The following is a 57,671-nucleotide window of genomic DNA, read 5'->3' as shown; positions in this document are numbered from 1 at the left end:
GCATGTAGTATTACGTCTTCGTTGAACTTATAACCAATTCCCCATGTCGTCATGATATAGGTCGGGGATGCCATATCAGGTTCTATTTTAGCTCTTAGTCTATTAATATGTGCATTGACAGTATGCTCATATCCTTCAAAGTCATAACCCCAAATTAGTTTTAACAATTCTGATCGGGTATAACTTCGACCGGGTTTAGAGGCCATTAAGGTCAATAATTCGAATTCTTTTGGTGATAGCTCAATTTTATTTCCATTCAACAGAACCTTTCGCTTTTCAATATCAATGGATAGGTTTTCAAAATTGAGAACAACTTCATTTTGACTTTCAGCAGACTCCACATCCATCTTTGTACGTCTGAAAACAGCTTTGACTCTAGCTATAAATTCGCGAACACTAAATGGCTTCGTGATGTAATCGTCTGCCCCTATCTCTAGACCTAACACTCGGTCGATCTCCTCACTTTTCGCCGTCAGCATAATAATAGGAACATTACTTGTAGACCTGACTCTTCTACAGATTTCTATTCCGTCCATACTGGGAAGGGTTATATCTAGTATAATTAGGTCAGGGTCGAAGGTAGAAAATCTATCTAAGCCTTTCTGCCCATCCATCTCTGCTACGATTTCACACTGTAGATCCGAAAGGTGAATTTTCAGCAAATTGACGATCTCTGGATCATCTTCTACAATGAGGACTTTTTTGGTATTCATGTTGTCTGAGTCTAAAGAATATTCGAAAGAAGCAAAAAGATATCACAGAACTATCACAATCTCATCAAGGCTTTGTGATCGATTTGGTATACAAACTGCGATTCAGAGCAAATTCTTGCTATTATCCTGCTTTTTAGCCGATTAAGCTGTTATGATAACGTACAGAATCGTTATTTGGCTGTGATTATTTGGTAACATTTCATGCGTTGATTTGAATAAACAAAAACAGTTTATCTCATGGAACTGACATTCTTGAATGATCATTTATACTCGCAACAAGATGATTATTTAAGAACATAAAGTTTCATGTGACTATCAAACTAAAAACATAAACACATGAAAACATTGAACAAACTTATCCTTCTATCACTAGTTGTGCTAGTTGCAGGATCTTTGACAAGCTGTGACGATGATGAAAACGATTCATCAAAACCTTCTTCTTTGACTTTGAATCTTTCTGGTCTAGAAGATCTTGGTAGTGGTTATGCATACGAAGGCTGGATTATCGTAGATGGTTCACCTGTTACTACTGGTACCTTTACTGTTGATGCCGATGGTAAATTATCTGCTACTTCTTTTGAAGTAGATGCTGATCAATTGGCTGCTGCTACTAATTTCGTTCTTTCAATAGAGCCTTCTCCAGATAGTGATCCTGCTCCAGCAGATACTAAGCTTTTAATCGGTGAATTCAGCGGAAACTCAGCAACTGTTTCTACAGGTACTGTAAGTGAGGGAGACTTTACTGCTTCTACTGGAGAGTATATCGTAGCTGCACCTACTGCTAGTGCTGATCTTATGGGTGCTACTTATAGCGGAATTTGGTTCTTAAATAATGAGAGTATGCCGATGGTTGCTGGTTTAGATTTACCAGAACTTGCTGCTGGATGGAAGTATGAAGGATGGGTAGTTATAGATGGTGTTCCTGTAAGTACTGGTACTTTCACAGCAGTAGACGAAGCTGATGATGCTTCTCCTCATAGTGATGGAGGTCCAGCATTCCCAGGTGAAGATTTCTTAACTGACGCACCTTCGACTTTGACATTCCCTACTGATATCAGAGGAGGAGCGGCAGTTATCTCTATCGAGCCTTCTCCAGACAATAGCGCTGCTCCATTTGCTTTGAAACCATTACTTCATTCTATTCCTGAAGATGCAGCTGCAGGAACTGTATTGACAATGGGTAACAATACTAACGCAAGTTTCCCTTCTGGAACTGTAACTAGATAATAGACAGGAAATCTGTAAAACTTTGATTTATAAGAGAACCGTCATATTTATATGGCGGTTTTTTTTATTTAAGCCACTTTTTGAATTTCAAATGACTTGCCCTGCCAATCAAAACTTTCTCCTTCTTTCTTACCCAGCATCGCTTGGGCAATTGGTGAGATTGCAGAAATGGCAAATACTGTAGTATTTCCAATAATCACCTTACCTAGAGATGTAGAAATAAAGTAGGTCATTGAATTAGCAAAAACTATTGCGCCAAGCTCAATCGAATCCGACTTTGTTTCTGAATCAATTCCTATCAGAGTCTTCTTCATTCCTAATAATTCTGACAAATGTTTAGCATTCATGTCTCTTTCATTTTGAGACATGGCACGACCAGTTTCATACTTGTCACCAGCACTGGACTTAGTTTCATTGTTAGCAGACTGTTGCGCTTGATCAATTGCTTTTTGTGTCACATCTATTTTAGAATCTATAATAGATAGACATTCCTCTAAAAGGTCTTTTTTATTAATCATAATTAGAAAGGAGTGGGGCGTACTGGATTCGAACCAGTGACCTCTGCCCTGTCAAGGCAGCGCTCTAAACCAACTGAGCTAACGTCCCATAAGAATTGGGAGGCCAAAAATAATTAAAATTAATAGACACACAATCTAAGAATAAACCTGAATAGATATATGAAAAATATTATCTACAACAGCACTTACTGCTAACGCATTAGCAGTAAGTAATTTATTTAGTCATGATGCAGAACAAATCTAAATTCTGATCACTTTCCTCGTTTAAGAAAAAATCTTCTCGTTTAATCTCTGCCACGAGACCTTCTGCCTGTTTCTGTAGTTTATTTCTATTCAGCCTATTCAAAACATCATAAGGAATCCTCAAAACACTATTAGGAAGTCTATATTGAAGGTTGAATATATCAAAACGCGTAATTTTTCTAACAGATTCCCGATTTTGCTCGTGATAGGTCATAACTTTTTCATTTCCCGCAATGCCCTTCATTTCCACTTTACTAAATATCTCAGAAGCTAGCATTTTTAATTCCTTACCAGTGTACTCTCTGATATGCCAAGGATTTCGACTCAGTGTCTGTTTAATATTAGGCGTAGTAATAATTGCTTGTCCTCCTGGCTTTAAAACTCTTAGAATTTCCTGAAGAAAAAGCTTATCCTCTTTTATATGTTCGATCACCTGAAAACTGATAACCGTATCGAAGCTATCGTCTTCCAGTTCAGAAAACGGTGGAAAAGTAGTCTGTCTAAAGTCAACCTCTGGAAATCTCTCTTTCAGACTATCAATTGCCGATTGTATTTTGTCCAAAGCTGTGTAGCTCTCTGCTTGAGGAGCTAATAAAGCAATTCCTCTTCCTTCTCCACAACCGGGTTCTAAAACCTTGCCTTTAACAAATGCTTGTGCTTCATAATACGCACTCAATAACCTCTGGTGTATTACATTATCTGATGCGATTTCGTCAGATGCGATTTCTGTAGTGTAGATAGACATATGCGGCAAAAATAGAATATTATCCACCTTTGCACTCTAAAAATCGTCTATATTCGTTTTCATGTCAACAACACTGATTTTTCGACCAGTATTAGGCTTTTTCTTTCTGCTTGCAAGCTTTTGTGCAAGTAGCTTAGATCTGTCTAAAGTGGATTATAGCTACCTATACAAAGACACTAACGTCAATTTCAAATACCAAGTAGCAGAAAGAGAAGGCACGTATAGACTTCATATCAATATGGAATTAAGAAAAGTGGGTGCAAATGATGACATAAAGAATTTCGAAATTACTTCTCAAAAAAAATTCACAACCAAAAAGGGCTCTCCGGTGGAGATGCTTACCAACTACAAATCAGGAAATGGCAACATCGTAACTTATGACATTACATTAAAACCTTCAGTAGCTGACGATCAGTATTTAGTTGTATTTTTTAAATTTCTTACTCAGCCATACGTAATTGATATTCCTATCGGGGACGCAGTGGGATATTCTTACCCTGCATTCATCATTAAAAATCCTGCATCACCAGTTGGCATCATAAAACAAGAAGATTCTCTAGTTTTTGAAAGTATTGGAAGAGGAAACGAATATATCGGACAACTTTTTGAAGATAAATTCAAAACAGCAACTCCTCCTTTTTCAGAGCAAAAATTAGAAGAGCAAAGGTTTGAAGCCAGTAGAAAAGATAAAGCTTCATATCATTATAAAGTATTAGACAAAAACTATTCGTTCTATTTCCAAAGTGAAAATAGTGACAAAGCAGGTGCATCTTTTTACAGTCAACGCTCTTATTTTCCAAAAAGCAAAGAGCATTCTGAATTAATTGGTCCATTAAAGTATATCTCCACACAACAGGAGTTTGAAAAACTAGAAAAAGCCAGAAACAAACAATTAGCTTTTGACAATTTTTGGCTTGCTATGATTCCATCAAATAAACTTGCTGCCAGAACACTTCGAAACTATTATGCAAGGGTAAACCGAGCGACGGAATTATTCTCAGATTACAAAGCTGGTTGGAAAACAGATAGAGGTATGATTTTTACAATTTATGGTATACCTGACGATGTACATAAGCAAGAGGGTTCTGAAATATGGACGTACGATACATACAATGGTCGATTAACGTTTAGCTTTGCAAAAGTTCCAAATGAAATCACAGGATTCACTTATGTTTTGGAACGCAATAAGAAGTATTCAAATGTTTGGTACGGTCAGTTAGATAAATGGAGAAAAGGAGATACGTAAAAAAAAGTTTTGGCAATAGAGATACCTTTCAAGCACCAGATAATATGGTTTTTGGAACTCGAGCAGTAATCGAAACAATTAAATCTGGAAAAGCTATTGACAAGGTTTTTTTGCAAAAAGATCTCAACAATGACCTAACAAAGGAATTACTTCAGCTTTTAAGAGGTGTAATGGTACCTGTGTCAAAAGTACCCATTGAAAAGCTTAACCGATTCACTAGAAAAAATCATCAAGGAGTAGTTGCTTTTACATCACCCATTGATTTCGTAAAACTTAGTAATATAGTAGCGAATAGTTATGAAGATGGAACTCCCCCACTAGTGATGATCCTAGATCGATTAACTGATGTTAGAAACTTTGGAGCTATTTGTCGTACTGCTGAATGTGCTGGAGTAAACGGAATTGTAATCCCTGCAAAAGGTGGAGCAGCTATCAATAGTGACGCTGTAAAAACATCTGCTGGAGCCTTAAATTACCTTTCTATCTGTAAAGAATACGAACTCGTAGAATCGGCAAAATATCTAAAGGATAGTGGCTTCCAAATCATAGCTTGTACTGAAAAAGGTGACGATGTTATCTACAAAGCTGAATTCGATATTCCTACGTGTATTATCATGGGATCTGAGGAAGATGGAATTTCAGAAGAGCTTCTTGAAATCGCAGATTTCAAACTAGGAATTCCAATAGGGGGTGAAATTGATTCTCTCAATGTCTCTGTAGCAGCAGGAATTGTTTTATATGAATGTGTAAGACAGAGGGGATACTGATATTTTAAACTTTACGAAAGTTTGATTATTTACTTTCGTAAAGTTGAATCAAATTCTATTGGTGTTTGCTTCCAGTTTTTTCTTTTGCCGCAGCTACATATTCTCTGAACTTAGCCTCATTATCTTTTTTACAAACAATTAAGACATCTTCGAAGTCACCTACCAAGTAACCGTCCAAGTCATCTAATACCAACAACCTATCTGTTTCACTTTTGATGATATTATTCTTGGCATCCATAATAATAGCTTCACCATCCACTACATTATCATTATCATCTTTATCTCTCATTTCATGAAGTGAACTCCATGAACCTAAATCGGACCAGTCAAAATCAGCAGGAACCACATAGACATTAGGAGATTTCTCAAGTATACCGTAGTCAATTGATATCCCTTCCATTTCACTATATGCGGGATTAATATAACCTTCCTCTTTATCAGTATAATACAAATCATTTGCCTTTTCGAAAGCCTCAGCTACATCAGGAAGGTATTTTCCAAAAGACTTAGTAATAGTATCAATCGACCATATAAAAATCCCCGCATTCCAGACAAAGTCTCCACTTTCCAAGAACTGTTTTGCTTTTTCGAGATTAGGTTTCTCTGTGAAGTTTTTTACTTTCGATACGTCCTCATTACCTTCCTCATATTGAATATATCCATATCCTGTTTCTGGACGATTTGGCGTAATTCCTATTGTCACTAAACTTTCAGTAGCATCGGAAGCTTTAATTCCTTTTGCTATGATTTCTGTGAATTTTTCGGTTTGAAAGACAGCATGATCTGCCGGAGTGACTACCATTACTGCATTGGGGTCTTTAGACTTGATTTTATATGCAGCATAAGCAATACATGGAGCCGTATTTCTACGATCTGGCTCACATAATATGTGATCTTCTGAAACTTCTGGAAGTTGTTCCTTAACGAGATCAGCATATATCTGGTTAGTAACCACCAATATATTATCTTTGTTGGAAGTATTTAGAAACCTCTCGTAGGTCATCTGAAGTAAAGACTTTCCAGTACCTAGGATGTCTATAAATTGCTTCGGTCGAGAGTTTCGACTGTACGGCCAAAACCTACTTCCGACACCGCCAGCCATTATTACTACGTATACTTGTGAGCTCATTTAATTAGTTAATTTGGCTTCAAAACTACGAAGAATATTGGTTTGAAATATTAGTAACGTAATTATTACAATAAACTGATGCCTTGAGCGTCATAGAAAAAAATTATTGCAGCAGTTCGGTGCATTAATTGCCGTTTAGCGATTGAAAATCAGCATAAAATGGTTAATTTATGTATCCGTTTAATTTTGAGACAAATGATAATTACTCAAGATGTGGGATTACAGGAGCAACTGAAGAAGACGTTTGGTTTTAGCAGCTTCAGAGGCAACCAAGAGCAAATCATCAACAACATCCTTAAAGGAAAAAACACTTTCGTCCTGATGCCTACGGGAGCAGGAAAGTCACTTTGTTATCAGCTACCAGCTGTCATGTGTGAAGGAACGGCCATCGTTATTTCTCCATTGATAGCATTGATGAAAAATCAAGTTGATCAGCTAAACGCTTTCGGAATCAGAGCAGAGTTTCTAAATTCTACTTTAAATAAAACTGATTCAAAGAGAGTCAAAGACGGAGTTTTATCAGAAGAAGTGAAACTTTTGTATGTGGCACCAGAGTCCCTAACAAAAGAAGATAATATTGCTTTCTTAAGTGAGGCAAAAATTTCTTTTGCAGCCATTGACGAAGCGCATTGTATTTCTGAATGGGGTCATGACTTCCGTCCAGAATACCGACGGATTAAGAGCATCATGGAACAATTAGGAAATATTCCAATAATTGCGCTGACGGCTACAGCCACTCCAAAGGTTCAGATGGATATCCAAAAGAATCTAAATATGGAGGAAGCTGATGTTTTTAAGTCTTCTTTCAACCGAACGAATCTTTTTTATGAGATCAGGCCTAAAGTAGATGTTAACAAGCAACTGATTAAAATCATCAACGATTTTAAAGGGCAATCAGGGGTTATCTACTGCTTGAGTAGAAAAAAAGTAGAAGAAATTGCAGAATTTCTGAAAGTCAACGGAGTCAATGCGGCACCCTACCATGCAGGTCTTGAAAGTGCTACTAGAATGAAAAACCAAGATGACTTCCTAAGTGAAGATGTCGATGTGATTGTAGCCACAATTGCTTTTGGAATGGGGATTGATAAGCCTGACGTCCGATTCGTGATTCACTATGATACTCCCAAATCTTTAGAAGGGTATTACCAAGAAACTGGTAGAGCTGGTAGAGATGGTCTTGAAGGAAAATGTGTAATGTTTTACACCCTTGATGACATTATTAAGCTTGAAAAATTCAATAAAGACAAACCAGTAACAGAACGTGAAAATGCGAAGCATTTATTGGAAGAGATGTCTTCGTATGCAGAGTCATCAGTCTGCAGACGTAAACAACTTCTTCACTATTTTGGTGAAGAATACGATGATAGTAAGTGCAAAGACAGTGGAATGTGTGATAATTGTGCACATCCTAAAGAAATATTTGAAGGTCAATCATTTATCCAAAAAGTAATAGACACGGCCATCAAAACTGAGGAAAGGTTTGGCATAAAACACATAGTTGATGTAGTCAGAGGTATTGAGAGCCAATATGTGAAGAGTTATGACCACAGCAAATTAGATGTATTTGGTACGGGAAATGATGAATCTGAAGTTTTTTGGAGATCTGTAGTACGCCAAACTCTTTTGAATGAGTTTTTAGAAAAAGACATAGTCAATATTGGCGTATTGAAAGTAACCAAAAAAGGACATGATTTCTTAAAGTCTCCTTTTGAAGTAATGCTTTCTAAAGATCATGACTACAATGTCGAAAACTTAGAAGATGCGGGTCATTTATCTCAAAATAAGGCTTACGACAAGGAACTTTTCAACATGCTGAAAGACCTTCGTAAAAAGGTAGCAAAGCAAAAGAATTTACCTCCATACGTTATATTTCAGGATCCTTCTCTTGAAGAAATGGCCACAGCATACCCTACTACTAAGGATGATCTTGCTCAGATTAATGGTGTAGGAATGGGTAAGGTTTCTAAGTTCGGAAAACCTTTTATTGATCTGATAACGAAGTACGTAGAGGAAAACGAACTGGAAACAGCATCAAACGTGGTTATCAAATCTGCTGTTAACAAGTCAAAAATCAAGATTTTCTTGATTCAAAAGATTGATGCTAAAATGGATTTGGAGGAAATAGCTGATCTTAAAGCCATCTCATTTGACCAGGTTTTAGAAGAAATTGAGCACATTATTTACTCTGGAACCAAATTAAATCTTGATTACTATATTGACTCTTTTATCGATGAAGATCGACAAGATGATATCATGGACTATTTCTTAACAGCTGAGACCGATGATATCGATGAAGCTATGGACGAACTAGAAGTTGATGGATACACTGAAGAGGAAGTAAGACTTATGCGAATCAAATTCATGTCTGAATACGCAAATTAGAGTTAGCTGATACTAGATAGATCAATTACTTTTGCGGCTCCATATGGTATCGTGGATCGGTGCTATTAGTTTTTAAATACTCCTGATAAATCAGGAAACAATCAAAAATTCATGAATATTCTAATAATTGGATCAGGCGGAAGAGAACATGCACTGGCTTGGAAAATAAAACAAAGTGATTTGTGTGATGATCTATTTGTTGCACCAGGAAATGCCGGTACTAATAGTGTGGCTACGAATCTTGAAATCGGAGTTAATGATTTCGAAGAAATAGAAAGAGCTATTATCGACCAAAATATTGGAATGGTTGTAGTTGGACCCGAAGAACCCTTAGTTAAAGGAATTAGAAACTACATAGACAGTAAACCAAACTTAGCTGAAGTTCTAGTAGTCGGTCCTAGCGCCGATGGAGCACAACTAGAAGGAAGTAAAGATTATTCGAAAGAGTTCATGAACCGTCATGGTGTGCCAACTGCGGGTTCTAAAACTATTACCTCATTAAATATTAATGATGGAAAAGAATATCTAGAAACTTTAGAAGGACCTTTCGTATTAAAAGCTGATGGACTTGCAGCTGGCAAAGGTGTAATTATTACCGAAGACCTAAATGAAGCAAAAGATACTCTTGAAGAAATGCTAGGAGGCAAATTCGGAGATGCTAGTAACAAAGTAGTAATAGAGGAGTATCTACATGGTATTGAACTATCCGTTTTTGTTTTAACTGACGGAAAAGATTATTTAATCCTTCCAGAAGCTAAAGATTATAAAAGAATCGGTGAGGGAGATACTGGCCCTAATACAGGCGGAATGGGTGCTGTATCACCAGTCCCTTTTGCTGATGCCGAATTCATGAAACGGGTTGAAGAAAAGGTGGTAATTCCAACAGTAAATGGATTAAACAAAGAAGGAATTGATTACGTTGGCTTTATTTTCATCGGGCTGATGAACAACAATGGAGAGCCTTCAGTGGTAGAATACAATGTCAGAATGGGAGATCCGGAAACTGAAGTAGTATTGCCAAGAATCAAATCTGATTTAACTCAACATCTTATAGCAGCAGCTAAAAAAGAGCTTGCTAATGAAACCATAGAGTTTAGCGATGAAACTGCTACTACTGTGGTGGCAGTTTCAGGTGGATACCCTGGTTCTTATAAAAAAGGAAATTCAATGACTGGTCTCGGTCAAGAAAAGAAAGGAATTGTTTTTCATGCTGGAACAAAAGTATCAGGTGAAGAAATAGTAACTAACGGAGGTCGTGTGCTCGCATCAACAGGAATTGGCGATTCAATCCAATCTGCTCTTAATCTATCCTATGATAATTTGTCAAAAATTTCTTGGGATGGTATGACAATGCGTAAAGATATAGGGCAAGACCTTCTTAATTGGAAAGGGTGAGAATCCCACCCTTCTAATAATGAAATGAGTCTCTTGGTCAAGTACGATAAGAATTTAATTCTTACTTATATTTAGAGAATCAAGTTTTTGAATTGATTGATTATTGATAAACCTGTGATTAAAAGTGACATTAGTCATTTGTAACTCACTTAGATGATAGACATATGTCAGGATGTAGTTCTTGTAGCACACTGACAGCTGCAGAAGGTAACGTACTGGGTTGCAATAGAAATGGCGGATGCGATAGTGGAGGCTGCAACAAAAAGAATGTATTCGATTGGTTATCCAACATGGATATGCCACGAGAGGATACGTTTGACGTATTAGAAGTTAGATTTAAAAATGGAAGGAAGGATTTCTATAGAAATACTAACGATTTAGAGCTTTATCCTGGAGACCCTGTAGTGATAGACGTACCTAATGGTCATCACATTGGCTATATTTCTTTACAAGGAGAGTTAGTAAGGCTTCAAATGCAAAAGAAAAAGGTTAAGAATAATGATGATATTCGAAGTATCTATCGTGTTGCAACGCAAAAAGACCTTGAGAAATTTGAAACCGCAAAGAATCGAGAAAATACAACTCTATTCCGAACCAGAGAAATTATAGATAAACTCAAGCTTCAAATGAAGTTAACTGATATTGAGTTTCAGGCTGATAATTCTAAAGCTACATTTTACTATTCAGCTGACGAAAGAGTAGACTTTCGAGAATTAATCAAACAATTGGCTGGAGAGTTTAGAATACGTGTGGAAATGCGTCAAATCAGTCTTCGTCAGGAAGCAAGTAGACTGGGTGGAATCGGGTCCTGTGGTCGAGAACTTTGCTGTTCTACATGGTTATCTGAATTCAAAAGTGTCTCCACATCAGCCGCTAGATATCAAAACCTTTCTCTTAACCCTAGCAAACTATCTGGTCAATGTGGACGTCTTAAATGCTGTCTAAATTATGAATTGGAAACTTATATGGATGCTCTTGGAGACATTCCAAAAGTTGACAAACCACTTTTGACAGAGAAAGGTGAGGCCAGATTACAAAAGACCGATATCTTTAGAAAAATCATGTGGTTCGGATATAAAAACGAAAACGCATGGATATCTGTAGATACTGATCGAGTAGTTGAAATTCAAAAATTGAATGCTCGGGGTCAAAAGCCAGAATCTCTTAAAGAAGAGCTGGTGGAAATCGAATCTTCCAATGCAGATTTCTTATCATTGAATAATGATCTTGATCGTATTGATAAAAAATATCGAAAGAAAAATAAACCCAACAACAAGGCTAGACGGAGAAATAGATCCAAAACAAATAATAACCTTGTCTCGAAACAAAATAATAACTCTAATCAGCAAAAGGAGAATACAAAACCTAAAAACAACAAGTCAAAAGCTAAAGGAGAACAAAACAAGAACCCAGAAAACAATCAACCTAAGAATCAAAACCACAGATCTAAAAATCAAGGAAATAGACGAAATCGAAATAGGAATACTAAACCTAAGAAATAATCAAATGAAGAAACTACTTACATACTCATTAGCACTAATTACATTAGTTAGCGTATTGACGTCTTGTAAAAATGATGTGATATATGATGGCTACCAAGATATTCCAGCAGGTATATGGAATGTTGATTCATTAGCATCATTTGACTTCGAAATAGAGGATGCATCTATTAAATACGACATATCATACAATGTACGATATGCCGTACAATACCCTTATTATAATGTGTTTGTAACTCATTATCTTGTAGATTCAACTCAGTCAATTGCATCAGAAGAGCTTCAAAATTTGATGCTTTTTGATAAAAAATCCGGCGAACCTCTTGGGGACGGTGTAGGAGACCTTTTTGATAGAGAGATTCCAATTTTAAAAGGATATCAGTTTGAAATGCCCGGAAAACATTCTTTTAAAATCAAACAATTCATGAGAATGGAAGAACTTCCAGGAATTATGGCCTTTGGTCTGAAAGTCGTAAAATCTCCAGAAGAAGATCAATAATTATTGATCTTCTTCTTTAATGTTTCTACCTATCAATCTTTTGATTTGATCTCTCAAGTGATCAGGGTTCGACCAATATTGACGACTGAATAAGCTGAGATAATTCCAGTTTTTAAACTTCAAAATATAGTGCTTGTAAACATGCGATGCCTTTACACTAATAGCTCCATGATACAGCTCATCATCAGTTAATAAGCCTCCTATATAGTTGTCTTTATGTTGAATAGCTAAGTCCATATATGGCATAGTGGAGTCTATATCAACATGTTGAAATTCATTAAATTCAATATCCTTAATCTTCGCAGATAAATACCAATTTTTGGAATGTTCGAATTTTGTCTGACGATCGTGCCTTGTATTACCTTCAAATACTTTAAAAGCAAATTCAAGATACTTTTTTAATAATCTAGGGCCAGCATACTTAGCTTGTTCTACGTTTAATTGCTGAGGAAAAATACTCGTGACTAAATAAATCTTTTCCCTTGCCCTAGTAATAGCCACATTGAGTCGGTTTTCACCTCCTTCCGTATTGAGACTGCCAAAATTCATGATCATGCGGCCAGAAGAATCAGGTGCGTAAACAGTAGAGAAAATAATTACGTCTTTCTCATCACCCTGAATATTCTCAATATTTTTAACAATTAAATTGTCTGGAAGAATAATATTTTTTTCAACTGAATATTCTTCTAGTCGACCAATAATATGTAGTTGCTGTTGGACATTAAATGTAACTATACCAATTTCTAGATTGGGTTTTAATTCCAACAGCTGCTTAACCAACTCAACAATTCTGTCTGCTTCAACTTTATTTTTGTTCTTGTGCCAGACCCCTTCTACCTTGATGTACTCGATTGCTCTGTCACCTTGATTAAGATCATTACAATCCGGCAACATATCCAATCGATTATCATAAAAATGTTCATTAGAGAATCGAATCAAATCTAGATTCTTACTTCGATAGTGCCCATTGAGCTGAACTTGCATAAGATGCTTGCCAGCAAGATTCAATAAAGAATCAAAGTCCAATTCAGGAATCTCTTCTTGGTTTTCCTCTTCCCACCTTACTTGGTACAGGTCATTAGGTTTTAACTGTTTAGAATCTCCTGCAACTACGACTTGTTTACCTCTGTACATGGCAGGTATTCCTTTCTCTACAAAGCATTGTGAAGCCTCATCAAAAATCACTAGATCGAAAACTTTCTCCATCGGAAAAATAGCAGAAGCAGACTCTGGAGAAGCTAACCAACAAGGTATTAAATCAAAAATCTCCCTTGGATAATTGGCAATCAATTTTCTAACAGGCCAAATACGACGTTTTTTAGTAACCTGATGATATACATCTCGATAGGTCACCATATTATTGAGACGGTTATACTCTACATTCTTATATACTCTTTCTCGAGACTTAATGAGTAAAATTTCATTGCTAAGTCGGAACTTTTCAGAAACTGCATTTTGTAAGTCTAGTTGCATCTGCTCAAATTTTTGTGAGCTGACTGTACGTAAAACCGGATATTTAATCTCTATGTGGTCAATCCAAGCAAGTTTTAAAGAGTTATCAAAAAGTTTTACCCATTGATCTGCATTTGCACTAGGGAGCTCCTCTTGAATTTTTTCAATGACCCTTTTTTCTTCATGTGAAAGTTCTTCTTTTAGCTTGTCATATTCACAAAGAGAGTCGAAATCCAAATGAAGAGACTTGTCTAGCTTCTTCATATCCACATGTTTACCAAAAATCTGACGTAGATGTGCAATAGAAAAGTATTTTTCCCAATGTGAAAGCTTTTCTTCAATTGGTTCTAGAGCCACTAAAAGACTTTCAAGCTTCTTCACATACTCTACACCATCCAAATTTTCAGCTGAAATATAGTCATTGAGTTGTCTTATATTTCTAAGCAGATCTCTAGCTTCAATAGCCTGCTTCTGATAGAAAAACCAATTCTGTATATCAATCTTTCTGAATTTAGATGGAAGTTCAAGCAGGCCTTTAAGTTTGATTAAACCCGTCAAATTGTGTTCAAGGTTCAATCTATTATCAACTTTTTCAACCAGAATATTGAATGCTTCGCGACTATTCTTCAATTTATTGGCAACCAATACTCGTGTAATGAAAATTTTGTCTTTTGAAAAAAACTTCCACCAGAACCATTTGAGCAAGTTGCCCTTAGCTGCTAAACCTCTTTCTAATACTTCCTGAAACCTACCTAGCTCTTGAGATTCCAGTGACAATTCGGGCCCTTCGCCATCAAAAAATTGTAAGGTTGTCTTTTCTATTTCGGCAATTTCTTTCTTTTCTACTCGATTAGGCTCAGATTTCAGTAGTTTCACAAGGCCTCTGAAGGCTTGCTTATCTTTTAGTAACGAGGCTAAATGCACGATATCGGACTTCTTACGGATTATCTCCGCTACATCACCAAATAGAATTTTCTTCCCTACAGCTTTCTTTGTTACTATTTCCAGTACATTAATGTATGGTTCTATTTCATTGATATAATCAGACAAAACCTGCCTCTCTTTTACACCATAAGAAGCAAAGGATAACCTCCTAAACCAGGGATGGTTTTCATTTTCAAATTGTTCAGCATATATACTATAGTATTTCAATTTGCGTTTAAAAGCAGATATGTCACCCACTTTAAAAAATCTATATTCTTGATTGAGCGGAATGCTCTGACGATGAGGACTAGATGTCAAATAAAGCTCCTTAATAGAATGTCCACATTCGGTTGTATCAAATAGAGCTGCCTTGAATTCTTCTAATTCCTCCTCTAGCTGATCTATCAGCCTACTCGTTTTCAAGAAATTTCTTTCAATCTGAATAGCATCTAAAGAATTATTCATAGACCTATAGTCCTCTAGATGACTAATCTGCTTTTCTATCTGTTGATAAATCGGTTTACGATCATTTTTAAAATCGTGTAATAACCCTAAAAACTCTCCGAGTTGCTTCTCTTCTAATCGTTCAAAAACGACATCTAAAGCAGCACGTTTTTGGCTAACAAGAAGAACATTCTTTCCTCTAGCTATATAATCTGCTATTAGATTACATATCAATTGTGATTTCCCAGTACCTGGAGGACCTTGTACTACTGCCGAATTCCCTTTTTTTATAGCTTTCAGTGCATTCTCCTGATATGCGTCTAGTTTAAAAGGGGCATAAGTTTGATCCTCTTTAACTTTTTTAAGAAAACGATAGTAGGATGTATCTAGATCATCTGTAGTATCTAAATTCCTTTCCTTGAAAAACGACTCTACATTTTCTGGAGGTCTTTCCAGCATGGTCATATAATCTGGAACGAGATAAGACCCTGCTTGAGGAAATATCCCAATAATGGCTTGTGGAAATAACTTTAATTCTCCTTCTTTCTCAAAGTTCTCAAGCTCTAATTTTTTGACCGAATCGAAGGACTTAAGAACGTCCTGAAAATTATCTTGATTGAAATTAACCTCTAAATTTTCTTTCTTAAGTAGTTCATAGAGATCCGTTTTAAACCCTGTACTTTCTCGATCAAAATCATCAAACACTCTTTCTAACAACGTCTCATTCGGAGTCAATCCGTTGAAATAAGCATATGCCAGTAAGAATGATTTATTCATTGTAATATTTACATCCTTACGAACATGAACTAACCAGTTCTTGTGATCCGATGTAATAGAAACAGGAAAAAACATTAATGGGCATCTTACAATAGTCCCATCCGAAAACTTTCCCTTAACGATAGGCCAACCAAGATAAAGATCCCTAGCTCCACGCTCTTCATACACTAGATTATCAATTCTAGTAAGTTTTTTAAGTCGCTTAGAAAGTTTATTACTATCTCCATCTCTACTATCTTGAATAGTACACAATGGAATATTAGTCTTCCGAGCAATGATTTTCTCTAGAATCTTAAATGATGGTTCTTTCAATGCATAATCGAAATCATGTACATCCATGAATTGCTCAGTAGTCAATTTGAGCAAAAGCAACGAACGATTATTCCCAGAGAGATTTGTAAGGCGACGTAAATATGACTTGAGTATTTCCTCCATACTCGTCTAAAATACATTGAATCATTGAGATATTTATACTATTATCTATTCACTAAGTGAACTTCATTTTCTAACTTCTAGATAAGGTGATATTTTAGAAAATACAGAATCAGATATAGATATGATATTCTTAATCTGATCCACTGATTGATATTCTCCATGTTGTTTCTTGTATCTCAATATGCTATTAGCATCCTTGTAGGATATGTATGGATGTCTTGCTAAAACTTTAACTGAATCTGTATTCAAATCAACTTTTTTAATCTCTATCTCTTGCAGAGATATTTGATCTATAATTCTATCAGCCAAATCGGGTTTAATTCCATACATCTCTTTGATCTGACTTTTGTCCACAAATCCACCTAGGGCTTCTCTATACTTCACGATTCTTGAGGACCAATACTTTCCTACACCTACAATAGATTGTAATTCCGTGGTATCCGCTGTATTCAGGTTTATTACTACAGCATCTTCTTTTAAAAATGAATTAGATGTGTTTTCGACATTAGTTTTGTTGTATTCAAGTCTTAGTTCTGTTTTCTTAGAATCTGGGATAATAATGTATTTAAAATATGACTTCACTAAGCTTTTATTAATCCCATAAATCTTCATCAAATCTTTCTTTTTCTTAAACACACCACCACTCCGACGGTATTTGATTAATCGATCTGCTACATATTCTTTGAAACCAAGTTTTATGAATTCGCTTTTACTAATAGTATTCGGATTGAAGTATTGAGGCGATATTTTGGGTAAAACAACCTCCGGTTCTTGAATAGGAGTAAGAATAATTTCTTTCTTCCAAGCCTCCAAAGCAGCTTTCTCTTCCAAAAAATCATGCGGGTAATAATACTTCAAAAGCATCTTATACCCTTTTGGGATAAAAAGAATAATAGTCATCAAAGGAATTAAAACAAACATCCCTTGAATTTCATGTTTCGTAAAGCCAAATCGGCTACGCATCCACTTGGTTAGATAATTAAACATAGACTTAAAGTTTAAAGGCAAGTTAGGTACATCAGAAGCTGTTTTAAGAATACTATTCGTTAGAATAACTTCAGCTTTTCAATATTAAGTTAATATCTTAACATTTCGTTCAATATAGAACTTATAATTAATGACTCTTATCAGCTAGCTAATGATATCTCTATGAAAGTGCTACTTTTGCAATCCATTTATTAACATAAATAGAAAAGAAATTGAAATTAGCAGTTGTCGGAGCTACTGGACTTGTAGGAAACGAAATCCTAGAAGTGCTCCAAGAAAGAAACTTTCAGTACGATGAATTGTTGTTGGTTGCTTCAGCCAGATCTGTAGGCAAAGAAGTTGAGTACAACGGCAAGACCTATACGGTCATTGGGCTAGAAGATGCAGTCGCTGCTAAGCCAGACGTTGCCATTTTCTCAGCAGGAGGAAGTACCTCTCTTGAATGGGCACCTCAATTTGCAAAAGCTGGAACCATCGTGATTGATAACTCTTCAGCATGGAGAATGGATCCATCTAAGAAATTGATCGTCCCTGAAATTAATGGGGAAACGATTATGATGGATGATAGAATAATTGCAAACCCCAACTGTTCTACTATACAAATGGTACTGGTCCTAGGACCTCTTCATAAAAAATATGGTATTAATAGAGTTGTAGTCTCTACATACCAGTCAGTCACTGGGTCAGGTAAAGGAGCTGTTGATCAAATGATGGCAGAAAGAGCAGGTAAGACTCCTGAAATGATCTACCCACATAAAATAGACATGAACGTACTTCCTCATATTGATGTATTCCAAGATAATGGATACACAAAGGAAGAAATGAAGATGACAAATGAAACGGTCAAGATACTTGGAGACGAAAACGTAAAAGTGACCGCTACCGCTGTAAGAATACCTACCATGGGAGGTCACTCAGAAGCTGTTAACATTGAGTTTGATAATCCATATGATATGAAAGAGGTGAAGGAAATTCTTTCTAAAGTACCAGGACTTATCATCCAAGACGATGTGGCTAATAATATATATCCAATGCCTCTGACAGCTCACAAAAAGGATGAAGTATTTGTTGGTAGATTCAGAAATGATGAATCTAGAGAAAACGCATTGAACCTTTGGATTGTAGCAGATAACTTAAGAAAAGGGGCAGCTACAAACGCAGTTCAAATTGCAGAGTTTATCAGTGAGAAAAATCTCGTATTCTAATCACTCACAGTGCAAGAATTAAGGCGGCAGGATATTCAATCTTTCATCAAAAAACATGAGAAAGAAGATCCTGTCTCTTTAGTTTTATCAGCATCTAAATTCCCTAGCCTTCCAATCCAACTTATTGCCGCACAAATAAAATCTCGTCAAAAGGCAATAACCAAGTTACCTTCACTCTATAAAATTCCAGATGTCATATTTCCTCATGGTGTCTCAATGGAGCAATGTTCATCCGAAGCTACTGCTCGATACAAAGCTCAACTGGTTGAAGAAAGGGACTCACTCACCGATTTATCTGGAGGGTTTGGTATTGACACCTATTTCTTTTCTCAAAGAGTCAAAAAAACTATTCATGTTGAGAAAAATCCAGAATTATCTCAACTAGCCTTATCCAATTATAAAGCTCTTAACGCAGAGATAACTTGTATACATAATAGCGCTGAAAACTATCTCAAAAACGAAAAAACAGCCGCGAAAGTCTATTATATAGATCCAGCCAGAAGGGATGAAAACAATAAAAAAGTCTTTGCTCTTTCTGACTGCCAGCCTGATTTAACTAAGATCTTACCAGAAATTGAGAAACGGAATGCTAAATTAATAGTGAAGCTTTCTCCTATGCTAGATATAGAACAGGCTATGAATCAACTAAACTCAGTAAATGAAATACACACTGTTTCAGTTGACAATGAATGCAAAGAACTTCTTTTCATAATTACAAAAGAACCGCGCCCTGTTACTTTTCATACAATCAATCTACTAAAAAATGGCGGCACTCAATTATTCCTATTTTCCAAAAAAGAAGAGGAAGAAGTTCCATCATTCTCTATGCCGTCTAACTATCTCTATGAACCTAACGCTTCAATCATGAAAGCTGGTGGATTCAATAGTATTTCAAATAAGCTTGGATTAACTAAACTTCATCGAAACTCTCATCTGTATTCTAGCCCCGAAATAATTCCTAATTTCCCTGGGCGTTCCTTTAAAATACTCAAACAAATTGCTTTAAATAAAAAAAAGTTAAAAGCTGAAATACCATCAATGAAAGCCAACTTAACTGTTAGAAACTATCCACAAGATGTCTCTAATATTCGGAAAAAAACAGGTTTAAAAGAAGGTGGTCAGTTGTACATTTTTGCTACGACCTTAATGGACGGAACCAACACTGGAATACTTTGCGAGAAAATTAATTAATCAGTTTAATAAACATCTCTTTCCAATCTTCATGCCCTTTGAAACTATTTAAAAGTGCGTTTTTAAGATAGCCTGGGACCTCTTCCTTATTATCTAACCTTTTAATAACATCCCTTAGCATTTCGTTGACTTCTGACTTATTTTCTAAGTCACTATCTGCTACTTCGGCTACTAATGCTTGAAATGTCAAAGCATCTTGTTGATTTAACTTATTTAGGCTCTCAGCATCAATGAGCTGTTTAGCTTGGATATCCATCACACAGTCATTGTACTGAACGACTATCTGGGCTAAGTTATTTTTTGAAAACCCTTTAGCACTCACTTTAGCTAAAACATCACTGCATTCTGCAACCATTGCCTTTAATTTCGACTTAAATCCTTGAGCAGAAATCTCTAACGGTTTCCAGCCTTCTTTAAACAATGTCTTAGTGTCAAAATCAAGGCGCTTTGTTTTATTTGGATCGACCATCAAGTAATAGTTCAAAACTCCTTTCTCTATTACTTTAGCATAATAATGATGTTTCTTAATTTTTACTGTAACATATTCCTCTCCGTCCAATTCGACCTTTTCAACATCATATGCCGCTAACTTGGTCAAACCTTCGTCGTTCTTTACAGCAACTTTGTCTTGGCCATATCGACCTTTTAAATCAAAATAAACTTTCCCTTCAAGAGTCTTGCCCTCTTTGGTCAAAACATAATCCTTGGCATGTATCGAAAATGAAAGCGCAAAAAGAAGTACAAAAAGGGTTACTCTCATCGATTATACTTTTCTAGAAGTTTATTGAATTCTTGACTCAATTTATCATCTTGATTCAAAATAGAATGTATTGAGTTAATAAGATATGTTGGTACATTCTTTCCAATGTTGACTTTCCCTTGCACATCATTAATCATTTCAACAAGATCTTCCTTATCCGCAATTTGACTTTCTCGAATTCTTTGAATTAAAACTTTAAAATCTGCTATGTCTTTATCAACATCCTCCTTTGTGAACAACGCTACAGTACGATTATCCATACATGAATTATATTCATTCACTATTTCTTGTATGTTTTTGATCTTGTAGTTTCCCGCTTCTTCAACTTTTGAATTAACCACGCAATCTTCTAGAAACTTCTTTGTAACCCTTTTGAAAGTAAGCAAAGAAACCATTAGTTGCTCTCCTGTTCTTTTTACCAATACCTTTTGAATAAATTGTGTAGATGTTTCTCCATCGGTACCTCTTACATGATAAAGGCTCAAGAAGCCTTCACTTACAACTTCACCAAACTGTTGTTTCTGATTCAACTTTATAGGTATGTAATCAAAACCATTAAGATGGGCACGTTTTATTTGCCAAGGCATCATCGTAAACTTTCCAGAATCGGCTTTGACCCTGATACGATCATGATCATACTTATCTCTCATATCTATATACATCCTTGCGCGGATAGTATCTCCTTTAAGATTTATGACCCAATTATTTTTGTCTTTCGAGTGTGCAGATAATGCAGCAGAAAAGAAAAGAAAAAAAAGTAGTGATTTTCTAAATATCATTTGACAAATGTAACCTCATTTATCAATAAACCAGATTAATGAAGTTGTGTGAGTTTATCGACCTCTGTTATTATTCTTTGACGATCAAATGGTTTTGGCAAATAACCGCTTAAATACCCTTCTTCTATAGCCCTGTCTATTTCACTATTTCTCATGAAGGCAGATATCATAATAATATGCTTATCGAATTTTTCACTAGCTTCTCGGGCAAGTTCTAAACCGTCCCGGTTAGGCATTCTCCAGTCGGTAAATATTACCTCGATGTCATCATGCACATCTAGTAGTTCAAGTGCCTGATCTACAGAATTGGCTTTGAAAACCTTGAAGTTATGATTAAGAAGCATATCAAATAGCTCTAAATTCATTTCTTCATCATCTACATAAAGTATCGGTTTTTTCATAGATCAACAATTTCTGTTAGAGACACTACCAAATTTAAAAAGGAAAAATGATAGCACAATATTTATTTCAATTGGCTAATAACAGGAAAAGACCGTTTACCCTTAATTTAATAAACCCAACTCTTTGGTTTTAGTAAGAAAACTTTCACGATCAAGAGGTTTTGAAAAATAAGCCTTTAAGACGCCATTGGCTATTGCATCATCAATTTCTCTATTTTTCATGTATGCGGATAGCATCATGATTTTTTTATCCTTAAAAAGTGACTTGGCTTTACGAGCAAAAGATAAGCCATCCATTTTAGGCATGCTCCAGTCTGTAATCACCAATTTTATTTCTGGATTTTCTGAGAGAATTTCTAAAGCACCCTGTCCAGAATCCGCTTTGTAAACATTAAAAGTAGATTGTAACAACATCTCAAAGATGTATCTATTAATCTCTTCATCATCTACATACAATATCGAACTCTTACTATCCATTCTCCAATTCGTGGTTAGTACTAATATAATAGGACTATAAAACGAATAAAAATGTTTACGATGGATGAGATTTTTTTAATGACCAGCGTAGCCATATTATAGATAAACAAATGAGCCTGACTCTATCGAATCAGGCTCATTTGTTTATCTATACATTATTAATGTGCACTTTGAGTGTTAAAACTCGAAGAATAATTAAATGTTTTCTCCATCGATAAATCTGCTGTGTCAAAAGAGAGTCTATCTAAGAGTCTCTTAGCAAATTCTAGATTGAAGATTTCCTCTTGTAAATCCGCATCTAACATAGCAGCATTTTGGATTTCACTTTTTTCAGTTTCAGAAGATTCACCATAGATATAGCGCATCAAATCAAGTTCGGTAAACAGTGTTGTCATAGGCGATGTTTAGTTTGTCCATCTTTTTGCGCAAATTAATTAAAGCATAGCGCATTCGCCCAAGAGCAGTGTTTATACTTACGTTTGTGGACTCTGCGATATCCTGAAAACTCATTTGCATATAATGTCTCATTATAAGCACTTCACGTTGCGAATCTGGTAATTCTTGCACCAGTCGCTTCAATAGCTGATTAGTATCTTCTTTGATTTGCACAGATTCCATTGACCCTTCTGCAAATTCCATAGTGTCAAAAACGCGACTACCATCTTCAAGTACGATAGTAGGGTATCGTTTGTTCTTCCTAAAACTATCTATCGCCAGATTATGTGCGATTCTAAGTACCCAAGGCAAAAATTTACCTTCCTCATTGTACTTTCCAGATTTAATGGTATTTACTACTTTAATAAAAGCATCTTGCAGCAAATCCTCAGCTACATATTTGTCCTTGACGATCAAATAAATTGTAGTGAAAACCCTGGCTTTATGTCGAGTTACTAACTCTTCAAAAGCCATTTCATTTCCGTTTTTGTAAAGTGATACTAGTTCACTATCGCTGACACCTATTTTATTCATTGTAACACCTGTTTAGTTAACGCAGAGTTTTTTTCCATATTGTACATATGGTTAATCAGGTTCAGAATTATTCGGTGAATAAGATTGTGGGGAGAGTAAAATTATAAAATGCCTATTGACAATCCAAAGAAAAATATCTTTTTAATGCAATTTAATGTTGGTATGTTTCTATTTGAAGGTTGAAGACCTATATCAATTCATTTAAATACAAGACACTTTGGAACCCTAGTTCCCCTATTTCAGTTTATGAAAAAAACATTTGTTAAGACATGAAAGCAATTTGGAACGGACAGGTAATCGCTGAGAGTGATGATACTGTAATCATAGAAAATAATCACTATTTTCCTTCAGATAGTATAAAATCTGAATACTTTAACGAAAGTAAAACACACACCACTTGCCCTTGGAAAGGAGTCGCTAGTTACTATACTCTCAATGTAAACGGACAAAAAAACGAAGACGCAGCGTGGTATTATCCTTCTGCATCAGAGCTTGCTAAAAAAATCGAAGGGTATGTCGCATTCTGGAAAGGGGTTGAAATCGTCAAATAAGTTTTTGATGGTTCAGAAAGAAACGACCTTTTGAGATTACGTTAAAAAACACGTATAAAATACAAAACAAAACCCGACATCAATGTCAAACATTATTACACCTAGCTCACTAGCTACAGAAGAGACTAAGCAGTTCATGAATGGACTTATCAAAAGAAATCCAGGTGAGCCTGAATTTCATCAAGCAGTCCAAGAAGTAGCGGAGTCTCTCATGCCATATATATTAGATAACAAAAAGTATAGAGAATCTCAGATCCTAGAAAGAATGACCGAACCAGATAGGGTCGTAATTTTTAGAGTAACCTGGGAAGATGATCAGGGAAATCTAAGAGCCAATAGAGCATGGAGAGTACAATTCAATAATTCTATCGGTCCATATAAAGGTGGAATGAGATTTCACCCTTCAGTGACTTTGAGTATCTTAAAATTCCTTGGATTCGAACAAACTTTCAAAAACAGTTTAACCACATTGCCAATGGGAGGAGCCAAAGGTGGTTCCAATTTTAATCCAAAAGGCAAAAGTGATCGTGAAGTGATGAGATTTTGTCATTCACTTATGATAGAACTGCATAGACATGTTGGTGAAGATACAGATATCCCAGCCGGAGATATAGGAGTAGGTGCTCGAGAGATTAGCTATATGTTTGGACAGTACAAAAGACTGGCTAACAAATTTACTGGTGTTCTTACAGGTAAAGGATTGGAATTTGGAGGTAGTTTGATTCGAACAGAAGCTACTGGATATGGTTGTATATACTTCACCAAACATATGCTAGAAATGATTGGAGAAGACTTTAATGGCAAACGAGCAGTTATTTCAGGGTCAGGAAATGTCGCTATTTATGCGGCTGAAAAACTGATCGAACTTGGGGCGAAAGTAGTCACTTTGTCAGATTCTGGTGGATACATATATGATAAAGACGGTATTGATGAAGAAAAGCTAGAATGGATTAAAGATCTAAAAATTGTCAGAAGGGGCAGAATCTCTGAATATGCAGAAAAATATGGCTGTGAATACCATTCAGGTAAAAGGCCGTGGAGTGTAGCATGCGATTTGGCGTTTCCATGTGCAACACAAAACGAACTGAATTTGAGTGAAGCTAAAACTCTGATTGAAAATGGAGTCATGGCTGTAGCGGAAGGAGCTAATATGCCTACAGAATTAGATGCAGCTCATGCATTCCAGTCAGCAGGTGTTCTTTATGGACCAGCCAAGGCCTCTAATGCAGGTGGTGTAGCCGTATCTGGTCTTGAGCAAAGTCAAAACTCACTCCGACTCTCTTGGACACGCGAAGAAGTAGACGAAAAACTTAAAAACATCATGTCCAACATTCATAATAAATGTGTAGCATATGGGACAGAACCTGATGGCTCTATCAATTATGTTAAAGGCGCTAATATCGCTGGTTTTGTAAAAGTAGCAGATGCTATGATTTCCTATGGAGCTGTTTAGAAATAAATAATTTCTATCAAACCTTTATAAAGATGAATTAAAATAGGAGCGAATTCAAAAGTCCACTCCTATTTTAGTTTTTATGTGAAGATGGGCATAAGCGCAATTGCTTTAGTGTTAACAATTCATATACAAGCGCCAATAGATCACCGAATGAATTTAGATATTACAGTAAAGTTGATTTGTACCAACCATTATCTAAACAATGGAAATTGACTTTTATAAAAGCCTTAACTATCATATAAACATTACTTTGGCTGCTTCACTTTACCTAGTTTTACAGTTCAATTTATAACCCCAAATTTTTTGGGACTAAACCACAGTATAATGCATTTAAATACACTGACAGCTATTTCACCGGTCGATGGTAGATATAGAAGACATACTGCTAGCATGGCAGAATATTTCTCTGAATATGGGCTGATCAAATATAGAGTTCATGTAGAAATTGAATATTTTATTGCTTTATGTCAGCACCCCCTTCCTCAACTCGAAAAGGTAGATAGCAGTGTATTTGGAAAACTTAGACAAATTGTTGTTGAGTTTAGTGAAGCTGATGCTACTGAGATCAAGGAAATAGAAAAAACTACCAATCACGATGTAAAAGCAGTAGAGTACTTTATTAAAAAAAGATTTGATGAATTAGGGCTAGAGCAGTTCAAAGAATTCATCCACTTTGGCTTGACCTCTCAGGATATAAATAACACTGCTATTCCATTGCAGCTGAAGCACGCCATGGACAATGAAGTAATTCCTATGCTAAATAATATAGCAGCTACTTTACTTGAAATGTCTGAAACATGGAAGGACGTATCTATGTTGGCTAAAACTCATGGCCAACCTGCTTCTCCTACTAATCTTGGTAAGGAAATACTTGTCTTTCAAGAAAGGTTAAACCAACAACTCAATATGCTAGATAGTATCAGATATGGAGCGAAGTTTGGTGGTGCTACAGGAAACATGAATGCTCATCATATAGCATATCCTGAAATAGATTGGAATAAATTTGCCAATAACTTTGTAGACAATATTCTTGGGTTGAGAAGAAGTTATCCAACTACTCAAATTGAGCACTATGATGACATGGCAGCTTTATTTGACAATTTGAAGCGAATTAGCACTATTCTAATTGACTTCAGTAGAGATGTATGGCAGTATATCTCTATGGGATACTTCAAACAAAAAGTGATCAAAGGTGAAGTAGGATCGTCTGCTATGCCACACAAGGTAAATCCAATTGACTTTGAAAATGCTGAAGGTAACCTAGGTATAGGGAATGCTATATTCGAACACCTCGCTTCTAAACTTCCTATATCTAGACTTCAAAGAGACCTTACAGATTCAACTGTACTTAGGAACATCGGAGTTCCTGTTGGCCATTTATATATAGCGTTAAAGTCCTTAGAAAAAGGAATGTCAAAACTCGAACTTAATCAACAGGCTATAGAATACGACCTAGATCAAAATTGGGCAGTAGTTTCTGAGGCGATACAAACAATTTTAAGAAGAGAAGCATATCCGGAACCTTACGAAGCACTGAAAGCACTGACCAGAGGTAATCAAGAAATTACCCAGTTATCACTTGCTGAGTTCATTGATTCTTTAAATGTTAGTGATGAATTAAAAGTCGATTTGAAAAAGATAACTCCTTTTAATTATACAGGAATTAACCCTTTAAAATAATAATTGGCCTTGGAGGTTTTCTAAATACAAAACCTCCAAGGTAACCCTTTTAAACTATCATCCCCGATAGTCTCCACTAACTCTAGCGCAATTCTTAAATTCTCTTTTCACTTTAGTTTTCCAGAATGGACTCTTAGTAAAAATTAGACCAAATTGGACGCCAAAATTGTGTGTAATACGACTCAATTCTCTACCCAATGACTCCTTTCTATGATGAAGCTGGTATACGAAGCCATATTTATGTGTGACGCTTACAGCACATGGATTACCTATTAAAAGCTTGCTACCCTTTTTTTTATAAATGTACTTGTAATCTGGGCTTAGATGCAAGTATTTCTTATTCTTGCGATCTTCGTTTTCTCCTTGCCAGTCTTTGACTTCATTAGTTGTTTTATTTGTTTTAGGTCTATTACTTTTTCTAGATTGAGCAATAGCATCGAACCTACCCCAGCAAAGAAGAGTAAGCGTTAATAAAGCGATAAATTGGATATAAGAGCCTCTCACAATATCAAATATAGTGATCGTGCAATTACAACGATATGATGCCTTTAATTTTCTTAGCCTCAGTATATACTTCTATAATATGATCCGCTGATTCCATCATACTCTTAATAGTCATACTAATGTATTTTCCTGAAGATGACGGCTTAGTAACAATCTCATTTTTGGGAAAAAGCAACTCTACCTCAGCTACCTTATCCTTAGGTACAATAAACTTGAACATGTATAAAGTAGGGAAATTGTGTACTTTCTCTAACTTCTCTTTAAATGCTTTAAAATCTTCCATATAAGAAAAAAGTCCTGATCGATAGATACCGATCAGGACTTAAATAAGTTTTTTGTTCTAAATTCTAGAAGAACTTGTATCTATTATCTTCAATATCTGCAAGTTCTTTAACGGCATTATCAACTTTTGCGTTGGTTCTTGGCTGAATTTTCTGTGTGATTTGGTTCTGATAAGGAACATAATCAGAAATCTCTGGTCCTTCTAACTTACTAACCAATTCAATCAAAATCACACCGTTACTAATAGCAAATGGCTGAGTTCTCTCTCCTGATTCCATAGAGAATATAGTTCCTACTGCTTCTGGTGCTAATCCTACACTTTGAAGGGAGTTACTTGTCAATTTAAGACTAGGCATACTATAATACTTGGCATTATTTCCTTCATAGTCAATTGCCATTTGTGCTAGAGCACCATCTACAGCCTTTAATTTCTCAATAATAATATCAGCTTTCTTCTGATCTTTTACCTTCTTCTCTATTTCGAATCTAACACTCTCGAGATTTGCTACGCCTTTTTCCTGCTCATCTGCTACCGCAGCTATCACATAAGTATTATCTATCTCAAATACATCAGATACATCACCTACATTAGCCTTGTTGTATGCCCAAAAAACAATATTTCTACCTTCTGATATAGAGTTTAACCTTCTATCATTTTTACCAATATTAGACGCCGTTGAAACTGTCAATCCTTGTTCTTTTGCACTAGTTTCAAGATCTTCCAAAGACTTAGCTCCCATAGCGAAAGTTTCTGCTTGACGATAAACTTCGTTTCTAGTTTCATCACTAATGAAAATCTCGAGGCTTACTTTGGCAATATCATAACTCTGGTTAGTCTTAGCAGCAGTTACGTCAATTATATGGTAACCAAATTGAGTTTCAACTACGTCTGGAAGCAACCCTTCAGACGATCTGGCAAATACTGCATCATCAAATTCTTTCACCATTTGTTTGCCTTGAGCAAACCAACCTAAATCTCCACCTCTAGAAGCCGTACCATCTGTGCCATGCACTCTAGCCATTTCGGCAAAGTCAGCACCATTCTTAATTTGTCTTAAAATATCTCTAGCCTCTTTTTTCGCAGCTGCTTTAGCGGTAGAAGTTTCATCATCCCATTTAAACAAAATATGACTTGCTTTTGCCGAATAATCTTCAGACTCTTCAACGGATACGACTTTATAAATTGTGTAAAAGCCACTTTCAATCACAGGGTCTGTCACTTCTCCTACTGCTAGGATATTTCCATCGACTTGAACTGCCTCGGGAAGGTTTTCAAGTGTATAATTCTTGAATGGGTCAGTTCCTTCTGAATTTACTGTAGCAAAAAGTGAATCCGTAGTTGAAACAGCCAACTCGGCTTTAAGCTGTACAATCTCTTCCTTTACCATCGCCGTATCAGCTGATGAAGCAATCACATCAAACGATACATATTTAATTTCTTTTGTCTCTTCTTTCTCGTATTCTTCCCTATTATCAGACAAGTAAGATTTTAACTCTGCATCTGTAACCGTTACCGAACTATCAGGAACACTATAATAAGGAACATAAATATAGTTCACCTCAGCAGTCGCGGTAGTATTTTTATAAAGCTCTTTAGCTTCTTCTATAGACGCAAAAGTAGATTTCACAAGCATGTTGTTATACTTCTCTCTAAGTCTAGTAGGTGCAAGAGACTGTTCAAAATTGTACCAGCTCGCTTGCTGTGCAGGAGGCTGATTACTCAAATTACTTAAGAAAGTGATTACATTATCTATGGAAAATTCTCCTGTTTCAGGATTAGTAAATGCTTGTCTGATCTGAGGACTTATGTTATCTCCCTGAACCATATCTATTACTTCCTCAGGAGTAACCTCTAACCCAATCGAAGAAAACTGCTGATCAAAGGCAAGCTCTCCAATCAAAGCTTCCCAAGTTTGGTTTCTGATAAAAACCTGCTGAGCTGCAGTAGGACTTTGCCCTCTGTTATTTTGGACAAAGTTGTAAGTCATCTCTTCTTGTTTCGCAATAAAGTCTTTGTACGAAACCTTCTCACCTGCAATTTCTCCTACATTATCCCCCTTACCAAAAAGAGCTGATCCCGAATTGAAAAAGTCACCCACGATGAAGGCAAGAATAGAAACGCCTATCATTCCAACCAATACCTTGCTGCCTTTTTCTCGCAGCGTATTTATTAATGCCATGTTTATGTTGTTGTACCCCGACCAGTCGGGGAGTTTTAGTTATTTGAAAAAGTTAATAGAAGTAACCAACAACTATCAACTGTTCCTTCTGAATTTGTCAAACTAAGAAATGACCAAAGCCAAAGGAAGCGCAAAATAAGAAAGTCTCGATGTAATATCAAAAGAATAGTAAATGATCCCTCAATTGGTTTACAGAGTATTTTCTACTGGTTCAATTGTAAGCTTAACTTTTTCAATACGAGTATCTTCCATCAAGATGATTTCAAAAGAAAAGCCAGGTATTTCAATAGTTTGTCCTTGTTCAGGCAAGTTTTCGTTAAAGGTTAGAATCAAACCACCAATTGTATCATATTCACCTTCTGGTAACCCCCATTCATATGTTTCATTAAGATAATCTATTTCTTGGCGAGCACTAAGCATAAATTCTGTCTCTGTGATCTCTTCCTCAATCAAATCGTCATCATCGTGTTCATCTTTTATCTCACCAAATATCTCTTCTATAATATCTTCTAAACTTACAATACCTGAAGTTCCACCATATTCATCGACAACCAATGCCAAACTTTTACGCTCAGAAATAAGCTGTACTAGTAGCTCACTAGCAGACGCCGTTTGTGGAACAATGATGATTTTCGTTAAAATTGATTTAATATCATCTGGCTTCTTAAACATGGCCAGAGAATGACAATATCCAATAATATCATCTACAGACTCGTCATAAACTAAAATTTTCGAATGACCACTATCTATAAATTGCTGTTTCAGTTCATCAATAGAATCATTGACATCAACAGCAACAATTTCCGTCCGTGGAATCATGCATTCTCGGACTTTTATGGTTTTAAAATCTAAAGCATTGTTGAAATACTTAGCATCGATATCAGCATCTTGAGAATCTGATTCTTGACTACTATCATCGACAACAATATTCTTGATATAATGGTTAAGATCAGTTAATCCAAAAACCGGTCTGTCCTCCGAATACTCTAGTCTTAAAATATTCTTGATAAGAAATTTACTGGAGGCAGCTATTACTATGACTACAGGGCTGAGGACATAATAAATAATCAAAAACGGTATGGCCAGTGCCATTAAAAAACCATACGGATTAGTCAAAAATAAACTTTTCGGGATGTATTCTGCAGTAAACAAAACAATGATCGTCGAAATAATTGTTTGTCCTAATAGAACCAACAAATCATTGTTAATCCATTGTTGTAACCAAGGCTCTAGCAAGATTGCCATCAACATACCGTAAACCACTAGCGTGAGATTATTTCCAATCAGCGTAGTGGCTATAAACTTAGACGGTTGATTTGAAAACTTTGCTAGAATCCTACTAGAAAGTCCTCCTTGCTTTCCTTGAAGCTCTATATGAAGCTTATTTGTGGATATAAAGGCTATTTCTATTCCCGAAAACAATGCCGAAAAAAGGATGCATATTACAATACCGAAAAGGATGATCATATCCATAATGTGACGCTACCGCTTGTCCTTGCGAAGTTTATATAAAAGTATAAGAGATATACTTAACATGAAAATCCAATAGGCAGCCCCAAAGCCAAAGGACATGGTCTGATGTATGCCGATTAGGAAGAAGCCAGCTGATAAGGTCAGAATGATTACGTCGAGTAGTGCTTTCATTGTTCTTCTAGCTGAATTTCGCTTTCTTCATAAAAAATGGTATCTTCTTCAAACACCAGATCCGAATCAAAATCATCGTCAACAATCACCGTATCTTTTTTCTCTTCTGTGACGGTTTTCTTCCCTTTTACCAATGTCATTGTACCTGAAGGCTTCAAGATGGTATATTCTGTAAAACTCTGATCTGCTTCTAAACCTTCACCTGTCAAAACTTCATCACCTGTTGTAATAGTAACAAATTGATCACTATGAATGCGCTCATCCTTTGGTACCCAATAGAGTATTTCTGTAGTAAGATTATCACCAGCCTCTACGCTGTTCATTATGACATTTCCTTCTGCTTTATAATAATCTTCCTTCTTAAAGTAGTAGCCTGTTCTAGCTTTGAGAGTAGAGCTAATTCTACCATCTTTCGTGAAAAACTCTAAATATATTCCTTCAGGAAACTCTCTGTCTCCATTATTCAGTTCATTTTGAATAGCCGCAACCAGCCTTAGCTTGACTAAAGTAGAATCTGTAACTAAAACGTTGATGTTTTTCATAGCTACTGATGGACCTTCATATTTCTCATGTTCAAGCACCTCACTTTTGTGCTGACATGAAAATGCCAATGTGACAATAAATAATATGATAAAATGTTTTTTCACCAAAGTGCCTAAATAGAAAAGCACCTCCGTAATAGAAGGTGCTTTTAATTATTTTTTAACAGTTCTTATTCAGCTGGCCTTTTCTGTAATTTAACAGTCTCATTGATCCAACAACCTACTGTCATTGACTGCCCTTCTTCTAAACCTAATTCAAAAATTTCACCTATTGAAGGGAACTGAGCCTTAGCTTTTTTCATAAGTGCTGAATTGCCCGCTTTAGCATATTGACCATAAGCAGCTATAAATACCAATCTATCATCTACTCTACTTTCTCCTTTCTTACAATCATCATAACTGGCATAATACAAATCTCCAATAAAAACATATGCGTTCTTCATCGATGGATCATTTGACAATGCTTGCTTGGCTGAACTTCTAGCCTTAGACTTATAGCCTTGATTCCTGTAAGTTTTAGCTTTTGCTAAATGAATTTCTGCTTTAGTCAAATTGTCATCAGTCAAACCAAGTGCCTTATCATACCACTCAGTCGCTTTAGCGTAATCTTTGCTAGCTCCGTACTTGATAGCTATCACTTTAGCCATACCGGCATCTGGTTCTTGAGCAAAAACGATTTCTCCAGCTTCAATGAATGTAGGACTATCAGTACATTTAGCATTCAGCATTAATTTAAAAATCTTCTTAGCTAATTTGACATTTTTAGTTTCTCTCATCTTAGGAGCAAATTTGCTCTCGATGAACTCACAATCTACCTCAACTAAAGCAGAGAACAATTGATCTACTGAAGCTTGAGCCTTTACCAAGTAATCCTTACTTCTTTGAGATTTATTAGGGTCTGCCAACTTAGCGTCGAAAATATCTGAAATAGTACTGTATCTGTCTATGATACTCTCATCAGTCAAATCTCCAATTTTATAACCTTTACATCTTCTAATGACGTCCATGTAACCTAATAAATTACCATCAGCTACTTTTTCGCCTTTCATTTCATACACTTTCTGATAAAGTGATAATAAATCCTGAAGTTTGGTTTTATCCTGCTTAAAATACTTATAAGCCTTTGATGCTTTTCTATCAAGTACATTGGCTTCATCACCAAAATACTTTATACGGTCATCAAATAACTGCATGCATTTTTCTTGAAGCTCTACTTTTTTGACAGGATCCTTCTCCGCTGCCTGAAGTGCATCATAAATTTTAACACCGTTTACATATATAGACTTATTCAAGTCAGGACAATTGTCCAATAACCATTGGTGTGCTGGCTGAGCAGTAGCCCAGTCTTTACTCTTCACTGCGTCTGAGTATAGAGCATTTTTTTCTTTAGCTGTTTCTACGTCTTCGGGCCACTTCCACCCTGGCTGTGCCATCACTGTGACGCCTGCCATGAAGACCAATATGAATAGAATTTGTTTTTTCATTTTCTTTTAATTTTTCCCGCTAGTGAAAATCAGGTCGAAAATTATAACTATAGACCTTAATTCTCAAATAAAAGCGGTTCTAACATTAATTATATTTTCTTCTCACAAACCATCTATCATTCAACGTTGCGCCTAAAGTAAACTTAAAATAGTTCTCACGCACCAAATCATTTTTAGTGGTCCCTCTACCTCCATATTTGAAAGCCATATTCAAAGAGGACACTCCCCTTACAGGTAAAGACCAGCCAAAATTGATGCCAAAATCATTTATCTGCTTTCCATTAAACAAATATGGTAGCTGCTCATACTTGAATCCAATCCTGTATCTTACTCTAGCTAAATAGTTGTCAACATCATCATATTCAGGAACATACTCGAATCCAACTCCCGCAGTAAATGAATCTTTATATTCTGAGTTTTGATTGCTACTTAAGTCTGGGTTTTGATCCCAATCAGACCAAGTTACATCCACCCCTAACGAGTAATGATTTTCTTTAATGAGACCTAACCCAATTCCAATTTTAGATGGAAGTGAAAAATGATCATCTATAGACCTATCAGCAAATGGATCTGAAATATCACCAAATGTACCAGAAGAAAAAACTACATCTCTTGACCCACTAAGATCATTTGCCAAATCATATGTAGCTCCTAAAAATAAAAGTTTCTTGTTTTCAAAGGTCTTACGGTAAGAAACCCCTACTCCGTAGTCAAACCCCTTGTAATTGGTTGTTTCCGTATAGACATTTCTAATTTGACTGAAACCATCGCCTTTCAAAAAATAATCATTGGTATGCTCGGTAAACCCAAATAGAAAAGATGTTCTTAAACCAATAGATAACTCTTCAGTCAATTTAAAACCATTAGAAAACCTGAACTCTGACAACCCTCCAGAACCAACCAGTGAAATATCTGCTTCGTCTTCAGAACCTTCTACAGGAGCAGAAGTCGTAAGGTTATAGTTTACACTACTGTAAGGGTTCATTGACAAGCTCGTAGTCCACTTGTATGGTATAATTGGAAATGCAAAACTCAAGTATTTGTATCCAGAAGAGCCAGTAGAAGAACTTCCTTGAGCACTTGACAAATTTCGAGACTCAGCCTGAATGGCCAGCTCGAAAATGCTAAATGAATGAAGAACTAAGTTAGCAGGGTTGAGTGTATTGATACTCAACGGCTGAGGCATACCAATACCTACATCTCCCATACCTGCTTGATGTGAGGTTGTTCTTTCGTGAATTTCTCCAATTCCTATCGCTGTATATGGGGAAGAGGTGTTTTGCGCCAGCCCACTGAAGCTACTTAGGATAATAGTAGCTATCCCAGTCAATCTGATTAATTTCATTCCTATTTTTTCGAAAAAGCGTACTTTACCGCTAGTTTACAGGGCAGCAAAGATGTATGCTTTTATACTAGATTCAAAAATTTGAAGATTTTTCAAGTCTAAAGTCAACAAGTATGACAAGAAAAACTACAAACACTAGAAGAATGCTTTTTTTTATTAAATAGATGCTTGGTTTACCAATATTTAATTTCGAATACCTTTGAATTTATTATTCTGGTATATCTTTAGCGCCACAACTACTACAGCAGCTAATTTATTCACCCATTTACTTACTTTACATTTAAGTTATGTAGAGTAGGATGGGTACACATTAAATTTTATAGCCGAAGTACCCATATGCATAAGCTTCTTGTTTTTACAGTATTAATGCTAATAGGCCTAAGTGGTCTAGCATCAAATACAGAAGCCAACCTCCCAAATGAAACCTTTTGTGTAGTAGATTCCATCGTGAGTTCAGAAGATGGAGGCCACGCTAGCGATCATCATGCCCCAGCGTGGACCGTAGTTCCATTCGTTCTATTGCTATTGATGATAGCAACTGGACCTCTATTCTATGAACATTTCTGGCACAAAAGTTATCCGATCATAGCTTGTATCCTTGCAGCTATAGTCGTTTCATACTATTTGTTTGTCTTACACAATCACCACAGTCCAGTCCATGCATTAGCCGAATATGTACAATTTATTGCATTACTGAGTGGACTATACATCGCTTCTGGAGGCATTATGATTAATGTTGACAAAGAAGCTAAACCTACCACCAATGTAACCATTCTACTTATTGGAGCAGTGGCAGCAAATATTATCGGTACTACTGGAGCTTCAATGCTTTTGATTAGGCCATTTATAAGATTGAATAGAAATCGCATTAAAGCCTACCATATAATTTTCTTCATTTTTATGGTGAGTAATATCGGTGGTGCTTTGACCCCAATAGGTGACCCTCCATTATTCTTAGGTTTCCTAAAAGGGGTTCCTTTTTTCTGGACACTTGTCAACAACATAGTTCCTTGGGGACTAGCCTGCATCATACTTGCCACAACTTTCTTCATAATTGATAAAAATAATAAAGCGGACTACAGCTTTGGAGAAGACACGGAAGTCCCTACTGGAAAGACAACGCTTACCGGGACAAAAAACTTTGCTTGGCTTGCAGTTATCGTTGGGTCTGTTTTTCTAGATCCAAATGTCCTTGATTGGGTTCCCGCTATAATATATGAAGGTCAAAAATTTTCTTTTGTTAGAGAAATAATAATGCTATCGGCAGGTTTTGCATCGTACAAACTAGCAGATAAAAGAGCTATAGAAGGAAATGAATTTAATTTTGAACCAATAAAAGAAGTGGCTTTCATTTTTATTGGAATATTCGGAACCATGATGCCTGCTTTAGAATTGGTAGGTAATTACGCTCAATCCGAAGCTGGTTCGGCAATGATTACTCATAATACTTTGTATTGGGGAACTGGAATGCTCTCTGGATTTTTGGATAATGCTCCTACATATATTAATTTCTTAACTGCCGCAATGGCCTCTCAGGGAGCAAGTATCAATCACGCTACAGAAGTCGTTAGTTTTGCAAATAATGGATATACCAATTCAGCATTATATTTGAAAGCGATCTCTGTAGCTGCAGTGTTTTTTGGTTCAATGACTTACATCGGAAATGGTCCAAACTTCATGGTAAAATCCATTGCAGAACAGGTTGGTATTAAAATGCCTTCCTTCTTTGGGTATATCATCCGTTTTTCAATTCCATTCCTTTTACCCTTGTTTATAATTGTCTGGTTGATCTTCTTTTATTGGAATTTACTTTAATTACTTAAACAAGCTTGATAAAGACAGAAAGGGCTCATCATTAACTGATGAGCCCTTTCTGTCTTTATTCCTAGAAATTATATCCCCAGCATTTTAATAGCAGTAATAGCTGCTTCATCACCTTTATTTCCATGCTTTCCTCCAGCTCTGTCCAAAGCCTGCTGCTGAGTGTTTGGAGTTAACACACCAAAAATTACTGGCTTGCCATACTTTAACCCAACATCTGTCAAACCATGTGCAACTGCACTACAAATAAAGTCGAAATGTTTAGTCTCTCCTTGAATAACACAACCAATACAAATGACAGCATCTATTTCTGACTGCTCTGCCATCTTCTGAGCCCCTAAGCTAAGCTCATAACTACCTGGCACATCTACTCTATAAATGTTATCTGTAGCAGCACCATGCTGTTTTAGTGTTTCAATAGCTCCTTCACACAGAGCCTCCGTCACTTCTTCATTCCATTCCGAAACAACTATAGCGAAGTTCTTATCAGAGATGTCAATAATATTCTTTGAACTATATTCACTTAAGTTCTTAAGACTTGATGCCATTTTTATAATTTTTATTGTAGCGCAAATGTATGTCGAAGAATCATTTGATAGAGAATGTTCTAGAACATGACCGGTCAGAGTGCCTTTATTTCGAGAAAATAGACCTTATTTTACTCACAAACCCATCCTTTTTATTTCTATCATCACTCCAAACTGAAGTGACTGCATTTAGTTTATTTACCTTATACTCAAAATCTCCTTTCAATTGTTCTCGGATTTTGGTCATGTTTTCTAAAATATCATCAATACTGTCAGGAATTGAATCATTTAAAAATTCTTTTACTCTCTTAGCAACAGTTGGAGATTTCCCATTAGTAGAAATGCCGATCTTTAAATCACCTTTCTTCACTACGGATGAAAGATAAAAATCACACAATTCTGGTTTATCCGCAATATTGACCAAAACTCTTTTTTCCTTAGCGTCAGCTGCTACGATACCACTAATCTCAGGATCGTCTATTCCACAGATGGCAACTTGAGCTCCATCTAAATCAGATTTTTCATAAGGCTTTTCTACCAATTTAAGATTAGAATAGTTTTTAGCCTTTTCTTTTATCTCATCGCTAATTTCCTTAGCTACTAGCTTGATCCTAGTCTCCGGACTATTAGTAAGTACAGCGGATAATTTTTCCATTCCTACAAAACCTCCTCCCACAATTAAGAGATCGAGCTCTTCAAGTTTTAGGAATACGGGCATTAGATTATTTCCAAATTCAGCTGGACTTGACATGCATCAAATGTTTAGGGATTCTATTTCTTTTTTTAACTTATCCTCTCCAAGAGCGACTGTTTCTCCGATTACTATAATGGATGGAGCTCCAATCTCGTTCTCTACGACAAGACTATTAATATTGTTTACCCTCCCTATAACAATTTTCTGATTAGGCTTCGACCCATTCATAATAACTGCGGCTGGTGTATTTTCCTTACCATATGATTTGTAAACTTCTACAATCTCAGGAAGCTTTTTTACTCCCATTAATATAACACTAGTAGCCTGTGATTGAGCTGCCAAACCAATATCTTGAGACAATGTATGATCGGTTCGAACAGCTGTCATTACCCAAAAACTATCATTAATTCCTCTTCTCGTCAATGGGATTTGATTCAAAGCTGGAACGGAAATAGCACTTGTTACACCTGGTACTAAGTCTACCTCTATACCATGTTTTTCCGCAAATTCAAGTTCCTCATGACCTCTTCCAAACACATATGGATCGCCTCCCTTTAGCCTCACTACATGACCACTTTCCTTAGCATGTTCAACGATCATTTCATTTATTTTGTCTTGTTGATATGCATGCATGCTGGCTCTTTTCCCAACAAATATCTTCTTGACATTCGGTCCGCAATGATTCAACAATTCTTCATTGGCCAGAGCATCATATAGAACCACATCCGCGGACTTTAATACTTCTACTCCTTTTAATGTAAATAGTCCTGGATCACCAGGTCCAGCCCCTACTAATGTCAACTTTGCTTTGCCCATGTAGAAAAAAAGGCTACCTCAAAGTCTCGTCACTGCGAAGAATTCTTCGTTATGACAATCTTCAAGGTAGCCTTAGATTTAAATTATTATCTTATACAGTAGCTTCCTCAGTAACTGTAGCTTGTACTTCATTTACCTTTTTTAAGAAAGCATCTGCTTCCGAAATATACTTTTCAGCAAACTCCTTACTAGGTTCACTTTGATTGATTCTCAATACAAATTCTGTATATGAATCACCATTCAAAACGTCTGTAAAATTCTCTGCAAGTTCTTCGTCAAAGCTTTGCATGATACCTGCCTGAGTATTTACAGTAGTTCCTTTATCTACTAACAGTGCCTTTGCTCCATTAATCTTCACATTATAAGCATGATAAATCGCGTCAGCGATATTATCACCTTCAAAAGCAGCCTTTGCCCATCCTAACTTTTCTTCTGCCTCGTACATCAATGTCTGGAACAAATCAATGATTACACCAGCACATTCACCTACTTCCGTTTCGACTTTAAATTGCTGATCTTTACCCCAATCGATATAGTCGGAATCCTTTACAGTTTCCAAATCAGCCAAGAACTTCAACAACTGGTAAAAATAGTCCTTACCTTGTCTTCTAAAGTACAATGCGTATTTCTCATTTTCTTGAGCATTCTCAGCATAATCTTTGAACAGAATTCTTAATACTTCTGGAGCACGCTTACTTGGCACTTTTATGACCTTTTCTGCGATGTATCCTTCACCATTGTGACCTAGTCCACCTCCCAATAACACTTGTACAGCTGGAAGAGTCTTTTTAGTTACTTTATGTCTCAACGAAGAACCATGGAATCCGATACCTGCTATACCGTGATGACCACAAGAGTTAGGGCATCCACTAATTTTTATCTTTATGTCTTCATTTTTCAAGAGCTCCGGATATTCGCTTTCGATTACTTGCTCAAGTTCTAAAGCAACTCTAGTAGAATTGGAAATACCCAAGTTACATGTATCGGTACCTGCACAAGCAATGATATCTGCTGTAGAATCAAAACCAGGGTCAGCCAAATTCAACTCTTTTAGTTCAGCGTAAAGAGATTTCAAGGAATCCTCCTTCACGTATCTCAAAAGGTAACCTTGATTTACCGTCACTCTGATATCATCAGCAGCATATTTCAAGACTATATTGCCAAACTTATGCGCTCTTTCTGAGCTCATATCACCATTTGGAAGTTTTACTTGTACATAGAAATATCCATCCTGCTTTTGAGGCTTGACATTGGTTTCTCTCCACTTTTCATAATGATCAAGGTCTGTAACAGCCTTATCTGAAAAAACAACATTTTGTGGAATTGAAGGGATTTTAGAAGCGCTGTCTACTTTATAACTTTTTGAGCCAATAGCTTTCCATTCTTCTTTAACTAATCTCATTACTTCTTCTAAGCCGATATCAGCCAATAAGAATTTGAATCTTGCTTTTACTCTTCTCTTACGCTCACCGTATCTATCAAATACTCTTAAAAGTGCCTCAGAAAATGGAATCATCTGGTCTTCTTCCAAAAATTCATAAGCCATCTGAGCTGGCATAGGTTGAGCACCTAGTCCTCCACCAATCATCACTTTAAAACCTCTGACTTCTTTACCATCAACAATTTTTACTTTAGGAATAAATCCAATATCGTGAATGAAAGAAATACCTGTATCTTTTTCGTTTGAGGAGAATGAAACTTTGAACTTACGTCCCATCTCTTGACAAACCGGATTTCTTAAAAAGTATTTAAAAAATTCATATGCGTAGGGAGAGACATCAAAAGGCTCATTAGGATCAACACCAGCTATTGGTGAAGCGGTAACATTTCTTAAAGTGTTTCCACAAGCTTCTCTCAATGTAATCTCTTCTTGCTCAAGTTTAGCCCATAATTCGGGCGTTCTGTCTAGAGAAACATAATGAATCTGGATATCTTGTCGTGTGGTAGCATGCAAGTTTCCTCCACCATACTCAGTAGATATATCAGCAATTCTTTTCAATTGCTTTACGGACATCTTACCAAATGGAATCTTAATTCTTACCATTTGATTGCCTGGCTGTCTCTGGCCATAGACACCTCTAGCTAATCTCAAGCTTCGGAATTTATCCGGATCTGTTTTACCATCTTTAAATTCACGAATCTTTTTCTCTAAATCGATGATATCCTGTTGTACGACAGGATTTTCAAGGTTTTCGAGTTCTGTTCTGAAACTTTGCATAGTTGTTTGGTTTTGCAACGAAAAAAGCCTCCCGATGAGCGTCGAAGAGGCTTTTAATGTCTTATTTCCTTAATTAATATTTTGTTCATTAAATCTTCCTCTCACATTCACACGCTCCAGCAACATGCCCTTAGACAAGTCTCCGTCATAGAAATATTTAATGTGTGTTTTTTCATTGGATATTCTCAATCGTGATCCTGTCAACGCAGGAAAATAAATTGGGGTTCAAAGATAGAATGGAAATTTCGTTTTTTTGACTATTTTTTTAATAATCAATGAGTTTGATTGATTTTGTGACTTTAGTCGCATGATATACTAGAACACAAAAAAAGCCCAGCTAAATAGCTGAGCTTTAAATTCATATTTTCTAATAGATCTAGAAATACAATGAAAAACCTACATTGATTCCAAATGAATTGATATCTTCGAGAGCATCACTTAATCCCATATCATAAGAAATAGTTGGCTCTACAGCTACGTTTTCACCTAAAAACACTGCATAACCTGCCTCAAGACCAAAAGCACTACCTTTAGATTCTACTTCATCAGATCCATCATCAACTGTATTCTTCAAGTAAGAGTAATTTGCTCCAACTATAATTGCACTGTTAATATAGTATCTACCAAAAAGACCAAAATCAAATGTATTGTCTTTAAAGTCTCCAGTACTTTCGTTGTCGAAACCAAGACCTAATCCTACAGCTAAATCATCAATAACAAAGTATCCAGCCTGTGCATCTAATACAAAGTTATTAGTAGCATCATCAGCATCTTTATGCTTAGTAGAGTTAAATCCAAGATTTGTAGATGCTCCAACTAAAATTGAACCTTGTTCAGTTTGTGCCTGTACATTAGTGAATGTGATAATTGCTAACGCAACAACTAAAAATTTAATAGATGATTTCATAAAAAGTTTTGTTTAGTTAAAATATGATAAGGCCGCAATCTATTACAAAAATATTTTAACGGCATTTTTTTTTATGCTAAAAAACATAAAATGATTTTAATCATTAAACCTTCAATAAATCAACCCAACCACCTTTTAAATACTGAAGCCCTTTCACTGCTCACTATTATTTGTTCCTCTTGAATAGGGCTTGTCTCTACCAATAGCTTTCCCTTACCATATTTGTGGACAATCGTTACACAGTCGTAACAAATGATAAACTGACGATTGGCTCTAAAAAACTTTTCTGGATCTAGGGATTCTATAATTTCATCTAATGTATGATCTATTACATAAAACTTGTTCTGTTTAGTTTGTAAATAGACCAAACCGTTCTTAGCATGAAATGACCCAATATCTTTGGTTTCTACAGAAAGCATCTTTTCTCCAATCTTAACCAAGAAACGCGACTTATACTTTACATCGGTAAGGTGTATCTCCTTAATAATCTTGGACAAATTGGATTCTGAAGGAGAATCATAAACGTGAAGAGATTTGTACTTATTTATACTTTGAATTAGATCTTCTTGATTGATTGGTTTTAGCAGGTAATCTATACTATTGACTTTGAAAGCTCTTAAGGTATACTCGTCAAATGCGGTTGTGAAAATAACTGGTTTTTTAACTTCTACTTGATCGAAAATCTCGAAACTTATCCCATCGCTCAATTGGATATCCATGAAAATCAAATCTGGAGCTTTATGAGACTGTAGATACTTGACAGTTTCTTGTACACCATCAAAAACATCTATAATCTCAATCTGCGAATCAATTTCTTCGAGCAATTTTTGAAGTCGTCTAAACGCTGGTGCTTCGTCTTCTATAATTAGAACCTTCATCCTTGTTGAGCTTTGAGATATTCAATTTCTGACTGAACTTGTATAAGTGGAATAGCTACTCTAAAATACTTCTGAGAGGTAACAACTTTAATTTCTCTATCGCCTAAAAACTGATACCTTTTCCTAATGTTATCTAAACCTGTTTTTGTTGATTTCTCCAAAGACTTCTTGATCTGAAGAGTATTTTTAACAACTATTTCTCCTATTTGGTCTATGTAAACCTCTATATTAAGTGGCGCTATTTTGGAAATCATATTGTGTTTGATAGCATTTTCCAAGAGCATTTGTATAGTCAAAGGAGCTACATATTTCTGACGACTTTCAAGATCTACTTTTATATCTACTAACAAGTTTTCAGGATATCTCATTTTTAGAAGGTAAACATAGGATTTGCAAAATTCTAGCTCTTCATGAACACTAACTAATTCACGCTCCTTGTTTCTTAAAATATAGCGATATACTTCTGAAAGGGTCTGAGTAAAGTCAACTGCTACCTTTTGATCCTCTTCGATAAGAGTCGTCAATGTATTCAGGCTATTGAAAAGAAAATGTGGGCTCATTTGATTTTGAAGTACTTCAAATTGAGTTCGGATTTGTTGGTTTTTCAATTCTTCATTCTGTCTTACAGATTCTTTCCATTTCTCGAAGAAATCATTTCCCACATAAAATGATGAGATAATTATTCCTGCTATAAGACTAATATTATTGTTTCTAAAGAAGAACTTAGGATCTATTATATTATCCCAAGTGCAGGTGCCTAAAATTAGACTAACAAGGTTGGCTCCGAGAATCAACCACAGAGTGACTGAAACAACGGAGATCAATAATCTTTTGGGTGTAGATTCTAAAAGTGGAAATCGGTCTTCAAAATAGTCTAGTATGAAACCTGATCCATTCCAAAGTACAGCACAAAACACAAGCACTTTTCCATAAAGCATATAGAATGGAATAGCATCATCTTCTGGCGTCTTAAAAACAACAGTAATGATAAGAGCTACGGCAAAAATACCGATCCAACGAACATATATTTCTTTGATTTTTAGCACATAACAATGATAGTTGATTTTTATACGGATTAGGAAAAATTCTAAGTGAAGCAGGAAATTCAACGTGTCAAGCTGAAATTATATCAATGAAGCAATATTATCTTTTATCAATGGATCCAATCCGCTTCAACTCATTTTTTGAATGGTTGAATCATATGCATTTATGCTTGAGTTAACTTTATGTAATTAGAGCCAACCATGAATTCTACTTTCGAATGGAATTCAAAATGATATAACCATGAAAACTAAACATCTTATTCTGTTAATAGGAATATTAGCGGCAGCATGTAGTCTCTATGCTGATGCGCCCAAAACTCAAGTAGTCAAAGGAATCATTAAAGATGCTCAATCAGAATTTGAGTTAATTGGAGCTACAATATCACTTGTCAACTCACAATCAACATTAGGGGCAATTACTGATACTAAAGGTAGGTTTAGAATAGAAAGCGTACCCATAGGTAGGCAAACTTTTATCGTTAGTTATCTGGGTTACAAAAGCCAAACACTTCCAAATGTACTAGTGACAACTGGTAAAGAAGTATTTCTAGAAATCAAACTAGAGGAATCGGTGGAGAAACTAGACGAAATAGTTATTTCTTCAGGAGCAGACAAGGATCTTCCTATTAATGAACTAGCCAAGGTTAGCGCCAGAACTTTCTCTGTCGAAGAAGTAGTTAGGTATTCTGGAGGTAGAAATGACGTAGCCAGAATCGCATCTTCGTTTGCTGGGGTAAGTGCTCCAAATGACTCTAGAAATGATATAGTAGTGAGAGGAAACTCACCAGCTGGTCTTCTTTGGAAGATAGATGGACTCCCTATTGCGACTACGAACCATTACAATACACTTGGTACTACTGGCGGACCTGTAAGTGCCTTGAATACTAACATGCTTCGTACATCAGACTTTATGACAGGAGCTTTCCCTGCAGAATATGGAAACGCTAATGCAGCAGTTTTTGATGTCAATTTTAGAAATGGCAACACTGATCGTCATGAGTTCATGGCTCAGCTTAGCGCTTTTACAGGAATGGAAGCAATGGTTGAGGGACCAATTAGTAAAAAGAACAATTCATCTTACTTAATGGCATATAGATATGGATTGGCAAGTGTCGCTGCTACAGGGACAAGTGCTATCCCTGTTTACCAAGATCTTGCCTTCAAATTAAATCTTGGAGATTCTAAAATTGGTCAGTTTGAAGTATTTGGACTAGGCGGAAAGAGTAGTATCGACTTTTATGGAGATGAAATCGATGAAGATGATTTATTCGCAAACCCTAATGAAAATGCTTTTGTAAATGGTGAGCTTGGACTAGTTGGTATGAGTCATTTGCTAAAACTGAATAAGTCCACGTACTTGAAGACAACTTTAGGAGCTTCTACTACATACAATAGATTCTATCTTGAAAATATCGATAGTCTTACTAACCCAGTAAGAGACACCACATATTTTGCAACTCTAGATGAAAACAGAGAAACGAGATATACTATAAACTCCTACATCAATAAGAAATTTGATGCGCAGTGGAGCCTAAGAGCTGGAACTCTAGTAGAAATATATGATGTGACGCTTTTTGGGGAGAATAGAGATAACAATTCAAACATTCCTGATGACAACGGTGATGGAATACCAGACTTTTTGGAAGAATATCGAAACGTCAAAGAAGTCTATTACTTACCACAATTTTATGCGCAAGCACAGTACAATGTGAATAATGATCTAAGCACAACTTTCGGAATACACGCACAGTACCACACCATAACCGAAGTAATCGCGATTGAACCTCGACTTGGAATGAGTTGGGAATTTGTCCCTAGTCAAAAATTAAGTCTGGCATATGGACTGCATGCACAAGCTATTCAGAGTCCAATATTATTTTACAGAGAGCTAGATGACCAAGGAAATTATTTAGAAACAAATAACAGTCTTGATTTTACCAAGGCACATCATGTAGTGCTTGGCTACGACAGGAGGCTAGGTTCAGATTGGAGGTTAAAAGCGGAAGCATATTATCAACACTTATTTGATGTACCTGTAGAGAAGACAGCATCAAGCTACTCTGCAATCAATCAAGGTGCGGATTTTGGGTTAGACTCTAGAATAAACTTGGTGAATGAAGGAACAGGAAGGAATTATGGAGTTGAATTGACTATAGAGAAATTTTTCAGTGGTGGATATTACTTACTGGCCACCACCTCCCTATACGATTCTAAGTACAAGGGAAGTGATGAGGTACTTCGGAATACAGCTTTTAACAATCAATATGTATTCAATGCTTTGTTTGGAAAGGAGTGGAAATTTGGAAAAGATAAAAGACATGCCTGGACTTTCGATACCAAGTTTACTACATCTGGCGGTAATCCATACACTCCTATCGATCTAGCGGCTACAAGGGAAGCAAATGGAGACGTAATGTATTTCGAAGATTTGGCGTTTAGCGAACGAATTGCACCCTATATGAGACTAGATGTGAAATTTGGTGTTCGATTGAATAGTGCTAAGAGAAGACTATCACAAACATTCTACTTGGACTTCCAAAATGTAACTGGCCGCGAAAACGAATTTGTAAAGAGATACAACGAAGTTACTGACGAAATAAATACTGTAACACAAATTGGATTTTTCCCTGATTTTATGTGGAGAATTAATTTTTAGTCGCAATGTGTTAGCCATTTTGGTCTAATTGCCGATACTCGGGGCAATCGATAAATAAAATTCAAATAATCAATCATATCATCTATAGCTCTCCAAGGAATGAAAACCTTGGAGGGTTATGAAACTTCACTAATTTCGCGACTAAATAAAATGCGAAATCATGAGCTTCGAAAAACCCAATATCAGAGTAGGATATGGATATGATGTACACCAGCTAGCCGAAGGACAGCCATTTTGGTTAGGGGGAATAGAAGTTCCACATACACACGGGGCCGTTGGACATTCTGATGCTGATGTACTGATTCATGTGATCTGTGACGCACTCCTTGGCGCTGCGAATATGCGAGATATTGGATATCACTTTTCTGATACAGATCCTAAGTTTAAAGGTATTGACAGCAAAATCTTACTGAAGGATGTTCTGAAACTATTAAGAGATGCTGACTTTGCCATTGGCAATATTGATTGTACTATCTGTCTTCAAAGACCTAAAGTCAATCCTCATATTCCAGAGATGAAAAATGTTTTGGCGGAAGTAATGCAGATCGCAGAAAACGATTTGTCAATTAAAGCGACCACTACTGAAAAGCTTGGGTTTGTTGGAAAAGAAGAAGGTGTGGCAGCTCATGCCACTGTATTGATCTATAAATATGCCTAAAGTAGAAATCATCAAAACCAAGGATGGTTCTTCGTCTCTGTTTTTGCCGGATATGAATGAAACCTACCATTCTACACATGGAGCTCTTACAGAAGCTCTTTATGTTTTTATTGATAAGGCGCTTGAAGAGCATCGAAGATGCTATCCAAATCAGGAGACAATCAAAATTTTAGAGATAGGTTTTGGTACAGGTTTAAATGCATGGCTGACAGCATCAAAAGTGTTAGATTCTAATTTTACAGTGGAATATTGTTCTCTAGAGAAGTTTCCAGTAGGTTCAGAAATTGTTTCCGAGCTCAATTACACGGACAATAGTCCTATAGGTGACAAAGAGCTTTTTGAAAAGTTACATGATGCCGCTTGGAATGTACCTGTAAGTGTAACTGACAACTTCGTTTTGGAGAAATTAGAGACGGATGTTTTTGATTTTGAAACAAGAAATGATCAATTCGATATAATCTATTTCGATGCATTTGCACCATCCAAACAACCAGAAATGTGGAGTCTAGAGGTACTCAATAAGATGTATTCCTCTACTGCTAAAGGCGGTATTTTCTCCACCTATTGCGCGCAAGGCCAGTTTAAGCGAGATCTGAGAGCAGCTGGATATGACACCGAATCACTTCCAGGACCTCCTGGAAAAAAGGAAATGACACGCGGGAGAAAAGTGTAACTTATATAAGCAAAACCCCTACTTTACGGGTTAAGCTTTCATCATATCAAACCCACCTGTATATTTGCCTTGGTCTTGACCATCGTCACATTCTATGAGAATAATAATAGCAGGAGCAGGAGATGTAGGATTTCACCTTGCGAAATTACTAGCCTACGAAGCACATGATATCGATATCATAGATATGAGTGATGATCGATTACAGTATGTCTCGAATCATCTTGACGTACAAACTGTCAAAGGAAACTCTACTTCGATTAAGGTTTTAGAAAAAGCTCAGGTCTGTAAAGCAGACTTACTCATTGCCGTCACAGAGTCTGAGGCTACCAATATCACGACTTGTATGATTGGTAAGCAATTGGGGGCAAAAAAAACTATATCTCGAATCACCAACACAGAGTTTCTTCACAAAAAAGACATTTTAGATCACCAAAAAATCGGTATTGACGAAGTAATATCTCCTGAGTCACTTGCAGCCAAAGAGATCAAAAGACTTCTCAAAGAATCTGCAGTAACTGATCTATTCAACTTCGAACAAGGTATTTTGTCTTTGGTGGGAATCACTATTGATGGCAATTCCGAGTTGAAAGACAAGAGTCTTGTAGAAACTGCGTATCTCAACCCTGATCACAACTTTAGTACGGTTGCTATCTTGAGGGATAAAGAGACCATTATTCCTCATGGTGACAACAGATTTCATGAAGATGATCACGCCTACTTTATTTGTCAGCCCAACGGCGTAGATAGAGTATTATCGTTAGCAGGAAAAAGTAGCAAGGACATTAAAAATCTTATGATCCTTGGAGGAAGCAAAATCGGTATCCAAACGGCTAGCCTCCTCAACAAAAAATATAATATCAAATTAATAGAGCAAGACAGAGATAAGTGCTTCGAACTGGCTGATCAATTTCACAATGTAATGATCATCAATGGTGATGGGCGTGATGTAGAACTGCTCAAAGAAGAAGGAATAGACGACATGGATGCCTTCATAGCTGTAACGGGGAATTCTGAGACTAATATGATCTCATCTCTAGTAGCTAAAAACCATGGAGTGCCTAAGACTATTTCGCTCGTAGAGAATATTGACTATATCCATTTGTCCCAAAACATAGGTGTGGATACTATGATCAACAAAAAGTTGATTGCTGCAAGTTTTATATTCAGATACATTAGAAAAGGTGAAGTCGTCAACCACACAAGTATTCACGGAGTGGATGGTGAAATTGTAGAATTCGAAGTAAAAGACTGTTCTAAAATTTTAGGTCAGGAACTGAAAAGCCTTGGTTTTCCTAAGGGGGCGATTGTTGGTGGAGTTATTAGAAATGGTAAAGGAATCACCGCTCGAGGTAACTTTCAGTTCGAACCTAAGGATAGAGTCGTTGTACTTTCCAAACCTGAGTGCATTCGCAAAATTGAGGACTTCTTTAAATAAACAAATCCAATGAAGTTCAATTATAAAGTCATCATCAACGTGCTCGGTCTGTTGATTCTTCTCAACGGAGCATTCATGATGACTTGCGTACCTTTCAGCTTGTATTTTGAAACAGATGACTTGTTTCCAATACTAGTCTCTTCACTTACTACCATGTTCATTGGTTTCGTGACTTTCGTAGCCACGCGCCAAAACACTTCGAAAGAACTTAAGAAAAAGGATGGTTATTTAATTGTAACCTTAGGATGGTTGTCGATGTCACTATTTGGTACATTACCCTATATCCTCAGTGGGTCTATTGATAATTTTACGGATGCTTTTTTCGAGACTATTTCAGGATTTACGACTACTGGCGCTACTATTCTGACAGATATCGAAGCTGTAGACCAAGGAGTCTTGATGTGGAGAAGTTTGACACAATGGATAGGAGGAATGGGTATTATCGTACTGGCGGTGGCGATCCTTCCCCTATTAGGAATCGGAGGTATGCAGCTATTCGTAGCTGAAGCTCCTGGTATTACGCCTGATAAACTGAAACCTAGAATTACCGAAACGGCTAAAAGACTGTGGTTTATTTATGTTGGTTTAACATTCACTGAACTATGCCTTCTTTGGATCGGTGGTATGACTTTCTATGATGCTCTGAATCACGCCTTGACGACTATGGCTACGGGAGGGTTTTCTACTAAAAATGCCAGCGTTGCTCACTATCAGTCTCCTTTTATTCAGTATGTGATCATCCTGTTCATGTTCTTAGCGGGTACGAACTTCACTATGACATATTTTGGACTACATGGTAAATTCAAGACTGTATTCCGAAACGAAGAGTTTAAATTTTACTTGATCACCACATTACTATTGACTATTCTCATAGGGTTCAATGTACACCTACACTACGGTGAAGAATGGGAAACATCTTTTAGAGACAGTCTGTTTCAAGTAGTATCTATTATTACTACCACAGGATATGTCACTGCAGATTATTCCCTTTGGCCATCAAATACAGTTATGATCATTTTCGTGGCGATGTTTCTGGGAGCGTCGGCTGGAAGTACGGCTGGGGGAGTTAAGATCGTAAGACATGTTATATTAATTAAAAACAGTATTCTAGAGCTTAAGCGTCAGCTACACCCATCGGCAATTATCCCTGTGAGACTCAACAAAAAAGCAGTTCACAGAGATATCACCTTCAACATTCTAGCATTCATCATGATTTACATTGCCATTTTTGCTACTGGCTCTGTTATTATGACTTGGATCGGAGTCGACTTTTTGACTGCATTGGGATCTGTCGCTACGTCTCTAGGGAATATAGGCCCAGGTCTAGGAGATGTAGGTCCTGTTGATAATTTCTCTCAAATTCCTCTTGCTGGTAAATGGTTTCTCAGTTTCTTAATGTTACTCGGTAGATTAGAACTATTTACTGTACTAATATTGCTGACTCCTTATTTCTGGAAAAAAGTATAAGCACTTATGGACATAATTAACTTCATTATCTGGAGCCCAAGCCCAGACATGTTTGTCATACCAGGCATCGGTCACCCTGTAAGATGGTATGGTCTTCTTTTCGCTATGGCATTTATCGTCGGACAGTACATCATGTCATACATGTTCAAACTAGAGGGACGAAACCAAAAAGATATCGATAAACTGACTATGTATGTGATAGCTGGTACGATCATAGGAGCTCGACTTGGTCATTGCTTGTTTTATCAGCCTTCTTACTATCTATCAAACCCTATCAAAATTCTATATGTGTGGGAAGGAGGATTAGCCAGTCATGGAGCGGCCATTGCTCTATTTATATCTCTTTATCTATTTGCGAAGAAATTCAACTACCGATACCTATGGATATTAGACCGTGTGGCTATCATCACGATCCTAAGTGGGATGATGATTCGTACTGGGAATTTTATGAACTCTGAAATAATCGGTAAACCTACCAAGAGTGATTATGGTGTTGTATTCGCAAGGAGCTTGGAGGAAGCTGTATTACGTGAAGATCGAGCGATTGAAGACATTTCGTTTAGTAAAGGCGACCAAGATTTGGGGGAATATGTTCCTGTAAATCTAGAATTGACCTACAAGCGTGGCATGGTGAATGACGAGTCTGCAAAAGCTGAAAGCATTAAAAGAACTATAAAGTCTATCATTAGTCGCTCTAGTCAAGTAAGCGAGCATTTTGCTTTGACTAATCAAGACATAAAAGTCTCTACAGGGAAAAAGAATAATATTGTCAAAGCTACTATAGAACTACAAGGAATCTCCAGACATCCAGGCCAGCTCTATGAAGCCATTGCTTGCTTAGTCATATTTTTGATTTTAGCTCATGTCTACTATCATCACAGACACCAGTTGAATAATGGTACTATATTCGGACTTTTCATGGTAATGCTTTGGATTGAAAGATTCCTAGTAGAATTTTCTAAGGAAAACCAAGTAGGCTGGGAAGCTGATATTCCTCTCAACATGGGTCAATGGCTGAGCATTCCAATGTTCCTGTTTGGATTGGGTATATTGATATACTCTTTCAAATTTGGAGAAAAGACGGAACAGTAGTTTTCCGGACACTTATCTCTAAGGTGTAGACATCAACCTTATTCAAAGGATTTTATTTAAAAAACAAAGGAGCTTGTTTCGATATGGAACAAGCTCCTCTGTTTTTATATACTTTGACTTTTATCCGAAAGTTAAAATACAAGCGGTTCATCTGCGGCAAAGAAATACTTCTCTGTTTTTTATCCTGATGCACTACGGCTTTAAATTTTAATCTCAACATTCATCTCGCAGTATTACGACAAAGTAAATTGTCTCATTTTTTAATGTCGTAGCACTGCGGCAAGAAAATCAACTTCTATTTTTAATGCCGCAAGATTACAATAAGAAAATCAGCGTCAGTTTTTACTGTCGCAAATTATCGATCAAAAAAATTAATCCTGATTTTATCCTCGCTCGCTAACGGCAAGGTTTTATTACGTTGATTGTTTCAAGAATGAATCAAAAAGACATCTGGTAGAAAAATCAAACAATATTCAATACTTGTTCTTTGATTTTTTCGAGTTCATCTTTCATCTCTACGACCAATCTTTGGATCTCCGAATCATTAGCTTTTGAACCGATAGTATTGATCTCACGACCCATTTCCTGACTAATAAATCCTAGCTTCTTGCCTTGTGAATCGGAGCTTGCTAAAGTCTCTTGATAGTATTCGATATGGTTGCCTAGTCGTACAAATTCTTCTGAAATATCAAGTTTCTCGATGTAGTAAATCAACTCCTGTTCAAAACGATTTGGATCAGCTTTTTCTGAAGACTCTAATTCCTCTAGACTAGCATTGATTCTAGACTTGATGTTTTCTATTCTTTCTGGGTTCCGTTTTTTTATAGCTTCCAGTGTGATCGCGATATTTTTTCCGAAACCAATCATGGCTTCCTCTATCGATTTACCTTCATCTATTCGGTATTGGTCACATTGATCTATGGCTTGCTCTGTGAGCTCCAAAACTTTGGCTTTGTCCAGCATTGAATTGGTGTCTTGTTCTTTCAAAACTAGCACATCAGACATTTTCATTATCTGAGCATAAAGATCAGCATCAGTAATTTTCATATCACCAGCGGCATTGCTAAACTCAGCTTTATAATGATCAAAAACCTCTTGATCGACAGTAGGAGAGGAATTTACTCCTGATTTGAAAGAAACTTCAATGGTAAAATTAGCCTTACCTCTGACGAGTTTGTCTCCGATAATTTTTCGGATTTCATTTTCGTATATCGACACTTCCTTTGGAAGCTTGGCAGCGCAGTCTAAAAATTTAGAATTGAGAGTCTTAATCTCTACCGATATGCTGAGTTGATCGTCTTCAAACTGAGCTATACCATAACCTGTCATTGATTTTACCATATGCAAATGTGCAGAAAATATCGGTTATTGCCGTCAGAGGTCTAATACCTAATTATTTATGATCGTTTAGCACCAATAAACTGAAGTGAATAGAGACTGTAAATTTTCTTGCATTGTTTACTTAAGATTTGCAGAATTGAATTACAATTAAAAATCGTAGCCTATGGTGACGTAAAATTTCATGTTTCCAATTCGATAATCCTCGATAGGCTTAGCAAAATCAAAACGAGCATAGTATCCAAGGAGTGCGGTGCGTACTCCAAATCCATAACTGGCTAGCCAAGGGTTTCTTGTTGTACGAACAACAGCAGTGAATATAGATTCTTCAGAACCAACTTCACGAGTATCTACAGAATTGCCTTCTTCGAATGGTGAGGGCCCGGTCCATGCAGAACCGATATCATAAAAACCTATGAACATCAGATTTCTTAAAAAGTCAGATTTAATCGCTCCTGTAGAAAAATATTGAACTATTGGCCACCTCAACTCAGCAGAACCTGTCAATACATTTTCGCCACTAAACCTGTTCAAATCAAATCCTCTAAGATTGACGAATTCGGAAAAAAGCACTTCAGAATTATCCTTATGATTGCTAAAACTGAGTGGGGTATCAAGGTTGTCTGTATTGTCAGAACTACTTCCTATCCAATTATCCATACCTCCCAGCATATAGGTTCTTGGATTGTTTCCTAATGACCGAGCATAGTAAATTCGACCTGCTAGTATCAGTTCTTTATGAATTTTTTGATAGCGTCTAATATCTGCAGATAGTGTTCTGAAGCTTAACCTTTCATCTGTAAAACATTCGTATTGCTCATAAGTAAGTTTACCTCTTGCCCCTTCAAACAAATTCAGACCATTGGAAACGGTCCTATCAAAGACCCAGCTAAGCCTATATCCTCCGTAGTCATGACTTGAACCGCTAAATACGTCGGAGGCTGGAAAACTATTTGCTAATACATCCGGATGCAAGTTTTGCCCTTCTGTAAAGGCCATAAAAACATCTCCTTCAAAGCGTGTGGCTACAGAAGTTGGCAAGGAAGCTCCAATGGTGAATGTATTCATCTTATACTTTTGGATATAATTTCGAAATCCATAATCACTGAAAAATGGCTCATCTCCTTCTTTAAATATTACTCTACGATCATAGCGAGCATGATAATCTATTGGATTCTTTAGGTATTTGTACTCTGCAAAAAAATCTCCACTTTGGAAATCTGTAATAAACATCATACCACCATTAAATCGATGATTGTCTAGCAAATCTGACATCTGAGTCTCCATCAATATGCCAAAACCACGATACTGATCAAAGACCATGGAAGTCACTAGATTGTCTATTGAAAATGAGGTAACAAATGGAAGTGGCCCTACTACTTCTGGCTCTTCTTGCATCTTCAAGTAAATAGATAAGAATGAAAACTTATCTTCTTCCTCAGGAATTTCCTCTTCAAACTGAAAATGATCTGGAGATAATATAGTATCAGCAGGAGTTTGTACAATAGTTGAATCTAATTCAAACTGACCATCATCATAATATTGACTCAAAGGGTCATATTCTGCTCCTATAGATCTACCGCCTACAGTTTTTGTGTCTATGACAGGCTTCGACTGACCGAAGACGTAATTATTCAAATTGATATAGCCGTCATCCTCTGGCACCATGATCGTAGCTTCACCTTGTGGTTTCTCAAAGTTACTTCCCAGCGTATCACCAGCAAATAAAAAGTCCAATGGATCATAGTCATCGCCAATTGGCTCAATGGTTTCAGTCTGAACAGAAGAAGAATCTTCAGGTATCTGAAACACATAATTGTTCAGGTTCAAAAACCCTTCTTCAGCTTCACGATTCTTTGCGTTGAGTTCATTTTGAGTAGATTCATAATTTATTGATAAAGCATATTCATCCGAGAATTCTTCTGCTACCACACTATCCGGATTGAAAATCTCCCAATCTTGCTTCAACTCATCAAAAAGCTCTTCTGTTTTTTGACTCTCTCTCTTCTCTCTCAAATACTCCACTTGGCGAACCTGTTGTCTTAAAGTGGATGGAGGAAAAACAGTCTGTTCTAAATCGTAATTTCTATTTAAGTAAATTTTTGCCTGTCCTTTATTGAGCATCAGAAAAGCCAAATCCTTTGTGTATTGATTAATGTCATAATCTGTCATACTCGTACGGAAATTGGTGATTTGAGTATAAGTGTCATCGACGAAGCTATACTTATACATATTATTGATCCCTTTTAAATCACTGAGATAATACACATTATCCTTGTCCAATGCGACAGGATGTTTATCGTTACTCAACGTATTTGTTAATCTTTTCAACAGTGTTCTTGTAGTATCCAGATCGTAGGCGAACAAATTCAAAACATCTGGTGGAGCGTCGGAAGACTCTGGTGGTACTCGAAGGGAATCAATGGTACGATTGGAACTAAAGACAATGGCATCAGTACCTGGGATAAACCTTGGATGTAAATCATCCCATCCATCTTTAGTCAATCTTTTAATGGCATTTTTTCTGGTACTCAAGAGGAATAAATCGGTTTGGCCTTTAGTCTCTGCACTAATAATGGCAAGCTTTCCATTGTCATTGTAACTCAAATCATTGACCATGTTAAACTTCCTTAGCGTCTTTTTCTGTTTGTTGCCCTTATTCAAGTCAAATGTTACAAGTTGAAGGTCATTATAATCTTTTTCTACAATACCTAATTGATGATCATTTGCCCATGCAATCAAGGGAAGGTGAAATGAATTTTCCTGGTCAATAAGTGTATAACCTCCTCTATGGGCAACATTCTCTCTACCGTTCTCTAAATTTTTGATAACAATTTTGTACTTACCTTCAGTGTTTTGGACATATGCTAGTTTCGTACCATCAGGGCTTACTCTCATTTTGGTAAGCTTGCTGTCTTTGTTAAACGTCTTAACAATTCTATCTTCCTTAGTCGGTTCGATATAGGCAGCATTCAAGGCTTCCATAGGTACTCCATAGTAATCTGCCCACTCAAACATGAACTGCTCGAAGGATATCCCAAGTGAACTTGCAATACTTACTTCTTCATTTCTAATGATTCTGGTAAGGTTTAAGATATTACTCAAGTTACTCTTGCCATATCGTACAGCAATGTAGTTCCAGACGGACTGCCCTACTAATGCTGCTGTTTCGCCTTCCAACCTTTTAAATGGTCGAAGTTTCTTATATAGCAAATGATCTCTCACATAGTCATCCATCTCGATATCCCAGCCATAGGCTACATATCTGGTAGCTCCTTCCAAAAACCACTCTGACATATGGAGCAAGTAAGAATTTTGAAAGACCTCACCAAGTGTCCCCCCAAACATCATATCATCCATCAGCATCTTAGTGGTCTTGTATTTGAGTTCCTTTCGGAATTCGACAACACTACCAGCATACGCAGCCTCCAGCATCAACTTAACAAATCTGGTTTCTCCAGCAATGGTGAAAGTCGGCTGTCCTACACCTACATTACTTTGCAAAAGATCTCTATGATTGTTATAAACGAAAATTTGAGCTTTGGCAAATGGCGAATAACCAATCATATCTGATATAGCTTCATAGTCTTCATCAAGCTCAGCCATGGCAATTTGAGCATACTCTTCACCATCGCGATAAAAATGCACTTCATAGTTTTCAGTACCGTAGTATTGCCAGTCAAAATTCTTATGCTGTACCCTGTTTTGACCAAATTCAACCTGCTTGTACTGTGCTCTAGACAAGAACCCAGTCATAGTCAATAGCAAAATGATCAGATATTTGATCTTCATTTTAGCGCGATATGTTGACAGGGTTAGAATATTCTTTGAGGTATCTATTAAGATTTACATCTTCGTTTATCTCTGTGCCATGAATCAGATGACTCAATAAGTCATGAGCAAAATAAGGTACTAATGAAACTCCTTTAGAACCAAACCCATTGAACAGATAAAATTGTCCATATTCGGGATGTTTTCCAATCAAAGGTCTTCTATCCTTGGTCGCAGGTCGGACACCTGCAAGAGCTTCTTTTCTTTCAAAGCTTTCATGACACAAAGCTGATAACTTCTCTAACAATTCATTTTGACCCTTTTCGGTTGGTTCGATAGACTCAAAATGATTTTGATAGGTCGATCCCACTTTTACTTCTCTATTTTTTCTAGGAAGAATAAAAATCCCTCTATTATAAATTTTCTTAAGATCTTTTTCTCCACTCATTATCATCACATCTCCCTTCACTGGTCTGAATGGTAACCATCCAAAATGCTTTGATTCTTGTGCTCGAAGACCATTACAATAGATAACACGCCCATACTCTGTGCCTTTGTAAAAGACAGTATCATCACCTATCTCCAATTTATCTTCTTCAAAATTTTCTTCGCTATAACTGTTCAAAGCTTTCAATCTTTCACTACTTGCCAACAATAAAGCAGGAATGTCTAGATATCCGGACTGTGCCAAATGTAGTCCTCCATGAGGATCATTGAGATCAATTTCTGAAACAGAGTCACGCGCAACATCTTCTATGAACTGGGCGAATTTGTCATCTGATCTCTTAGCATCCCAGTCGTTTTGTTCCGCGATATCAACAAAGGGTCGGTAAATTCCTATATCG

Annotated in this window: 49 protein-coding genes and 1 tRNA gene (3 of these 50 only partly in view); 19 read left to right on the top strand and 31 right to left on the bottom strand. The window is 36.5% G+C overall.

The window, feature by feature from the left end; all coding sequences use genetic code 11:
• Window positions 1-4, bottom strand: partial view of a sensor histidine kinase gene (locus tag DKG80_RS16820; protein WP_109832536.1) — the 5' end (the start) only. 1,493 nt of this gene lie to the left of the window's left edge; the window shows 4 of its 1,497 coding nt (coding positions 1-4); its start codon is at window positions 2-4; its stop codon lies beyond the left edge, outside the window.
• Window positions 1-713, bottom strand: the 5' portion of a protein-coding gene (locus DKG80_RS16815) for a response regulator transcription factor (RefSeq protein ID WP_109832535.1). Its footprint begins 4 nt before the window's first position; only the first 713 of its 717 coding nucleotides appear in the window; its start codon is at window positions 711-713; the stop codon falls past the left edge of the window. The genes DKG80_RS16820 and DKG80_RS16815 overlap by 8 nt, the downstream gene beginning before the upstream one ends.
• Window positions 714-1,049: 336 nt before the next feature.
• Between DKG80_RS16815 and DKG80_RS16810 the strand changes: the two genes are divergently transcribed.
• Window positions 1,050-1,940, top strand: a complete 891-nt coding sequence (locus DKG80_RS16810) for an anti-sigma factor (protein ID WP_221409149.1) — start codon at window positions 1,050-1,052, stop codon at window positions 1,938-1,940.
• 68 nt (window positions 1,941-2,008) lie between these two features.
• On the opposite strand, the gene DKG80_RS16805 is transcribed toward DKG80_RS16810, so the two are convergent.
• From DKG80_RS16805 to DKG80_RS16795, 3 genes are all read right to left on the bottom strand, one after another.
• Window positions 2,009-2,458 carry a GreA/GreB family elongation factor gene (locus DKG80_RS16805; protein WP_109832534.1) on the bottom strand — a complete coding sequence of 150 codons (450 nt, stop codon included), beginning with the start codon at window positions 2,456-2,458 and terminating at the stop codon, window positions 2,009-2,011.
• A gap of 13 nt (window positions 2,459-2,471) precedes the next feature.
• A tRNA-Val gene (locus DKG80_RS16800) sits at window positions 2,472-2,546 on the bottom strand.
• A 126-nt stretch (window positions 2,547-2,672) separates the two neighbouring features.
• Entirely contained in the window at window positions 2,673-3,446 is a 774-nt protein-coding gene (locus tag DKG80_RS16795) for a class I SAM-dependent methyltransferase (RefSeq protein ID WP_109832533.1), read from the bottom strand.
• 61 nt (window positions 3,447-3,507) lie between these two features.
• On the opposite strand from DKG80_RS16795, the gene DKG80_RS16790 reads away from it, so the two are divergent.
• On the top strand, window positions 3,508-4,692 hold the full coding sequence (locus DKG80_RS16790; RefSeq protein WP_109832532.1) for a GWxTD domain-containing protein: 1,185 nt from the start codon (window positions 3,508-3,510) through the stop codon (window positions 4,690-4,692).
• Window positions 4,671-5,459: a 23S rRNA (guanosine(2251)-2'-O)-methyltransferase RlmB gene (gene rlmB, locus DKG80_RS16785; protein ID WP_109832531.1), complete on the top strand. Its 789-nt coding sequence runs from the start codon at window positions 4,671-4,673 to the stop codon at window positions 5,457-5,459. The genes DKG80_RS16790 and rlmB overlap by 22 nt, the downstream gene beginning before the upstream one ends.
• A 55-nt stretch (window positions 5,460-5,514) precedes the next feature.
• Here rlmB and DKG80_RS16780 read toward each other — a convergent pair whose 3' ends face one another.
• Window positions 5,515-6,588 (bottom strand): mannose-1-phosphate guanylyltransferase, encoded by a 1,074-nt coding sequence (locus DKG80_RS16780; RefSeq protein WP_109832530.1) that lies wholly within the window; start codon window positions 6,586-6,588, stop codon window positions 5,515-5,517.
• A gap of 195 nt (window positions 6,589-6,783) precedes the next feature.
• On the opposite strand from DKG80_RS16780, the gene recQ reads away from it, so the two are divergent.
• The 4 genes from recQ (at window position 6,784) to DKG80_RS16760 (ending at window position 12,363) form a co-directional block, all read left to right on the top strand.
• Window positions 6,784-8,970 (top strand): DNA helicase RecQ, encoded by a 2,187-nt coding sequence (recQ, locus tag DKG80_RS16775; protein WP_109832529.1) that lies wholly within the window; start codon window positions 6,784-6,786, stop codon window positions 8,968-8,970.
• Window positions 8,971-9,081: 111 nt separating this feature from the next.
• A complete protein-coding gene (purD, locus tag DKG80_RS16770) occupies window positions 9,082-10,365 on the top strand; it encodes a phosphoribosylamine--glycine ligase (RefSeq protein WP_109832528.1) in 1,284 nt (427 codons plus the stop codon).
• A gap of 164 nt (window positions 10,366-10,529) precedes the next feature.
• Window positions 10,530-11,867 carry a PSP1 domain-containing protein gene (gene ricT / locus DKG80_RS16765; RefSeq protein WP_109832527.1) on the top strand — a complete coding sequence of 446 codons (1,338 nt, stop codon included), beginning with the start codon at window positions 10,530-10,532 and terminating at the stop codon, window positions 11,865-11,867.
• Between the two features lie 4 nt (window positions 11,868-11,871).
• Window positions 11,872-12,363, top strand: coding sequence for a gliding motility lipoprotein GldH (locus tag DKG80_RS16760; RefSeq protein ID WP_109832526.1), 492 nt, complete (start codon window positions 11,872-11,874; stop codon window positions 12,361-12,363).
• Here the strand turns inward: DKG80_RS16760 and DKG80_RS16755 are convergent, their stop codons facing one another.
• Together DKG80_RS16755 and DKG80_RS16750 are read right to left on the bottom strand one after the other, a co-directional pair.
• Window positions 12,364-16,395, bottom strand: a complete 4,032-nt coding sequence (locus tag DKG80_RS16755) for an AAA domain-containing protein (RefSeq protein WP_109832525.1) — start codon at window positions 16,393-16,395, stop codon at window positions 12,364-12,366.
• Between the two features lie 63 nt (window positions 16,396-16,458).
• Window positions 16,459-17,382, bottom strand: coding sequence for a helix-hairpin-helix domain-containing protein (locus tag DKG80_RS16750; RefSeq protein ID WP_109832524.1), 924 nt, complete (start codon window positions 17,380-17,382; stop codon window positions 16,459-16,461).
• Between the two features lie 212 nt (window positions 17,383-17,594).
• Between DKG80_RS16750 and DKG80_RS16745 the strand changes: the two genes are divergently transcribed.
• Both DKG80_RS16745 and DKG80_RS16740 read left to right on the top strand, forming a co-directional pair.
• The gene (locus tag DKG80_RS16745) at window positions 17,595-18,587 is read left to right on the top strand and encodes an aspartate-semialdehyde dehydrogenase (protein WP_109832523.1); all 993 of its coding nucleotides are present in this window, start codon (window positions 17,595-17,597) and stop codon (window positions 18,585-18,587) included.
• A gap of 9 nt (window positions 18,588-18,596) precedes the next feature.
• The gene (locus DKG80_RS16740; RefSeq protein WP_109832522.1) at window positions 18,597-19,778 is read left to right on the top strand and encodes a THUMP-like domain-containing protein; all 1,182 of its coding nucleotides are present in this window, start codon (window positions 18,597-18,599) and stop codon (window positions 19,776-19,778) included.
• Here the strand turns inward: DKG80_RS16740 and DKG80_RS16735 are convergent.
• The 6 genes from DKG80_RS16735 to DKG80_RS16710 all read right to left on the bottom strand — a co-directional run bounded on the left by DKG80_RS16735 (window position 19,771) and on the right by DKG80_RS16710 (window position 23,164).
• The gene (locus DKG80_RS16735; RefSeq protein ID WP_109832521.1) at window positions 19,771-20,538 is read right to left on the bottom strand and encodes a hypothetical protein; all 768 of its coding nucleotides are present in this window, start codon (window positions 20,536-20,538) and stop codon (window positions 19,771-19,773) included. The two genes, DKG80_RS16740 and DKG80_RS16735, sit on opposite strands and share 8 nt — an antisense overlap.
• Window positions 20,535-21,317, bottom strand: a complete 783-nt coding sequence (locus tag DKG80_RS16730) for a hypothetical protein (RefSeq protein WP_109832520.1) — start codon at window positions 21,315-21,317, stop codon at window positions 20,535-20,537. Before DKG80_RS16730 ends, DKG80_RS16735 begins: the two co-directional genes overlap by 4 nt.
• A gap of 35 nt (window positions 21,318-21,352) precedes the next feature.
• A complete protein-coding gene (locus tag DKG80_RS16725; protein WP_109832519.1) occupies window positions 21,353-21,718 on the bottom strand; it encodes a response regulator in 366 nt (121 codons plus the stop codon).
• 102 nt (window positions 21,719-21,820) lie between these two features.
• Window positions 21,821-22,195, bottom strand: coding sequence for a response regulator (locus DKG80_RS16720; RefSeq protein ID WP_109832518.1), 375 nt, complete (start codon window positions 22,193-22,195; stop codon window positions 21,821-21,823).
• A gap of 158 nt (window positions 22,196-22,353) precedes the next feature.
• On the bottom strand, window positions 22,354-22,590 hold the full coding sequence (locus DKG80_RS16715) for a hypothetical protein (protein WP_109832517.1): 237 nt from the start codon (window positions 22,588-22,590) through the stop codon (window positions 22,354-22,356).
• Window positions 22,565-23,164 carry an RNA polymerase sigma factor gene (locus tag DKG80_RS16710; RefSeq protein ID WP_109832516.1) on the bottom strand — a complete coding sequence of 200 codons (600 nt, stop codon included), beginning with the start codon at window positions 23,162-23,164 and terminating at the stop codon, window positions 22,565-22,567. Before DKG80_RS16710 ends, DKG80_RS16715 begins: the two co-directional genes overlap by 26 nt.
• Before the next feature lie 269 nt (window positions 23,165-23,433).
• On the opposite strand from DKG80_RS16710, the gene DKG80_RS16705 reads away from it, so the two are divergent.
• From DKG80_RS16705 to purB, 3 genes are all read left to right on the top strand, one after another.
• On the top strand, window positions 23,434-23,715 hold the full coding sequence (locus tag DKG80_RS16705) for a DUF427 domain-containing protein (RefSeq protein ID WP_109832515.1): 282 nt from the start codon (window positions 23,434-23,436) through the stop codon (window positions 23,713-23,715).
• Between the two features lie 82 nt (window positions 23,716-23,797).
• Window positions 23,798-25,168 carry an NADP-specific glutamate dehydrogenase gene (gene gdhA, locus DKG80_RS16700; protein ID WP_109832514.1) on the top strand — a complete coding sequence of 457 codons (1,371 nt, stop codon included), beginning with the start codon at window positions 23,798-23,800 and terminating at the stop codon, window positions 25,166-25,168.
• 327 nt (window positions 25,169-25,495) lie between these two features.
• A complete protein-coding gene (gene purB, locus DKG80_RS16695) occupies window positions 25,496-26,851 on the top strand; it encodes an adenylosuccinate lyase (protein WP_109832513.1) in 1,356 nt (451 codons plus the stop codon).
• 57 nt (window positions 26,852-26,908) lie between these two features.
• Here the strand turns inward: purB and DKG80_RS16690 are convergent, their stop codons facing one another.
• The 7 genes from DKG80_RS16690 to DKG80_RS16660 form a co-directional block, all read right to left on the bottom strand.
• The gene (locus DKG80_RS16690; protein WP_109832512.1) at window positions 26,909-27,355 is read right to left on the bottom strand and encodes a hypothetical protein; all 447 of its coding nucleotides are present in this window, start codon (window positions 27,353-27,355) and stop codon (window positions 26,909-26,911) included.
• Window positions 27,356-27,380: 25 nt separating this feature from the next.
• Window positions 27,381-27,638: a DUF493 family protein gene (locus tag DKG80_RS16685; RefSeq protein WP_109832511.1), complete on the bottom strand. Its 258-nt coding sequence runs from the start codon at window positions 27,636-27,638 to the stop codon at window positions 27,381-27,383.
• A gap of 64 nt (window positions 27,639-27,702) precedes the next feature.
• A complete protein-coding gene (locus DKG80_RS16680; protein WP_109832510.1) occupies window positions 27,703-29,817 on the bottom strand; it encodes a peptidylprolyl isomerase in 2,115 nt (704 codons plus the stop codon).
• A 189-nt stretch (window positions 29,818-30,006) separates the two neighbouring features.
• Window positions 30,007-31,290, bottom strand: coding sequence for a hemolysin family protein (locus DKG80_RS16675; protein WP_109832509.1), 1,284 nt, complete (start codon window positions 31,288-31,290; stop codon window positions 30,007-30,009).
• 167 nt (window positions 31,291-31,457) lie between these two features.
• Window positions 31,458-32,108, bottom strand: coding sequence for an LPS export ABC transporter periplasmic protein LptC (gene lptC / locus DKG80_RS16670; protein ID WP_162555935.1), 651 nt, complete (start codon window positions 32,106-32,108; stop codon window positions 31,458-31,460).
• Window positions 32,109-32,173: 65 nt separating this feature from the next.
• Entirely contained in the window at window positions 32,174-33,487 is a 1,314-nt protein-coding gene (locus DKG80_RS16665; RefSeq protein ID WP_109832507.1) for a tetratricopeptide repeat protein, read from the bottom strand.
• A gap of 85 nt (window positions 33,488-33,572) precedes the next feature.
• Window positions 33,573-34,832, bottom strand: a complete 1,260-nt coding sequence (locus DKG80_RS16660; protein ID WP_109832506.1) for a hypothetical protein — start codon at window positions 34,830-34,832, stop codon at window positions 33,573-33,575.
• 336 nt (window positions 34,833-35,168) lie between these two features.
• On the opposite strand from DKG80_RS16660, the gene DKG80_RS16655 reads away from it, so the two are divergent.
• Window positions 35,169-36,647, top strand: a complete 1,479-nt coding sequence (locus DKG80_RS16655; protein ID WP_109832505.1) for a sodium:proton antiporter — start codon at window positions 35,169-35,171, stop codon at window positions 36,645-36,647.
• Window positions 36,648-36,724: 77 nt separating this feature from the next.
• Here DKG80_RS16655 and ribH read toward each other — a convergent pair whose 3' ends face one another.
• From ribH to DKG80_RS16620, 7 genes are all read right to left on the bottom strand, one after another.
• Entirely contained in the window at window positions 36,725-37,201 is a 477-nt protein-coding gene (gene ribH, locus DKG80_RS16650; protein ID WP_109832504.1) for a 6,7-dimethyl-8-ribityllumazine synthase, read from the bottom strand.
• Between the two features lie 85 nt (window positions 37,202-37,286).
• Window positions 37,287-37,931 carry a precorrin-2 dehydrogenase/sirohydrochlorin ferrochelatase family protein gene (locus tag DKG80_RS16645; RefSeq protein ID WP_109832503.1) on the bottom strand — a complete coding sequence of 215 codons (645 nt, stop codon included), beginning with the start codon at window positions 37,929-37,931 and terminating at the stop codon, window positions 37,287-37,289.
• 3 nt (window positions 37,932-37,934) lie between these two features.
• Window positions 37,935-38,690, bottom strand: a complete 756-nt coding sequence (gene cobA, locus DKG80_RS16640; protein WP_109832502.1) for a uroporphyrinogen-III C-methyltransferase — start codon at window positions 38,688-38,690, stop codon at window positions 37,935-37,937.
• A 91-nt stretch (window positions 38,691-38,781) separates the two neighbouring features.
• On the bottom strand, window positions 38,782-40,908 hold the full coding sequence (locus DKG80_RS16635) for a HEPN domain-containing protein (RefSeq protein WP_109832501.1): 2,127 nt from the start codon (window positions 40,906-40,908) through the stop codon (window positions 38,782-38,784).
• Between the two features lie 376 nt (window positions 40,909-41,284).
• Complete coding sequence (locus DKG80_RS16630) at window positions 41,285-41,815, bottom strand: outer membrane beta-barrel protein (RefSeq protein WP_109832500.1); 531 nt, start codon at window positions 41,813-41,815, stop codon at window positions 41,285-41,287.
• Between the two features lie 119 nt (window positions 41,816-41,934).
• On the bottom strand, window positions 41,935-42,693 hold the full coding sequence (locus DKG80_RS16625; RefSeq protein WP_109832499.1) for a LytR/AlgR family response regulator transcription factor: 759 nt from the start codon (window positions 42,691-42,693) through the stop codon (window positions 41,935-41,937).
• Window positions 42,690-43,739: a sensor histidine kinase gene (locus tag DKG80_RS16620; RefSeq protein ID WP_109832498.1), complete on the bottom strand. Its 1,050-nt coding sequence runs from the start codon at window positions 43,737-43,739 to the stop codon at window positions 42,690-42,692. Before DKG80_RS16620 ends, DKG80_RS16625 begins: the two co-directional genes overlap by 4 nt.
• A gap of 238 nt (window positions 43,740-43,977) precedes the next feature.
• Here DKG80_RS16620 and DKG80_RS16615 point away from each other — a divergent pair, with 238 nt between their 5' ends.
• The 6 genes from DKG80_RS16615 (at window position 43,978) to DKG80_RS16590 (ending at window position 51,717) form a co-directional block, all read left to right on the top strand.
• Complete coding sequence (locus DKG80_RS16615) at window positions 43,978-46,392, top strand: TonB-dependent receptor (RefSeq protein ID WP_109832497.1); 2,415 nt, start codon at window positions 43,978-43,980, stop codon at window positions 46,390-46,392.
• Between the two features lie 160 nt (window positions 46,393-46,552).
• Window positions 46,553-47,050, top strand: coding sequence for a 2-C-methyl-D-erythritol 2,4-cyclodiphosphate synthase (gene ispF / locus DKG80_RS16610; protein ID WP_109832496.1), 498 nt, complete (start codon window positions 46,553-46,555; stop codon window positions 47,048-47,050).
• On the top strand, window positions 47,043-47,723 hold the full coding sequence (gene mnmD, locus DKG80_RS16605) for a tRNA (5-methylaminomethyl-2-thiouridine)(34)-methyltransferase MnmD (protein WP_109832495.1): 681 nt from the start codon (window positions 47,043-47,045) through the stop codon (window positions 47,721-47,723). Before ispF ends, mnmD begins: the two co-directional genes overlap by 8 nt.
• A 94-nt stretch (window positions 47,724-47,817) precedes the next feature.
• Window positions 47,818-49,158, top strand: a complete 1,341-nt coding sequence (trkA, locus tag DKG80_RS16600; protein ID WP_109832494.1) for a Trk system potassium transporter TrkA — start codon at window positions 47,818-47,820, stop codon at window positions 49,156-49,158.
• A 9-nt stretch (window positions 49,159-49,167) separates the two neighbouring features.
• On the top strand, window positions 49,168-50,625 hold the full coding sequence (locus tag DKG80_RS16595; RefSeq protein WP_109832493.1) for a TrkH family potassium uptake protein: 1,458 nt from the start codon (window positions 49,168-49,170) through the stop codon (window positions 50,623-50,625).
• Between the two features lie 6 nt (window positions 50,626-50,631).
• Entirely contained in the window at window positions 50,632-51,717 is a 1,086-nt protein-coding gene (locus DKG80_RS16590; protein ID WP_109832492.1) for a prolipoprotein diacylglyceryl transferase, read from the top strand.
• A gap of 462 nt (window positions 51,718-52,179) precedes the next feature.
• Here DKG80_RS16590 and DKG80_RS16585 read toward each other — a convergent pair whose 3' ends face one another.
• The 3 genes from DKG80_RS16585 to DKG80_RS16575 all read right to left on the bottom strand — a co-directional run.
• Window positions 52,180-53,058: a YicC/YloC family endoribonuclease gene (locus tag DKG80_RS16585; protein WP_245907029.1), complete on the bottom strand. Its 879-nt coding sequence runs from the start codon at window positions 53,056-53,058 to the stop codon at window positions 52,180-52,182.
• Window positions 53,059-53,205: 147 nt separating this feature from the next.
• Window positions 53,206-56,847 (bottom strand): hypothetical protein, encoded by a 3,642-nt coding sequence (locus DKG80_RS16580; RefSeq protein ID WP_109832490.1) that lies wholly within the window; start codon window positions 56,845-56,847, stop codon window positions 53,206-53,208.
• 1 nt (window position 56,848) lies between these two features.
• Window positions 56,849-57,671 carry the 3' portion of an NAD(P)/FAD-dependent oxidoreductase gene (locus DKG80_RS16575; RefSeq protein ID WP_162555934.1) on the bottom strand. Its footprint extends 251 nt past the window's final position, so only the last 823 of its 1,074 coding nucleotides appear in the window; its start codon lies off the right edge, out of view — the gene reads right to left on this strand; its stop codon occupies window positions 56,849-56,851.

The organism is Reichenbachiella versicolor (assembly GCF_003171675.1).
In the GTDB taxonomy this organism is placed as follows: Bacteria; Bacteroidota; Bacteroidia; order Cytophagales; family Cyclobacteriaceae; genus Reichenbachiella; species Reichenbachiella versicolor.
The sequence above is the reverse complement of the archived record's forward strand: the minus strand, read 5'-3'. Positions and strand labels throughout refer to the sequence as shown.

Excerpts from the sequence above, each read along its gene's own strand:
- DKG80_RS16810 (WP_221409149.1), top strand. The coding sequence starts at position 1,050 with ATGAAAACATTGAACAAACTTATCCTTCTATCACTAGTTGTGCTAGTT.
- DKG80_RS16805 (WP_109832534.1), bottom strand. The coding sequence starts at position 2,458 with ATGATTAATAAAAAAGACCTTTTAGAGGAATGTCTATCTATTATAGAT.
- DKG80_RS16795 (WP_109832533.1), bottom strand. The coding sequence starts at position 3,446 with ATGTCTATCTACACTACAGAAATCGCATCTGACGAAATCGCATCAGAT.
- DKG80_RS16790 (WP_109832532.1), top strand. The coding sequence starts at position 3,508 with ATGTCAACAACACTGATTTTTCGACCAGTATTAGGCTTTTTCTTTCTG.
- rlmB (WP_109832531.1), top strand. The coding sequence starts at position 4,671 with ATGGAGAAAAGGAGATACGTAAAAAAAAGTTTTGGCAATAGAGATACC.
- DKG80_RS16780 (WP_109832530.1), bottom strand. The coding sequence starts at position 6,588 with ATGAGCTCACAAGTATACGTAGTAATAATGGCTGGCGGTGTCGGAAGT.
- recQ (WP_109832529.1), top strand. The coding sequence starts at position 6,784 with ATGATAATTACTCAAGATGTGGGATTACAGGAGCAACTGAAGAAGACG.
- purD (WP_109832528.1), top strand. The coding sequence starts at position 9,082 with ATGAATATTCTAATAATTGGATCAGGCGGAAGAGAACATGCACTGGCT.
- ricT (WP_109832527.1), top strand. The coding sequence starts at position 10,530 with ATGTCAGGATGTAGTTCTTGTAGCACACTGACAGCTGCAGAAGGTAAC.
- DKG80_RS16760 (WP_109832526.1), top strand. The coding sequence starts at position 11,872 with ATGAAGAAACTACTTACATACTCATTAGCACTAATTACATTAGTTAGC.
- DKG80_RS16755 (WP_109832525.1), bottom strand. The coding sequence starts at position 16,395 with ATGGAGGAAATACTCAAGTCATATTTACGTCGCCTTACAAATCTCTCT.
- DKG80_RS16750 (WP_109832524.1), bottom strand. The coding sequence starts at position 17,382 with ATGTTTAATTATCTAACCAAGTGGATGCGTAGCCGATTTGGCTTTACG.
- DKG80_RS16735 (WP_109832521.1), bottom strand. The coding sequence starts at position 20,538 with ATGAGAGTAACCCTTTTTGTACTTCTTTTTGCGCTTTCATTTTCGATA.
- DKG80_RS16730 (WP_109832520.1), bottom strand. The coding sequence starts at position 21,317 with ATGATATTTAGAAAATCACTACTTTTTTTTCTTTTCTTTTCTGCTGCA.
- DKG80_RS16725 (WP_109832519.1), bottom strand. The coding sequence starts at position 21,718 with ATGAAAAAACCGATACTTTATGTAGATGATGAAGAAATGAATTTAGAG.
- DKG80_RS16720 (WP_109832518.1), bottom strand. The coding sequence starts at position 22,195 with ATGGATAGTAAGAGTTCGATATTGTATGTAGATGATGAAGAGATTAAT.
- DKG80_RS16715 (WP_109832517.1), bottom strand. The coding sequence starts at position 22,590 with ATGACAACACTGTTTACCGAACTTGATTTGATGCGCTATATCTATGGT.
- DKG80_RS16710 (WP_109832516.1), bottom strand. The coding sequence starts at position 23,164 with ATGAATAAAATAGGTGTCAGCGATAGTGAACTAGTATCACTTTACAAA.
- DKG80_RS16705 (WP_109832515.1), top strand. The coding sequence starts at position 23,434 with ATGAAAGCAATTTGGAACGGACAGGTAATCGCTGAGAGTGATGATACT.
- gdhA (WP_109832514.1), top strand. The coding sequence starts at position 23,798 with ATGTCAAACATTATTACACCTAGCTCACTAGCTACAGAAGAGACTAAG.
- purB (WP_109832513.1), top strand. The coding sequence starts at position 25,496 with ATGCATTTAAATACACTGACAGCTATTTCACCGGTCGATGGTAGATAT.
- DKG80_RS16685 (WP_109832511.1), bottom strand. The coding sequence starts at position 27,638 with ATGGAAGATTTTAAAGCATTTAAAGAGAAGTTAGAGAAAGTACACAAT.
- DKG80_RS16680 (WP_109832510.1), bottom strand. The coding sequence starts at position 29,817 with ATGGCATTAATAAATACGCTGCGAGAAAAAGGCAGCAAGGTATTGGTT.
- DKG80_RS16675 (WP_109832509.1), bottom strand. The coding sequence starts at position 31,290 with ATGGATATGATCATCCTTTTCGGTATTGTAATATGCATCCTTTTTTCG.
- DKG80_RS16665 (WP_109832507.1), bottom strand. The coding sequence starts at position 33,487 with ATGAAAAAACAAATTCTATTCATATTGGTCTTCATGGCAGGCGTCACA.
- DKG80_RS16660 (WP_109832506.1), bottom strand. The coding sequence starts at position 34,832 with ATGAAATTAATCAGATTGACTGGGATAGCTACTATTATCCTAAGTAGC.
- DKG80_RS16655 (WP_109832505.1), top strand. The coding sequence starts at position 35,169 with ATGCATAAGCTTCTTGTTTTTACAGTATTAATGCTAATAGGCCTAAGT.
- ribH (WP_109832504.1), bottom strand. The coding sequence starts at position 37,201 with ATGGCATCAAGTCTTAAGAACTTAAGTGAATATAGTTCAAAGAATATT.
- DKG80_RS16645 (WP_109832503.1), bottom strand. The coding sequence starts at position 37,931 with ATGTCAAGTCCAGCTGAATTTGGAAATAATCTAATGCCCGTATTCCTA.
- cobA (WP_109832502.1), bottom strand. The coding sequence starts at position 38,690 with ATGGGCAAAGCAAAGTTGACATTAGTAGGGGCTGGACCTGGTGATCCA.
- DKG80_RS16635 (WP_109832501.1), bottom strand. The coding sequence starts at position 40,908 with ATGCAAAGTTTCAGAACAGAACTCGAAAACCTTGAAAATCCTGTCGTA.
- DKG80_RS16630 (WP_109832500.1), bottom strand. The coding sequence starts at position 41,815 with ATGAAATCATCTATTAAATTTTTAGTTGTTGCGTTAGCAATTATCACA.
- DKG80_RS16625 (WP_109832499.1), bottom strand. The coding sequence starts at position 42,693 with ATGAAGGTTCTAATTATAGAAGACGAAGCACCAGCGTTTAGACGACTT.
- DKG80_RS16615 (WP_109832497.1), top strand. The coding sequence starts at position 43,978 with ATGAAAACTAAACATCTTATTCTGTTAATAGGAATATTAGCGGCAGCA.
- ispF (WP_109832496.1), top strand. The coding sequence starts at position 46,553 with ATGAGCTTCGAAAAACCCAATATCAGAGTAGGATATGGATATGATGTA.
- mnmD (WP_109832495.1), top strand. The coding sequence starts at position 47,043 with ATGCCTAAAGTAGAAATCATCAAAACCAAGGATGGTTCTTCGTCTCTG.
- trkA (WP_109832494.1), top strand. The coding sequence starts at position 47,818 with ATGAGAATAATAATAGCAGGAGCAGGAGATGTAGGATTTCACCTTGCG.
- DKG80_RS16595 (WP_109832493.1), top strand. The coding sequence starts at position 49,168 with ATGAAGTTCAATTATAAAGTCATCATCAACGTGCTCGGTCTGTTGATT.
- DKG80_RS16590 (WP_109832492.1), top strand. The coding sequence starts at position 50,632 with ATGGACATAATTAACTTCATTATCTGGAGCCCAAGCCCAGACATGTTT.
- DKG80_RS16585 (WP_245907029.1), bottom strand. The coding sequence starts at position 53,058 with ATGGTAAAATCAATGACAGGTTATGGTATAGCTCAGTTTGAAGACGAT.
- DKG80_RS16580 (WP_109832490.1), bottom strand. The coding sequence starts at position 56,847 with ATGAAGATCAAATATCTGATCATTTTGCTATTGACTATGACTGGGTTC.